The sequence below is a fragment of the Asaia spathodeae NBRC 105894 genome (genome assembly GCF_025994195.1).
Classification (GTDB): domain Bacteria; phylum Pseudomonadota; class Alphaproteobacteria; order Acetobacterales; family Acetobacteraceae; genus Asaia; species Asaia siamensis.
Map to the genome: position 1 here is coordinate 1 of NZ_BAPY01000061.1, position 54,706 is coordinate 54,706.

The following is a 54,706-nucleotide window of genomic DNA, read 5'->3' on the forward strand; positions in this document are numbered from 1 at the left end:
ATTATTAAATTATATTATATATTTCTATTATGTTCCACATTATTTACAATCTATTTATTATAATGATAATTTAAAGTTTACCTTATCATACCAAGGGGTGTGCGGTATCGAAGTCTTTTGAGAGTCCGTCCCGAGACTCATTCAGAACGAGCGATACGCCGGATCAGGATGAGGAAGGCTGCGGCGTAGAGGAAGGCGGATGCGATTGTGGCCTTGGTATCCCTCCAGAAGCGACGGTTGGCCAAGGCGAAGAAGCGCTCGACCACCCGGCGTTTCGGCTGGACCACGAAGCCGACCTGATCGGGCATGCGCCGGACGATCTCTACAGCGATGCGGGTTGCGTTGGCGACGCGTGGTCCCTGAACCGGCGATTGAAACAACAGAGCTGCGTCTCATGCGGATGATCGTAGACAAGATACAATTTCGTCGAGCAGCCAAGCGCAAAATGCATCTTCATGTACGACATCTCCTGCATATGGCTCTGAATAGCCGGGCAGAAAATGGTGATCTTCCCCTGCAAAAACACGAGCGGGTCATGCGGAAATTGCGCTCACTAGGTGAATCTCAACGCTTCGTCTCTGTCTCTGTCTCTGAGACCAATCGTGATCTTGTCGCCCCGCCCGCCCCCATCCCCTCAGTCTTTTGCCAGCACGTCCGCCGGATCAGCTTTTCCTCAAGCTTCCGCCGACTTGCTTCAGGCAACGTAACGTCACTAACTGGCCTGCACCGACTGCAGCGCGTCATAGGCCGCGATCTTCTCCCGGACGACTGGCAGAAGGTCACGCCCATACAGTTCCGCATCGCCGAGGGGGTCAAACCCTCGGATGAGGAAATGATCGACGCCCAGACGATAATATTCGAGCATGGCTTCAGCTACCTGCTCAGGCGTACCGACCAACCCGGTAGAATTGCCAGCCGCCCCCGTCAATTGGGCGACGCCAGTCCAGAGCCTTTCATCCTGACGCAGAGCAGAAGCCGTTTCCAGAAGACGGCGTGAGCCATCATTAGGCGGCGCATGATCGCGGATCGGCAAGCCCTGGCGAATGCGGGCTTCGCGCACGCGCTCAACGATAGACGCGGCCTTGCGCCAGGCCTCTTCCTCGGTGGCGGCAATGACCGGTCTGAGCGACAGCGAAAACCCCGGCGAGCGTCGATAACGGGCAGCCGAGGCCCGGACTCGGGTAATCGTCTCCCGGGTGGCAGACAATGTTTCTCCCCAAGTTGCGTAGACATCGGCATGACGCCCCGCCACTTCGATGGCTTCCGGGGACGTTCCACCGAAAAATACGGGTAAATGCTCTGGCTTTATGGCGCTCTGCGCCTTGCGTATCCGGTAAAAACGTCCGTCATGATCGAAGGGCGCGTCAGCCTGCCATTCCTGACGAAGAACATCGAGATATTCATCACTGCGCGCATAACGTTCGGCTTTGGTCGTGCCGACATCGCCGTCACGGGCCATTTCCTCATCCGCGCCACCGGTGATGATATGAACGGCTACGCGCCCGTTGGAGAGTTGGTCAAGTGTCGCGAGCTGCCGCGCCGCCAGTGTAGGCTGCGTGAAGCCGGGGCGATGAGCCACGAGAAAACCAAGCCTTGTGGTAAGGGCGGCGCCATAAGCCGCCACGATCTGGCTCTCCGGCGTGTTGGAACCGAACGGGATGAGAACCCGATCAAATCCCCCTTCTTCCTGCACACGTAGGGCACTACGCACGTAATCGAGGTCGAGGGCACGGTTACGCGTGCCCTGATCAACCTCCGAACTGTTGTTGAACCCGATATATCCGATGAATTTGACCGACATGGATCCTGACTCCGCAAAAGGATGCGACGTCATCCGAGCGCCAATTCAACATCAGGACAAACGAGTTAGGGTGTTAAGCGACTTCAGTTTTTCCAATGAATGCAGGTTTTGACGCGTGATCCCTCATCAAAGACGAAATTCGACGGAACCGTAAATCGTGCGCGGATCGTTGAAAGCCGCCGCATAATAAACCGGCACGCCTCCCCCCTGCACGAAGCTGAGGGTCTGAGGATAGCGATGGTCCAGCAGATTTCGGCCGTTGACTGTCACCGTCCATCGGTGGTTGGCGCTCGTCCAGGCAGCAATTGCGTTGACATAGGTCTGGGCTGGCAGGCGCGTCTGTCCGTTGGTCAACGCATCGGTGAAGAGGCTCGATTGATAGGAAATATCTGCCCCGACCCGCCAGGCACCAGGCAGACGGGGCACCGAGAAGCGGTAACTCGTGCCTGCATGCATCTGAAAACGGGGCGAATAGGGCAGCGGGCCACCCGCGCGCGGCGTGCCGTTGAGCGTCTGCCCATTAGCCAGTCGTGTCTGGCTGAAAGTACCGGCGAAGCTGTCGAGCTGGGCAAACAGCCAGGATGCCGTGCCGTTGATCTCCCAGCCTTTCGTGACCTGCGCTGTTGTCTCGAACTCAGCGCCGACAGAGTGACCCTTGCCCGCATTGTAGCGTCTTGTCAGGCCTGAGGCAGGGTCCAGAGTGGTCACCTGGATATTCTGGAAATCGTTATAGAAGATATCGGCATTCGCGGTCAGGATACCGGGTATCGGTCTCGTCTTCGCACCGATTTCATAGGTGGTCAGAATTTCGGGTTTATAGGGCAAGAGGGCCTGCAACCTGCCGAGCGCGGTGGGCGTCTGTGCCCGATAGTCGAAACCACCGGATTTGCTCCCCTGGGAAATAGAAACGTAGGGCATGAGCCGCGATGTCGCCTGCCAGGTCAACGCCCCCTTTGGCAGAAGCTGCGTCCAGCTGCGGGTCACACCGGCGCTCCAGGCCTGCTGGCCCGGTGTCGCGGAATAGAGTGTCTGCAGATTATTGGCGACGCCTTGCGTAAAGGGAGACGCTGCAACGAGATAGGAAAGCTGCTCGGAGTTCGAGTGGTTTTCCCAGTTGAAGCGCAGCCCGGCCGTGGCCGTCAGCGTCGGGGTAAGGCGATAATGCGCCTCACCATAAACCGCCCAGTTGCGTGTAAGCTGATCGATCACGGCATAAACAGGCTGATATCGTATCAGCGCCGGATTATTGGTCTGTGTCCCTGCGGCGTTATTGGCCCGACGTTGCGTAAACCAGTCTTCGTAAAAGAAAAATGCGCCTGTGGTGAAGGAAAAGCGGCCATAATCGCCCTTGAGATGCACATCCTGCGAGTAGGCGCGGTCACGATAAGAGAGAAGCTGCGAAGCACGGATATAGGTGTCACCGAAATTGTCGTAATCTCCCTTCATGTCATAACCACGTATGCCGGTGGTGCCATGAAGCGTCAGATGGGAGTCGAGGATGTAATTGATGTTCCCTGTAAATCCGACCTCGTTGTAATTGTTTTTCGGATAGATGCGCGAATACAGACCATAGCGATAGGGGTTCAGCAGATTGCCGTAACCGCGATTGGTGCTGTTATCGATCGTGCCATCGAAAGCCAGGGTGATGTCGAGCCGTTCGTTGGGCGTAAATCGTAACTTTCCGCGTCCCTGGCTGTAATCGATATTATTCTCACCACGATTGAGCGTGTAATTGTGGTCGATGCTGCCACGACCATGATGGTTCAGCGCGATACTGGCATAAATCTTGTCCTTGAGCAGCGCACCGCTGGCAGCCACGCTCAGGCGATATTCATTATAAGAACCATAGCCCGCAAGCGCCGAAACATGGGTGCGGTTGGTCGGCACTTCCGTCGTGATACGCACGGCGCCCCCTTCGGCCTGATGGCCTTCCGTAAAACCAACCGGACCACGGCTGATGGCAATAGCCTCGATATCAAGCAGTTCCTGCATTGTGCCGAGTGTGCGTGGCAGATAGACGCCGTCGATATATGTCCCGACCGATGGCTCACCTTGGGGGTCCAGCTCTCCGATGCCGCGAATGAAGTAATTCGTAGCCGAATAACCGACCGAGGCACGCGGCTGGTAAAGATTGGGGGTCAGATTGCTGATCTGGCGCATATCGGTCACGCCCAGCGTGCGAAGCCTGTCACCTGTCAGCACGGAAATGGATTGCGCCGTCTTCTGCGCCTGATTGACCAGATGATCGGCACGCGACGGCGCGCTTACAACCAGCGTTTCACTTCCCGCAGGTAGGTGACTTCCCTGTTGCCGGGGTTTTACCGCAGCGGGTTTCCTGAGCGCAGCACCGGCCTTCCTGCGGGGCTGGTGCTTGTCATTGAGTGACGGCAGGCCAACCTGACTGCCGGGCTGGGTTCGCGTCGCTCCGTGAGCCGTCGCCGCAAGGCTGCAGACAAGTGCCGCAGAAGTGCTCGTGCAGAGCAGCAGACGAAACAGGGCTGTCTGTCCTTTCCGCGCAGAAGCAGGGGCGACGTGTCGTGCAAGCGGGGTCATCGAGGCTCTCCGAAATGATAGGCCTCGTATTTATTGTGCAACGATTGTATATTTCAACAAACAACAACATTCAATAGTGAAATATGACCCATGACTGTTCCTCATTTTGTTTTCCGAGGAGCGGTCCATAGAAAAGACCCGATACAGAGGTCCGGCCCAGAGGAAGAAAAACAGATGACGGTTTCCGCCCCCCTGCTCGAAACGCTCGCGTCGGCTTTCGCCCGTCGCGCAGCCACTCATGATCAGTCGGGAGAAATCTGCACCGCCAATCTGGCCGATCTGCGCGAGGCAGGGCTTCTGGCCCTGACGGTTCGGCCCGAATTTGGCGGAAAAGGCGCAGGGTTGCGTGATGTGACGCGTGTGATCTCCGCCATCGCGAAAGGAGACCCGTCAACGGCTCTGATTCTTTCGATGCAATATCTGCAGCATGCCGGTGCCGCATCGGCGCAATGGCCTGAAGCAACCGATCGGCTGATTTCTGAAGAAGCTGTCAGAACGGGGGCGCTTATCAACGCCCTGCGTGTCGAGCCAGCGCTTGGAACCCCGGCGCGAGGCGGTATCCCTGCAACCGTCCTGCGCCGTCAGAACGGATCATGGGTGCTCACGGGCAGCAAAATCTACTCGACCGGCTCAACCGCGCTGCGCTGGGGAATTGTCTGGGCAGCCACCGACGAGGCCCATCCCCGTGTCGGCCATGTTCTGGTTCCGCTCGACCAGGATGGCGTCTTGATTGAGCCGAGCTGGAACCATCTCGGCATGCGCGCCACCGGCAGCCATACGATCTCCTTCACGAATGTGTCTGTGCCTGATGAGCATCTGCTTGATCTACGCGCGCCCGACGACTGGAAAGGCCATGGAGACGATCTGGCCGCCTGGCATGGCGTGGTGATTGCCGCCCTTTATGACGGCGTGGCGAGAGCCGCTGTCGAGTGGTTTCACGGTTTCCTGCGCGATCGCACACCTGCCAATCTTGGCCAGAGTCTCGCCACGCTGCCGCGCTTTCATGAAATCGCGGGAGAAATCGAGGCCCTTCTGCTCAGTAACGAGGCCCTGATCGCGCATCAGATCGCCCGTCAGGAGCGGCGCGAAGCGACCGCGACAGAGGCCAATCTCACCAAACATATCGTAACCGAAAATGCGATCAGGGCCGTGGAGCGCTGCGTCGCCGCCATCGGCAACCCCGCCCTCACGAGGGATAACCCGCTCGAGCGCCATTACCGCAATGTTCTGTGTGCCCGTATCCATACACCCCAGGCCGATATCGCTCTCTCTGCCGCCGGTCGTGCGGCCCTGCAACAGGACAGACCCGTATGAAACTCTCCAGAAGAGCCCTGCTGGCCAGCATTCCCGCCGCGACACTCCTGCCACAGCGCAGCTTTGCTGATGATCTGTCGCGGGTAACCCTGCGCGTTGCGACGTTTCGTGGCGCCGATCAGACCCTGTTGCGAACGACGGGGCTTGATGACTTTCCTTACAAGGTCGTTTTCAGCGAATTTAATTCCGGCAATCTGATCGCCCGGGCGATAGATGCCGATGCGATCGATCTTGGTGCCTGGAGTGAGATCCCGATGGTGTTCGCGGCGTCGAGCGGTGCGCGTGTCGCAGTGGCAGCAACGCTTGAAGGGCCAACCACCAATCAGGCGGTTCTGGTTCCGACAAGATCGCCGCTCAAAAACTTCTGCGATCTGCGCGGCAAGCGCGTGGGCTACATCCGCTCGACCACCACGCAGTATTTTCTGCTCAAGATGCTGGCACGGCATAATATGACGCTGGCCGATATCACTCCTGTCGCCCTCGGCATGAGCGAGGGTCTGACGGCGTTGAAATCCGGCAGTCTCGACGCCTGGGCCACCTATGGCTATGCCATCGAAATTCTTGAGGCAGATAACAGCGCCCGTATCCTTGAAAGCGCAGAGGATATCCTGTCTGGCCATTACTTCATCGGCATCAATCCGCAGCATCTTGGCGATACAGGTTTCAAGACCGCCTCGGCCGATTACATCAATCGCCTAGGCAAGGCGTATTCGCAGCTCAATGCCGACAAACCCCGCTGGGCGCGCGCCGTCGCACCAGACGTGCATGTTCCCGAACCGCTCGTCCTCTCCTATCTCAATCACATGAACCGCGCCTATCACACGCGGCCATGGAAGCCATCTGATATCGCCACAGCATCAGAGGTCGCCCATACCCTCGGCGGCGCTGGCGCCCTGCCCCCCAACCCGAACCTCGCCTCGGTATTCACGCCAGCCTTGAGCTCTCTCCTGAACGGCTGACCCGCCCTCAGGCTGACGAAACAAAAACGCCAGCCCGACACAAATCGGACTGGCGTCAGTCTATCGCGACCGGGTCAGATCGGACCCAGCACCCGGAAATTATGCGTCCCATCGCGCTCAAGTTGCGCGATAAGACCGAACTCCCAGTCGAGATAGGCCTGCATCGCCGCAGAGCCGTTATCTGTGCCCTCATAAGGGCGCTTATAGACATCGTCGGTTGATGTCAGCGCGCGTGCTTCATCAAGTCCCGCCTCAAGGGTAAAACCCTCGGCACGCCAGGCCTCCGTACCGCCCTGCAACACACGCACATCAATGCCGAGGGCAGCAAGTTCGGGCGCGGCGAGCGCGGCCAGACGACCATCAGGAGAAGTCAGGACAATTCTCCTGATTTCCCGTGCCTTGAGCTGTGTTGCAAGCTCTGCCCGTGTCGCGAACACCGCGCCTGGGATATGCCCTTTCCGATAGATCGGGGTCGTCGCCAAATCGACGAGAAGAGGCTTTTGAGCCTCATCGGCATAGGATTGCGGCGAAACGGCGCGGATACTGGGAGACGAAAAGCCCGGCCAGACATCCGAGGCGCCAGCCTTGGTCGCCTGCTCGAGGTCTCCCCATTCGACCAGCACATAGACCTCGTTCCATCCGAGTTGACGCAGCCAGTGTCCGGCCATACGCGCCCTTACGCCGTCATCATCGCTCAACACGATCGTGCCGTGACGCACGGCAATCCACTCATCCGTCGCCTGTATAAGCTGACCACCCGGCGCAGAGGCAAAACCCTGAAGATGCCCCGCCGCATATTCCTCTGGCAAACGCACATCCAGACGATAAAGCGTGCGCGTTCTGTCCGCCTGCAACGCCAGAAATTCTGCTGGCGTGAGCGTTCTGACACCGGTCGCTTCAGCCAGTTCTTCAGCCCGCTTACGGGCCAGAGCCACATGATCTGCGCTTGCCGGAGCGCCTGCTGCATGCTGGCCGCGCGCAACATCGAAACCGGCGAGAGTCCAGCCGATCGTTCCATTACGCAAGGCATAGACCGGGTTCGGCAGGGCCGCATTGACGAGCGATTGCGCGCCTATGATCGACCGTGTGCGCCCGGCACAATTGACCACGATGGTGGTATCAGGAGACGGCGCATTATCGCGTGCCCTGTATGCGAGATCTCCACCCGGAACGCTGCGTCCGCCGGGAATGGACATGACTTCATATTCGCTGAAACGCCGCGCATCGAGAATTACGATATTCTCGCCCTCTGCGATGCGCTTCTCCAGCTCTTCTGCAGGAAGTGAGGGCGTCTGACGTTCATGCTCGACAAGCTCGCCAAAAGCCTTGGACGGCACGTTCACGTCAATGAAGATCTCGCCGCCACTCTCACGCCACCCAGCGAGGCCGCCTTCAAGCGACGCAACATTGCCATAGCCCAGCGCCGCAAGAAGCGGCAGAGCTCGAGCGACGTAGCCTTCTCCATCATCATAGACCGCGATCGGCGCATCGCCCCTCGGTACGAGGCGATTGATATCAAGATCGAGCCTGCTGAGTGGAATACTGACCGCAAAAAGCGGATGAGCGCGTGAAAACGGCCCCTCCTCGCGCAGATCGATCAGCGCGATTTCGCGCCCCTCGCGCAAGGATGCCCGCACAAGCTCGGACGATATGGTTCTGGTCATTTCGTTAGATCCCATAGATTGGGCACAACATCGGACGAGTAGCCGGAGATGAAAATTTTCTCCTGCCCGGTCTCGATGTCATAGGTGGCGCGCGCGACAGCGCCGATATTGGCACCGTAAACATGGATGGAGAGCGAGGTCTCATCAGCAAGCGCGTTCGAGACGCGATGATAATCGCGCTCGCCAGGGCGCAGGAGTCCGACATGGCCGGGCTCGAGGATCTCTTCCCCTTCCAGCACGAAACCTGCCCTGGTGCGGGCGTAGCTTTCCTCCCGCTCACGACCACGCAGAATGCCGATCAGACCCCAGACACGATGGTCGTGCAAGGGCGTGGTCTGACCCGGCCCCCAGACGAAACTCACCACCGAAAACCGACCGTAGGGATCAGCGTGGAGCAGATACTGGCTATAGCGTTCGGGGTCAGGACGGGCGAACTGCTCCGGCAACCAGCGATCATGCGCGATCAGACTGCGCAGAAGCACTGCCCCCTGGTCGAGAATACGCTCCTGTCCCTCATTGCGATCAATGAGGGCCGTAAACGCCTCCACAAAGTCCCGCAAAGGGGTGATGCTTGCCATGGAAGTGCTCAATCCAGAAGTTCGGGCTCTGCCGCCGTAATCCAGTCCCAAAGAGGCTGGAAGGAATAATATCCACCCTGATGCGTGCCGACCTGGCTCGCTGTCAGACGGGCGATATCGGGAGCGATAGGTCGCGTTTCCCCCGCCGCCTGGGCGAGCAGCTGTGTCTGGGCGGCATTATCCATGGCGAGAAACCACCATGCGGCTGCTTCGACAGTCGGTCCGACGGTCAAAAGGCCGTGGTTCTGCAAAATGAGCGCCTTTCGCTGGCCAAGAGTACGCGCAAGACGATCGCCCTCATCATCATTCAGAACGACGCCTGAAAAAGGGTCGAAAACCGCGTGATCTTCATAAAAGGCGCAGGCATCCTGCGTCAGTGGGGCAAGTTCGATCCCGAGTGTGGAAAATGCCTTGCCATAGGTCGAGTGTGTATGCGCAGCAGCGATCACATCAGGCCGTTCGCGGTGAATGGCCGAGTGAATGGTAAAGCCCGCCTGATTGATCGGTTTGTCTCCGATCAGGATATTCCCTTCATGATCGACCAGCTGAAGGTCCGAAGCCTTGATCTGCGAGAAATGAACCGAAAGCGGATTGATCCAGAACCGATCCGGAAATTCAGGATCGCGCGCCGTCACATGCCCGGCCAGCCCCTGATCGAAACCATATCGGCCAAACAGCCGGAACGTCGCTGCAAGCCGTTGCTTGCGGTGCAGCCGCTCCTCCTCAAAGCTCTGTGGCTCAGGGCGAGGCCTGAGACGGATAGCGCGGGCAGGTGCTGTCTTTTCGGGAGCAAGAACACTCATAGTCAGGACTTTCAGATTAGACGCGTAACGGATCTGCGATTTTCGACGCGCTCTCGATACGGTTCACAAGAGACTCGCCGACGAGAAAATTTTGGATGTTTCCGGCAATCAGGGCTGCGAGCCGTTCACGCCCCTGCCCTCCAGACCAGGCAATATGCGGTGTGAGACGGATAGCGGGATGGCTGTAGAAAGCATGTCCGGCCGGGAGTGGCTCGGGTTCGGTCACATCCAGTGTTGCCAGACGCACGATTCCGCTCGCGAGCGCCTCGATAAGGGCTTCCTGATCAATCAGCCCCCCTCTGGCGACATTGATCAGATGGAGGCCAGGCTTCGCGTGGGACAAGGCGCGCCGGTCAACGCAATGCCGCGTTTCGTCATCGAGCGGCAGGGCCAGCACCACGATGTCGCTGGCAGCAAGCAGATCGGGCAGACTGTCCACCGAGGCGATACCGGGCAATTCAGCCTGACGTGACTTTCGGCAGACACGCAATTCTAGGCCGAAGGCTTCCGCACGCCTTGCGACAGCACCCCCTATGGCGCCGAACCCGGCCAGCCCCAATACCTTCCCATCCAGCGTGCCGAGCGGTTTGAGTGCATCCGCAGACGCGTAGTCCTCGGGTCCATGGGCATGGCGCGAAGAGAGATTTTTCACGTCATCAAGGATTGCTGCCATAACATAATCGGCAATCGCTTCGGCCGTCACACCGCGACCCGTCGTGACTTCTGGAACATCGAAAAGCCAGGCGGGAAAGCCGTCGATCCCTGATGAGGCGATCTGGACCCATTCGAGATTGAATGGCCATCCTTCGGGTGGCGTGGCGGGCGCCTGACGCCATGCAGCTGAAGGGCCTGTCACGAGAATGGTCGCATCACCCACCTGCCAGGGCGCTTCCTCCCGAGACGCTGAAAGGAACACTGCCCGAGAAAGGAGGCCGACGGCGTCGGTCAGATCGAGGCCGATCTGGTTGAGAACCCGTATCGGCTTCACCTCAAGGGCCTCTCCTGGCGAAACACGTTCCAGAACCTGGCTCATCTTACGCGGCCTTGCTGGCGGAAATCTGTGCCGCCTGGGCCTCTTCACGGGCGATCAACGCCTTGACGCGCGGTATGAGATCGCTGCCGTAGGAAAGCGCATCGGGCAAGGGATCAAAGCCGCGTATCAGAAACGTGGAAATGCCCAGACGGTGGTAATCGAGCAGCGCGTCAGCCACCTGATCTGGAGTGCCTACAAGCGAGGTTGAGTTCCCCTTCGCCCCTGTCAGGGCCGCGATGCCGGTCCAAAGGCGCTTGTCGGCGCGATGGTTGTCACCTGCTGCGGCCAGAAGACGGCGCGAACCCTCTGCATGAATATGAGCCTCTCTGCCGAAGCCTGTTCTGCTCAGAAGAGCCTGCGCTCTCGCCAGAATACCCTCGGCCTTAGCCCAGGCGCCATCTTCGGTTTCGGCAAGTATGGGCCTGAGAGAAAGCGAAAACCGGGGGGAGCGGCCATAGGGTGCCGCCGCCGCCCTGACCCTTGCAACAGTCTCGGCAACTTGGGCATAGCTTTCTCCCCAAAGCGCATAGACGTCAGCGTGCTTCCCCGCCACTTCTATGGCCTCGGGAGAAGAGCCGCCAAAATAGACCGGTATTCCGGCGGCGTTTCGGGGCCTTATCTGTGAGCGGCCGCCAGCGACACGATAAAACCGGCCGTCATAATCGAACGGCTCTTCCGAGCCCCATTCGAGACGTACGATGTCGAGATATTCCCGGGTACGGGCGTAGCGTTCCGATTTTGTTGTAAAATCGCCATCTGCCTGAAACTCGATATCGCTCGCCCCTGTGATGATATGAGGGGCGACACGCCCGTTCGAGAGGTGGTCGAGCGTCGCGAACTGACGCGCCGCAAGAGTGGGAGCAATAAAGCCTGGCCTGTGGGCGATCAGCAGGCCAAGCTTCGGCGCAATAGCCTGGGCATGGGCCGCTACCGTGAAGCTGTCGGGCGAGTCCGAATGCAGCGCGAAAAGCGCACGATCAAAACCGGCGCTTTCGTGAATCTTGGCTGCGGTCTCGACATAAAGCGGGTCGAAACTTGCGCCGGTGGGCGCGATGGTTTCCGACGCGTTGCGATTGCCGACAAAGCCTATGAACTCGACAGCCATCCTGCTTCTCCCATTTACCGAATCTGTGTCGTGGTAATCCTATTTCACATTGAGTTTTCCGATCATTCAACGCAATAATATTAAATAGACAGTTTTATATCGTTAAACGAGGCTCCATGTCAGAAGCTCCCGCCCCCACCCCGCAGCGTCAGCCAAGGCGCATGGCGACCAATATGCCGACAGAACTCGTCCGGTCTTTCGTGGCGATCGTCGATGCCGGCTCCATGGCACAGGCGACGGAAGCGATTTTTCTGACTCAGTCAGCGCTCAGCCTTCAGATGAAACGTCTGGAAGACCTGCTGCAGCAGAAACTCTTTCGTCGCGATGGCCGGGCTCTGACACTGACAGCCGCAGGAGAGGATCTTCTCGTCAGGGCGCGACAGTTTCTCGCCTTGAACGATCAGATCGTTCAATCAATGGGTCAGGGCTTTGACCCGGAGCCGATCCATCTGGGCATGACACAGGACTACGCCGACACCATCCTCCCTGGGGTTCTCGCGCGGTTTCACCATGCTCATCCGCGAGCCCGGCTGCGTCTGCATGTCGGGGGCACCATGGATCTGCTCGATCTGTACGACCGCAGCAAGCTCGATGTCGTGCTCGGTTTCGGCCGCCATGCTGAACGTGGCGATGCTGAACTGGTCGAGGTCGCCCAGACCCGCATGATCTGGCTCGGCAATCAGACACATGCGGATTCCGGTGAAGTGCCTCTGGTCCTGCTCGAACCGCCCTGCCAGTTCCGTAACGCTGTTCTCACCACGTTGCAGAATGCGGGCCGTGAGCACCGCATCCTGCTTGAGACGCCCCATCTTCCCGGCCTGAGGGCAGCCCTGAAGAGTGGGCTCGGTGCCAGTGCGCGGACAACCGGCTACGCCGCGGCTGCGGGGTTGCCTGTCATGACTTCCGGTAGCCTGCCCAACCTGCCGGACCTTCCTACAATATTGTTCAAACGGCGCGGTATTTCGGAAGCAGCCGATGACCTTGCCGAATTGCTGGTGCAGGAAACCCGGGATAATCAGGAATGAAGCGCTCATGAGAAACGTCAAACTGGAGGTTGAGCGAAACTCTGTTGGGATTTCGCGAAGCGTCTGACACCGTAGGGGGAAATAGCAGCCATCTCAGGAGCATGATCTCATGGGCGATTTCCCCGCAGCCCTCGATGCAACAGACCGGAAGACCCCCTCTCTGTCAGAACGGTTCGAGGCCCTCGAACGCGAGCGGGAACAATCCTGGCCCGCAGAGGCTCTGGCGATCAATCGCAATCAGCGCGCGCTCCTTGTTCGCGAGCATGATCTTTCATCAAGACCTGGCGTTGGGGATCGCTTTCCTGACGCCTTGCTGACCGGGTTGGACGGCACGCAACTGACGTATCCTCAGGCGGATGGCAAACCATCAGTCCTTATATTTTTCCGTTTTGCCGGATGCCCGGCCTGCAATATCGCCTTGCCCTATTACCGCGATCATCTGTTTCCGGAACTCAGGCGCCTCGACGTTGAGCTGATCGCAATATCCCCCCAGCCGCCCCAGCTTCTCCGCGCGATTAGCGAGGCGCATCAATTGCCATTTGCCGTCGTGACGGATGAAGGCCTCGAGCTGTCACGCAAGCTCGGCATCACTTACGAATACGACGAACCATCCCGTCAGGCCGCAATCGAAAAAGGCATCGACCCTCGAAGCCTCAACGGAATGGACAGATGGGAACTCCCTAAACCGGCGATATACGTCCTGGATCGTAAAAAGCATATCATCTTCCGCGACGTATCACCCGACTGGATGCAGCGAACGGATTTCGGACCGATTGTGGAAGCTTCAAAAAAGATAACTGACGTCGAAGATCTTTGGAAGGGATGATAATCGTAGAGATGATATTGCTCGAATAGATCCGCTCACTTTGTTTCTCGCAGAGTTAAAAAGGTGTCTTTGGCAAGTTGTGACGGGTGGGGCATTTACGCCCTCTCAGAGCCTGTTTGGAAATTTGGAGCGGATGTGATTCAAGCTCTGGATGTGGACACCGGAGCAGAGGGCGCGAATGGCCGGGATTGCCCGCAAGACGAAGCGCTATCCGTCGGACATGACGGACGAGGAATGGGAGCGGATCGCGCCGCTGATGCCCGAACCGGGGCGCATAGGCCGTCCACGCGAGATCGAATTTCGCGAGGTGATCAATGCGGTGCGCTACCTGGTTCGCTCGGGCTGTGGCTGGCGGATGTTGCCGATCCATTTCGGCCACTGGCGCACGGTCTATGGCTGGTTTCGAGAGCTGGCCCGGCGGTTTCGGTTTCAGACTATTCATGACGTCGAACTGATGCTCGATCGGGAGCGGTCAGCTCGCGAGACGAGCCCGACCGCCGGGATGATCGACAGCCAGAGCATCAAGGCACCGCATGCGCAAACAAGAGGTTATGACACCGGCAAGAAGGTCGTCGGGCGTAAGCGGCATATTGCCGTGGATACAGACGGACGTTTGCTGATGGTCAATCTGACCCCGGCCGACATCTCCGACAGCGCGGGCGCGCAGATGATCCTGGATGCAATCTGCAAGCGCTGGCCCTGGGTGAGGCATTTGTTCGCCGACGGGGCTTACGGGCGGCTCAAGTTGATGGACAAGGCGGCTTATCTGGACTTCATCGTCGAAGTCATCCGACGCCGGGATGGAGCGGACCTTTGGCTGGATGAGCCGCTGGCGACGTCTCGTGCGTAACTATGAGCGTCGTATCGACGTCTCACAGGCCATGATCCTCGTCGCCATGGGCGCCAGTCTCACACGCAGAAATGCCCATCCGTGAGTTTCCAAACAGGCTCTAAGCGCCGCAACAGAAAATGGTCTGTGCGACAATTAGCGATAGCCGTCACCGTCTGGCCTCGCTCTGCCATAAGGGAAAACGTCGTGGTTGATTGGCGCAGTGTCGAACGCCTCAATCCGGTCATAGATCCGGAAAGGAGTCGATCACAGACTGGAGGCTATAACAGCCCCCAGCCTGCAGTCCTGACTTAGCGCTTCACTTCCTCAGCTTTTGCAAGGGCACGCTGTGTTGCGGGACGGCTTTCTATTGCGTCACGCCATGCCTTGATCATGGGGAAAGAGTCGAGATCAATGCCCTGTTCTTTCCAGGTGCGCGTCCAGGGATAGGTCGCCATATCGGCAATGCCATATTCTTCCCCACTGACGAATGGCTGCGCTTTCAGTCGCGTCTCAAGCACCCCGTACAGGCGTTTCGTCTCATCCTGGTAGCGCTTGATCGCGTAGGGGATTTTTTCTGGAGCATAGAGGGCGAAGTGATGGTTCTGGCCTAGCATCGGCCCGAAGCCTCCCATCTGCCAGAACAACCATTCGAGCGTTGCAATCTTCTTGCGAGGGTCAGACGAGAGAAAACGCCCCGTCTTCTCCGCAAGGTAGAGCAGGATTTCCCCTGACTCGAAAACACTCAGCGGCGCACCGCCATCCGCTGGCTCATGATCGACGATAGCCGGCATCTTGTTGTTTGGAGAGATCCTGAGAAAATCGGGCTCGAACTGGTCACCCTTGCCGATATCCACCGGGATAATCCGGTAATCGAGACCGGCCTCCTCAAGAAACAGCGTAATCTTGTGGCCATTGGGGGTCGGCCAATAATAGAGATCAATCACTGGGCACTATCCTGTTCTGTGAGACCGATCAGGCGGTAACGTCTCCGAGCACATAGCGTTCGAGGCCAATCGCAAATCCTTCATCCTCACAGGACGTGGTGACATGGGTTGCAGCAGCCTTGACCGTGTCATTGGCCTGCCCCATGGCGATCGACATACCGCTCTTTGCAAACATCAGCATATCATTGGGCTGGTCGCCGATCGTCACCATTGCTGATGCGGGGATGTCGAGCAGGGTCTCAAGAGTGGTAACAACCCCTCCTTTGTTGGCGTCACGATTGGTGACATCCACATAATAGGGCTGCGAACACGCCGCTGAGGCTGTTTTTCCGAGAGCTTCCTGCAGATCCTTTTCGAGTTTCTGCATTAGCTTGAGATCGTCACTGACCCCGGTGATTTTCACCACATCGTCGAGATGCCTTGAGACATCATCGACGCGCGGGGCGAATTTGACTGTCCACTCCTCACACGACACATGAGGGGCATCCCAGTCGCTCACGAACCAGTCATGACTGGTGTAGATCCAGGGGTCGGCCCCATGATCACGAATGATCTTGAGAACCGTATCCACCTGGGCATGAGTCAGGCGCTTGGTGTCGATGACGCTCCAGTCCGGATGGACCAGAACGCCACCATTGAAACCGGCGATCGGCAATTCGAGCGCCAAAGGTTCAATCAGCATCGCCATGCCACGAGGGGGGCGACCGCTCGTAATGGCAAATCCTATACCCCGATCTCTCAGGGCATGGACGGCGCGGATGGCGCGTGGCGTCAGGATCTTGTCCTGAGTAACCAGCGTGCCGTCCACATCGGCGAGGACGAGTTGAACCGTTTCCGACATCAGCCCCTGTTCCCCTGCCACTTCCAGTTCAGGATTTCGGGCATGTCCTGACCGTACTGGGCGATATAACGCTTATGCTCGACGAGCTTGTCGTTGATCATCTGCGTGACATAGGCAGCATGACCCGAGAGCGACGGCACACGGCGCACGGCGTTCAGGATGATGTGATAACGATCAAGATTGTTACGCACAGTCATGTCAAACGGCGTGGTTGTGGTGCCTTCCTCGCGGAAACCATGCACATGGAAGTTTGCACGATTGCTGCGACGATAGATCAGGCGATGCACAAGCTGCGGATAGCCGTGGAACGCGAACAGTACCGGCTTGTCCTTGGTGAACAGATTGTCGAACATGACATCGTCCAGGCCATGAGGATGCTCGCTGGGCGACTGCAGGGTCATCAGATCAACCACGTTCACAAAGCGCACCTTGAGGTCAGGTGTGTGTTCACGCAGAAGCTGAACGGCTGCCAGCGCCTCAACCGTCGGGACGTCACCAGCAGAAGCGATCACGAGGTCGGGCTCATAACCCTTGTCGTTGCTCGCCCACTGCCAGATACCGATACCCTGGCTGCAATGCGCAATGGCTGAGTCCATATCGAGCCACTGGTGCTCCGGCTGCTTGCCGGCCACGATGACATTGATGCGGTCCCAGCTCTCAAGGCAGTGCTTGGCCACATACAGCAGGGTGTTTGCATCGGGCGGCAGATACACGCGGGCGATATCGGCCTTCTTGTTCACCACATGATCCATGAATCCCGGATCCTGATGGCTGAAGCCGTTATGATCCTGACGCCAGACATGTGAAGTCAGCAGGTAGTTTAGCGAGGCAATCGGGCGTCGCCACTGAACCTCTTTCGCCGATTTGATCCATTTCGCATGCTGGTTGACCATGGAGTCCACCAGATGGACGAAGGCCTCGTAGCACGAGAAGAAGCCATGGCGACCGGTCAGAAGATAGCCTTCCAGCCAGCCCTGAATGGTGTGCTCGCTGAGAATTTCCATGACCAGACCATCGGGAGCAAGATGATCGTCGTAAGAACGCGTCTCTGCGGTCCAGGCGCGGTTGGTCACTTCAAGCACGTCATTCAGACGGTTCGAATTGTTCTCATCAGGCGACAGCACGCGGAAATTGCGGCTCTCGAGATTCATGCGCATCACGTCGCGCAGCCACGAGCCGAGAATACGGGTGCTTTCAGCCTGAACAGCGCCCGGTGACGGCACAGTCAGGGCGTGACCTTCGATATCCGGCATACGCAGCGGACGGCGCAGCTGGCCACCATTGGCATGAGGATTGTCGCTCATGCGCAGCGTGCCCTCAGGCGCAAGCGCTGCGATTTCAGCGTGCAGACGACCATTCTCGTCGAAAAGCGTCTCAGGCTTGTAGCTGCGCATCCAGTCTTCGAGGATTTTCAGATGGCCCGGCTTCTCAATGTCGGTCAGCGGCACCTGATGCGAGCGCCAGTAGCCTTCGCAACGCTGCCCGTCGACTTCCTTCGGACCCGTCCAGCCCTTGGGGGTGCGCATGATGATCATCGGCCAGGTGGGACGCTCGGCCGAGTTTTCGGAACGTGCGCGCTTCTGGATTTCCGCAATCTTGTCGAAGCACTCGTCCATGGCGTTCGCCATCGCCTGATGCACGACGTCAGGGTCGCTGCCCTTCACGATGATCGGCTCGTAGCCGTAGCCACGGAACAGATCGAGCAGCTCGGTTTCCGGGATACGTGCCAGAACCGTCGGATTGGCGATCTTGTAGCCATTCAGATGCAGGATCGGCAGAACGGCGCCATCATTGCGCGGATCAAGGAACTTGTTGCTGTGCCAGGAGGTCGCAAGCGGCCCCGTCTCGGCTTCACCGTCGCCGACGACACAGGCAACGATCAGATCAGGGTTATCAAGCACCGCACCGTAGGCGTGGGAAACCGAATAGCCGAGTTCACCGCCCTCATGGATCGAACCGGGTGTGGTCGCCGCCACATGGCTCGGAATACCACCGGGGAACGAGAACTGCTTGACCAGACGACCAAGGCCCTCGACATCCTGCGAAACTTCCGGGAAGTACTCGCTATAGGTGCCTTCGAGATAGGTTGCCGCAACAACGCCAGGAGCCCCGTGGCCGGGACCTGCGATGAAGAGCACGCTCTTCTGGCGCTCCTTGATGATGCGGTTAAGATGCAGATAAAGCAGCGTCAGACCAGGCGTCGTGCCGAAATGGCCGAGCAGGCGTGGCTTCACATGCTCGATCTTGAGCGGATCACGCAGGAGCGGGTTGTCCAGAAGATAGATCTGGGCCACCGAGAGATAGTTTGCAGCCTGCCACCACTTGTCGAAAAGAGCGAGCTGCGCTGTTGAAAGCGGACCTTTTTCGGTCATGACTTGTGACTTCCTTCCATTATTCTTTTTGTTTGGCGAAAGATTGTTGTTTCCTCATCCGCAGGAACAACCAGCACCATGACCCGTCCCGATCGTTGGCTGATCCTGGGACGGCCTGCAAGGTTCGCGTCTTCGCAGAGCTGAACGTCGAGCCATTTGAGTCTCTGACACACAGCACGCCGGAAAGCGGCGTCGTGCTGTCCGATACCGCCCGTAAAGACGATGGCATCGACCCCGCCCATCTGGGCGATCAGGCCACCTGCCTGCTGCACGAAACGCTCGACAAACATATCGAGCGCAAGCTGCACATTCTCGTCGGCGTCGTTTTCGCGCAGGACACGCATATCGCTTGAAAGCCCGGAAACGCCGCGCAGTCCGGACTTGTAATAGAGCGTGTCCTGAACCTCCTTCGGCGTCATGTTCTTCTGTTGCAGAAGATAGAGAATGGCGCCGGGATCGATGGTTCCGCAACGCGTTCCCATCATCAGGCCATCCAGAACCGTCAGCCCCATGGTCGTCGCAGTGCTGCGCCCATGAACAAGGGCACAAAGGCTGGCACCGTTACCGATATGGGCAACGAGAACGCATTTATGCGCGATGGTGGGGAAACGCGCCTCAAGCTCACTCGCTATGAAATCATAGGAAAGCCCGTGAAATCCATAGACGCGCGCCCCCCCGTCGAGCAGTTCTGCCGGGAGAGGAAGACGCGTGCGCACTGTCGGGATCGTGTGATGGAATGACGTATCGAAACACGCCACCTGCAGCAGGTCGGGCTTCTGCTCCATCAGCAGGCGCATCGGAGCAATGCTGGGAGGCTGATGAAGGGGGGCGAGAGGTACAAGAGCCTCAAGTTGCCCGATCACCTCCTGATCGACACGGGTAGGACCTTCGAAATGGGGTCCGCCATGGACCACACGGTGGCCGACTGCCGCAATACTTGAACCGCTATCATGATTTTCGACGAAGTTCAGAACATGTCGGATCATCTGACCATGGGCATCGGTCTGGTTATCGCCAGATTCGATCACCATGCGTTTGCTGACACCGTCGGGCGTACGCGACGTCAAGATGGCGCCCCCGGGCTGGTATTCGACCAACCCCGAGAGCAATCGCTCGGTCGCACTCGCTTCGTCGAACAGAGCAAACTTGATGCTCGATGAGCCCGAGTTGAGCGTAAGAATGGTTCTGCTGTGAGACACGTACCGTCCTCGAAATACCCGGCGCTATTGCCGACATTCGAGTGTTAAACCGCGTGATCTATCGCCGGTTCAAACATAACATGTCCGTAATAGGGCACCCTATTTACCCTAATTAGCAATTTTCCCATGTATTTCCGAGCGTTAGATCAGAAATCCGGCATTTTTCTACACGGAGTTGTGACAATAGAGCGTCACGGCTAATCAGAAATGGGAACGCCGCAGCCCACTATATGATCAGCGCTGAAATACCTGCTTTACAATTTGCCGAAACATTAAGTCAAAGACTTATGGATACCTCAAAAATCAAAAGCCTCAGACCTGTAAGGCCTGAGGCTTTCGTTGCATCCATTCTGCAGGTGTTGCCGGAACACCCGGTCACACCGGCATATACGCCGAAGACTGCATGCCGTTATTTTACTTCGAACGCGGGCGTGACGGACGACCACCCTGCGGGCGGTTATTGCCACCCGGACGCCCGCCCGAGGGGCGACCGCCTTCATTGCCACCCCGCGGGCCCGAGCCGGGACGGCCACCGCTACCGGAGCGCTGACCACCGCCACGAGGCTGGTTGCGACCGCGGCCACCCAGAACAGGCGGACGCATGGTGGAATTCTGCGCTTCTTCCGAGTGATAGGCATGGTCCGTCACAACCGGAATGGCCTTGCCGATCAGCTTTTCAATATCACGCAGCCATGCGCGCTGTTCGGCATCGCACAGCGACACCGCCCAGCCGTCACGGCCCGCACGTGCTGTACGACCGATACGATGCACATAGCTCTCGGCAACGTTGGGAAGATCGTAATTGAAGACATGGCTCACATCGTCAACATCGATGCCGCGCGCGGCGATATCAGTGGCGACCAGCACCTTGACCGAACCGTCGCGGAAGCCCGCCATGGCACGCTCACGCGCGCCCTGCGACTTGTTGCCATGAATGGCCTCGGAGCGGATACCCTCGGCATTGAGGAAATCGGCCACCTTGTTCGCTTCATGCTTCATCAGCGTGAACACGACAGCGCGCTGTACCTTGGGATTCTTGACCAGAAGCAAGGTCGCTGCGCGCTTGTCTTCCGACTTCACGAACATCACACCCTGGCGGATACGATCGACCGTGGAAGAAGGCGGCGTGACCTCGACCTTTGCGGGATCATGAAGGAGCGAATGCGCCAGATCCTCGATTGCCTTGGGCATGGTGGCCGAAAACAGAACGGTCTGGCGGCTCTTGGGCAGAAGCGCCACGATACGCTTGATGTCGCGCACAAAGCCCATGTCGAGCATGCGGTCAGCCTCATCGAGCACCAGAACCTCGAGGTCGTGCAGATCTATATGACCCTGGCCGATCAGATCGAGCAGTCGGCCCGGTGCTGCTGTCAGCACGTCCACGCCGCGACGCATGGCTTCCACCTGACGCCCCTGCCCTACGCCGCCGAAAATCACGGCATGGCGAAGCTTCATGTGGCGGGCGTAGTTCTTGAAGCTGTCGTCGATCTGCGCTGCGAGTTCGCGCGTCGGCGCAAGCACCAGAACGCGTGCGCTCTTGGGTGTCAGCGGGCGCGGATGGGTCAGCAGGCGATGCAGGGCGGGAAGCGCAAACGCTGCCGTCTTGCCGGTTCCGGTCTGGGCAAGTCCCAGAAGATCGCGGCCCTGCAGAAGATAGGGGATCGCTCCCGCCTGAATCGGGGTCGGGGTCGTATACCCTTCCTCGGTCAGCGCGCGCTGGATGGGCATGGCAAGCTGAAGATCGGCAAAACTGGTCATAAGAGAGGCGCCTCCTCGGGCACGAGCCATGCGAATTGCACGCGGCTCACGGGATGACGCCTCTTGGCCCGGACGTCACAAGGGAAAGAAGAGATCCGGGAATGACGGGTCAGGCTACGCAAAAGGCGCCCGTTGCCAGACGCCCGTGCCGACAGAGTCAAATCTGGACCGGGAAGGCCCCCATATAGGCAGAGCCCATCCCGGACGCAAGCAGTTCCCCTAACAAAACAGTCAGGATCTTCACAAAAGTCCCGCCGCCGCGCAGATCGGCGCGGCGGCGCGCTTTCGTCAGGAGAAGCGGTTATGAATGATCGTTTCGTTCAGCGGCAGATGCCCGCCATGGGGCGGATATTCCGCCGCCTTCTTCCCGATCGCAACGAACATGACGACTTCGTGGTCGTCAGGCAGGTTGATGAGAGAACCCACCGCCTTGAAGTCGAACCCGTCCATCGGGCAACTCTGATAGCCATGAGCAGCCGCTGCGAGCATCAATGCATAAGCGGCCATGCCGCAGGAGCGGATACCCTCGTCACGCTGCAGCTGTTCATTGCCGCTATAGAACTGGTTGATCATGCCCTCATAGGTCGCCTGCATCTTGTCAGGAGCCGCTGCCCAGTAGCGCGCCGGGTTCTTTTCCCATGCCTTGAAATCGGCACAGAGAATGATCAGCGCACTCGCCTCTTCGACCTGAGGCTGGTTCCAGGAAACTTCGCGTATCTGCTTTCTCAATGCAGGGTCGGAGACCACAACAAAGCGCCAATGCTGGATATTGAACGCCGTGGGTGCCTTGCGCCCGGCATCAAGGATAGAGCGAAGCTCCTCCTCGGAAATGGTCACATTGGGATCGAAGCGCTTGGCTGAGCGACGCTCGGCGATCGCAGTCAGAATATCGGTCATGGAAACTCCGCTCTCCTGTCATCACAGGGCGTTGGGAAACCTGAAGGAAGAAATCATGCAACCATGGCCTGTGGCGCGAGTAAAGCCTTATTTCGACAATAATCGAAATAAGGCTTGGGCGCAGGGTGCTATTTGCGGCGCAGCAGAAACAGGGCCTGCTCACCAAAGAGATTGGCCAGTCTGATCGAGCGTCGCCACGGTGCGCGTTCGCCTGCCTCGTCAATGGCCAGCCACCGATCGATCACATAACCCTCAGCTTCGCACAGGGCGAGGAAGTCCTGAATGGTACAGGGATGGATATTCGGTGTTTCATACCAGGGCGTGTGCCACACGGCATTCATGGGCATCCGACCGCTGAGCAGGATCTGCAACCTCAGACGCCAGTGACCAAAATTCGGAAAGGAAACGATGGCGTGTCGGCCGATGCGCAGCATCTGGCGCAGCACTTCGCGCGGTTTCTCTACCGCCTGCAACGTGCGCTGCAACACCACATAATCGAAAGCGTCGTCGGAATAATGCGCCAGATCATGATCGGCATCGCCATGCATCACCGGCAGTCCATGCGCGACAGAGCGCGTCACCTCGCCCATATCGATCTCGATACCACGGGCGTCGCACTGGCGCGTGCGAAACAGATGGTCGATCAACGCGCCATCGCCACTACCGACATCCAGAACGCGCGTCCCCGGCTCGATCATCTCGGCAATCAGATGCTGATCAAGACGCATGACGTCCTCCGAGACCGGCCTGCTCTGCCGCACCGTTGATGAAACCGCGCATGGTGCGCTCGAGATCGGGCTCGTCCAGCAGAAAGGCGTCATGCCCCCTGTCACTCTCGATCTCGACAAAGGACACGTTCACCCCGGCCTTGTTGAGCGCGCGCGCCAGAAGGCGCGATTGCGATGTCGGGAAAAGCCAGTCAGACGTGAACGAGATGATGCAGAACCGCGTCGCGCAGTTATGGAAAGGCGCCGAGAGGTCGCCATCGTAATCAGCGCTCAGATCGAAATAATCGAGCGCCCGTGTGATGGTGAGATAGGAGTTGGCGTCAAAGCGACGCACGAAGCTCGACCCCTGATGACGAAGATAGCTCTCGACCTCGAAAATCTCACCAAAAAGAGACGTGCCCTTCGAGGCCGCGTCATGAGACGGCACGGCGTCACGCCTCGTGCGACGCCCGAATTTCTGTGTCAGCGCCTCTTCGGAAAGATAGGTAATATGCGCCATCATGCGGGCCACAGCGAGGCCCTTGGCCGGAATGGTGCCATGCGCCCAATACCGCCCGCCACACCAGTCAGGATCGCCGCAGATCGCCTGACGACTGACCTCATTGAACGCGATATTCTGGGCCGAGTGAAACGGCGCGGTCGCGATGGGCATGGCAGCGCCGACACGTTCGGGAAAGCTCGCTACCCATTGCAGAACCTGCATTCCGCCCATGGAGCCGCCGATTGCCGCAAACAGGCGCCCGATACCCAGATGATCGAGCAGTCTGGCCTGGGCAAACACCATGTCCCTTATCGTGATGGGCGGAAAATCCGTGCCCCAGGGTTCGCCATTGCCACGCAGTGTCTTGGGACCTGAAGACCCCATGCAGCCGCCGAGCACATTGACGCATATGACGTAGAAACGATCCGTGTCGATCGCATTGCCGGGACCAACCGCACGGCTCCACCAGCCCGGCTTTCCTGTCACCGGATGGGTCTCGGCCACATACTGATCACCCGTCAGGGCATGGCAGACCAGGATGACGTTATCGCGTTTCGGCGAGAGCGTGCCATAGGCGCAGTAGGCAATATCGAGCGGCGCTATATGGGCCCCGCATTCGAGCGTAAGTCCGTCTTCAAGCGTAACGCTGAACGACGTGGCATCGCCACCACCGTCCTGCCCACAAGGGGCCTCGGTCACGCCGGCACCCTCTGCCCCAACCGCAGATGCGTCAGAATGATTATGCATGGCCTCTCAACTCGCATGAGCGCCGACGCCCTTCAAAGGGTGCGACCGGATCACTCGAACGCCTCATCATGACTCCCTCGATGCCTGCAAACAGACGCCTGATGGCGACACGAGACAAAGTGGGGAAGCAGATATGGCATCTGCCGCGCGTGGCTGCAATTGGCCCACAAAGTGCACGGGCAGATGAAGGCATAAGAGCGCAAGGCCGGATGGCATGGCCACGAGCACAAAATGTAGTCGTTTTTCGGAAAAGTCTTTAATGTTTTATTAACGAATCGCCGGAGAAACCGATTATGCCTACGATCCTCAGAACGATTGGCCATTCCGGTCTTTTCGACACGGCGTTCTACCTTTCGCGCAACCCCGATCTGCAGGAGATCGGCAGCGGCGCGCTCATGCATTACCATACCTCAGGGTGGCGCGAGGGGCGCAAGCCGAACCCGTTTTTCGATCCGCTCTGGTATCTTTCTACCTATAGGGACGTCACCGAAGACCCCCTGCACCATTACATCCTGCGCGGCGAATATGAAGGGCGGCGACCTGTACCCTGGTTCGATCCGGTCTGGTACCGGCAAGCCAATCGGGTGTCTGCCAACACGAATGCCCTCGCCCATTATCTTGCAAATAGGCAGACACCCGGCATCCGGCCAATGCCTGAATTCGACCCCGAGTTCTATCTGCGCAGCTATCCCGACGTCGCCTCCTCAGGGATGGACCCGGTCGAGCATTATATGGTGCAGGGCTATCGCGAGGTTCGTCGCCCTTTCGAGAAATTCGATCCCGGGTTCTATCGACTGCGCTATCTGCGCCATCAACCCGACGCCAATCCTTTTCTTCACTGGCTTGCCCACCGCCATGAAGCAGGGGTTTTCCCCTGCCTTCCCGATCACGAGACGACCATTGCCAGAGAAATCAGGCGGCGCACACAGCCGGGCCCTCTCTATGAGGACCGCCAGCCCTTGCCGGAAGCCGCCATTCGCCGCGTGCGCCTGCTTGCTTATTATCTGCCGCAATTTCACCCCAACGAGGCCAATGATCGCTGGTGGGGAACCGGGTTTACGGAATGGACCAATCTTGCCCGGGGCGTGCCGCGCTTTGCAGATCACTATCAGCCGCGCACGCCGCGTGATCTCGGGCATTACAGGCTCGACAGCCTGGCCGCGCTTGAAGCCCAGGCGCGTATGGCGCGGGAGGGTGGTATAGAAGGATTCATCTTCTACCATTACTGGTTCAAGCGGCATAGAGTGTTTTATTTCAGATGGTTACCTCTCAATTTCCTCCGGTTTCCAAAAGGCCGTTTCCAGCTTCAATATGGCATCTTCCGCAAGACGTCTCTGGTCAAAAGACCGCGTATAGAGTTCGACCATCTTGAGGGTCTTGTGCCCGGTGATCGAGGCGATCTCATGCGTTGAGCATCCCGATTCGGCAAGTAATGTTGCAGCGAGCTTTCTCAGGCCGTGGATGCTGTAGCCCTTGGGGATGATTCCCTTGTCGTGAGCCTCATTTAGGGATCGCCCCAGGTTGTAAGCCGTCATCGGCCCTCCCCGCAGGCCGGTCAGGATTGTCTCGGCAGTCCTGGGCCAGCTTTCCATTGCCTGCGCCAAAACGGGGTGGATGGGGATTTGCAGCTCGGCGCCGGTCTTGATCTGGCGGACGTATATCGCGCCTCGCACGATATCGCTCCACTTCATGGCGCACAGGTCAGAGCGCCTCTGCCCTGTAAACAAGGCAAGCATCACAGCGCGCGACATATGCGAGGGCAGATTGGTAATGGCGTCTCTCGCCATCTCGCGGGTCCAGGCCTTGAACGGCTTGTATGGCAACATGCCGATTCTCGCCGCAGTGTTCGCTTCCACCCACTCGCGATTGAGCGCCCACGACAGGAATGCACTCGTGCTCTGGATGAACTGGTTCGCAGCTCCGCTACCTCTGGTTCGAGCTATCGTGTCGCGAATCGTCAGGATTTCCCGGCGCCGTAGATCCCGGATCGGAACATTGCCGATCCGTTCAAGCTCGATAAGGTAGAGCCGCCTTCCTTTTTTGGTGCTCGGCCTGGTGCCCATCCACTCAGGGCTCCCGAGATACTGCCTCAGAATGTCTGCGATGGTCCCGACTGCGGGACCGCGAGGGGCTGCATCCTTTCTTTTCCGTGGATACCGATATTCTTTAACTGTGCCGTCTGCGAGCGTCTTTCGAACGATCTTTACGTCTGCGGGCATCTCGTTCGATTTCTTCACAGGCTCTCTGCACCATCTGGCTCGTTGATTCTGACGTTGAGATGCCGGATGCCTCAAGCATCACGGCATCGATCGCATGGATATCCCAGCGCGGTGATCTCGGCCCTAAGTGCAGAGACGGGCGCGGTAGCTTCCCTTGCTGCACGTATCGGCTGAGCATGTTCGTCTTGGTGCATAGCCTCCTGGCCAATGCCTCGGGATCTAGCCAACGTTCAAGCGTTTCACCCATCCGCCCTCTCCTTCCAATGCTCAACAAAGTCGGCATAGATCGCTGCCATGACCTCGGGCGGGGCTTTGAGCGCGGCCAAGACGCTCAGGACCGTGTTGATGGTGCTGTTCTGCCCCTTGATCAGACAGCCCAGCGTGCTCGTGGAAATCCCGGCCTCGACGGCCACGCTCTCCTGAGACCGGCCTTGCGCGACGATCATACGCCGCACCCGCTCGCCCAGGAGGCGGGCAAAGGGAGAGACTGCGCTCGTAGGGAGATTACCCACCAAAGCTGTCTGCCTCCTCATCGCAGGGGTTTCTCGGGACCGATCCGACCGAATAATCGCCGTCATACTCGACGACGAAGTAAACGCGCTCCTTAGTCCATGCCAAAAACTTCTTGAGGCTCTCGGCCCCGATGAGTTCCCCGGTGTGATCCTCGAAGTAATCATTCGCCATATCGGCGTCTGACAGGGAGCAAACAAACTGCTCCATTGGGTCTTTTCGGAGTTCCGCTTCCGTGCGGATCTTATCAAGCCAATTTGACATTATTCGCCTCCCGGCAGGCGGTTGAAGGGGGTGGGGTCAGTCATGGCCGATCTCTTTTGCAGCCACGCCGGGAATCATGGGCCGCACGTAACGCAAGGCGACGTCGCCATGATCATCTTCCCATGCGCAGGCAAGTTTCCATCCTTGTGTCTTGCTCCGCATATCCTGAGCCATCCATTCAACATCCCTACGCGTTAGCGCCCTCAAACTTCGCCTTGGGTCGCAATCGGCTTCGATGAACATTGTGTCGATGCCGACCCTTGCGAGCGTTTCTCGCACGCGATCTTCCATCCACTCTCCGTCTCCAACGAACAGTTCTTCGAACCGAGCTTTGGGCGGCTTCTGCGTTCCCGCGTTCATATCCTCTGTAAGGAATGCGAACATGTCGTATTCATCGTGCACGGGCCGAGAGTGACAAGCAGATGATGAGGCCTCGCGATACCTAAGGCGATCCTGCACCCTCCCCCGAATCTTGCGGACGCTCTCAATCCATGTCGGTTTGCTCGCCTCACCCATGCTCGCCTCCCTCGCGGATGGCTGCGGCCTCTTGCTCGACACGGGCCGCACACGCCTCTTTGACGGCGATACCTTCCTCTGTGAGATACGATCCCCAAGGACGTGCGAGATGTTTCGCCACGTCAGCCAGCCTGCTCGCGCACCGCTCCCGCTCCGCTGCTACGGCCTCGGCTATGAGAGCTTTTTGTGCAGATTTATTGTATTCGAGCCAAAACTGTAGGTTTGCAGGCGGCTTCCCTCCCGCCTCTCGATCAGAAATTAAGGCTTGTTCGATTACTCTTCTGGATACTGCAAGGTTCCCAGCTTGGTAATGTGCTACGTCCATTGCTGCACGCAAATTTGCAATTCTATTTTCGTATGCGCGTTCCAGTGCAGCCCATGTAATAGAGAAAGTTTTATCTACCATCACTCGCCTCCATCGCGGAGGGCCGCGGCGATAATCTTCGCACCCTTCACCGCGACACCGATGGGATCTTTTCCGGCGGCTACCTGCTCGTCATCATAGACTACGACGCGCAATGGCGGGTCTTCGAAACCCAAGTTCTCAAAGCATGCTTGTCCGTCGAATAGGGCCGTAATCGCCCCCTCCAACTCCCGCACCCGAGCCTCAAGCGCGGCGACGTTGGCGGGGCGGGTGTAGAGGGGCTCAATGCGGACTCCGGGCATCGGCGGTGGAGGCGCGGCCTGTATGAGCCATGTCGTAGAGAGCCAAGGGCCATTATCGGGAGAGGACTTTAGCGGACCCATGCGATAACCAACCGGCTCCGCCCCCTCCGCATCCTTCCGGCGCTGCTCTGACTTATTTAGCGGGAACCTCTTATCCCGTTCCTGCCACCAGTTCAGTTCATCAGACGCCTCTTCACGGTCAATCCCGTGCCTTCGCATAAGGGCTTTAAGCGTGTTTTCTTCGTCAGCATCAGCGAACCGGATGCTTTCGGCTTCATCCTCGATTGCTGCCCTTTTCCGCTGCTCTGCCGCGCCTCGGGCCTCGGCTTCGGCGAGATGCTCGGCGAGATATGCTGCGGTAAAATCGTGACCGCGCTGTTCGCATACCCCGTCGAGTACCATCCGTGTCATGGCCTTGGCCTGTTCTTCCCATGAGCGAGATGGGCAGAGTGTTATGCCGTATCTTTCTTTTGCCGACGAGTAGCGGCTACGGACGGCATCAGGAAACGCCACGCTCTCCGGCTTCTGTTCGTGGGTCATGGCGCTTCTCCGAAACTGAGCATGACATAACCAGAAGGCAGCCACGGTCCCTCATCTGACGTAAGAATATGCGTAATCTCGCGTATGATGCTCGGCTCGAAGGGCCCAAGGTCGCCCATGAACCGCACCAGTTCCACGATATCCCCTACTCGAAAGTCGCGATCATTCAGCCGTACCTCGGCAGTTTTCCGCCGTTCCTTGACTGCATCGAAGTAAATCGACTGGCATCTGAGCTGGTGAATTTTACGCATTGATTTCTTTTCGTTGGTCATGCTGTCACCTGCTCAAAGCGGCCATCAATGAACTCGGAAACGGGGCGCACCCAGTATTTGTCGAGTGTCAGGCACGTATAAATGACGCACTCGGTCATATCGTGGGCGCCTGCGATCTGCAGGAACCCGAGCGCATGGACCTTGTAGAGCGTGCCGTGCTTCGTATGGCGGTAGATCTTATTCGGATCGTTCTCCAACTGCTCGCGAGTGATCTGCGGTGTGGCTTCTGTCTGTGCTGTGTCGGTCATTTCGGCGTTCTTCTTTGCTTCGTGGGTCATCCCCGTCTCTCCCTCAAGCAGCGGGGCTTTGCAGCCTCCTGCGCTCGTCTTTCCTGTGTCTCGATCTCGGCGCGGATTGCGTCCTGCATGTCCTGCTCGTGGCGCAGTTTGTCGGCCAGTTCGTAATCGCCTGCGTCCCAGGCTTCGGCGCTGGTCATAGGTTCGTGCCCTGTACGCGGTGATGCGTCTGGGCGCTGAGTGCCTCCAGATGCTCTAGCAGCTTGATCTGGGCGCGCAGGTCGCGGCAACGCAGGTAGCTTCGGATCTCGCTTACCGCGATCCAGATGGCCAGAAGCGCTGCGATGCCCAGAATGATGAGGCCATGCCAATCGCTGTCACTCATGTTGCTTCTCCAGCCTGCCGCGCGCGTGGCGGCAGGTGACAGGCCCGGCGCAAGGCGGGCTCGGCGTTGATTGTGCCGCGTGTCTCGCTCGGGCGGCGAAAGCGCAGGGTCAGTGTTTTTTCATGCAGCGAGATATCGACCAACGGATGAGCCTGATGCACCGCAAAGGCCTCATGTGGCTGCATGATGACGACGCGCTTGCGTCTGTCGTCGGGCGCAAAGGTCTCGATCGCGCCGCAGGGCCAGAGACAGGCCCAGTGTTCGGACGCGCTGACAAATTCGAGGATGCGGCGCGTCCAAGTGAGCGGCACCCATATCTGCACGTCTTCCGGCGCGACGCGGCGCGCAAGTTTCATCCACTCATTCGAGCGCATGGGGAGCAACGCCATAATGGCGGGCTCGATCCTGGGGGAAAATGAGGCCGTGCGGTTGCCGGATACAAGCCCCAGCGAGGGCTGCGCAGCCTGATAGCGCCGCTCGCGTGCTTCGCTGCGCGGGTCGACCCAATCGGCAGAAGTATAGGCGCGGGCACTCATGCGTAGGCGCTCCCCGCCCATGTCATCTCAACCAGCGGCGCGCGTCCGGTCTGGGGCAGTGCGGTTGACAGATGCGTGCGGCGTCGACGCACATCGACGGGCGCCTGTTTTTCGCGGCACCATACCTTGGCGGCTCTCTCAGCCTCGCCATATGAGGCGAAGCGCTGCACGCGCGCGCCCTGGCCATCATGGATCGAAAAAGGCTTGTCCGGCTTTGCGGCGCCTGCGTTTTTGGGATGGGCTGACATGGCTCACATTCCCAGCGCGTGACGATAGATATCGAGCATTGTTTCCTGCTCTTCGATCTCGTTCGGCTCTTTCTTGCGCATTTTGATGATGCTCTTGATGGTGGCGACATCGAACCCGGCTGATTTTGCCTCGCTGAAAATATCCTTGATATCGCCCGCAAGAGCCGATCGCTCTTCTTCAAGCCGTTCGACGCGCTCGATCACGCTGCGCAGACGGTCAACGGCAATGCCGCCAACGTTCGATTCAGGATCTGCGGCCTGACGGGCGCGACTGGCTGCGGCGGCATCAGGATTTACATCCACGCGAGGAAATACGGCGGAAGGCACATTTGTGGTGTTGTGAGCGTGCGCATGAATCATGATTCTCGATCCTTCTGCCCGAGGGCAGGTCAATTCAGATAATGGTAATTTTGCCCATCGGGAGGCGCGCTAAGCGGCCATCTTCGAACCACTCTGCTGGCACCGACGGCGTGCTCTCGTCTAATCGTGACTTGGGCGTCGACCTGGGTGTCAGCTGGGTTTGTGAGCGGCCCTCAATGTGGATCGCCTTCGCCGTGGCTATGCCGCGGAACCCGGTTATGAGGTCGACATACGAGCAGCCAAGCTCCGTGAGTGCGCCTTTGCCAGCGATCGTGTCGTCGCCGGGAGTAGGTGGCGCGTGCTGGCTGCACCTCACGCCCGTGCGCTCCCAAGACGCCCGTGTCGGGCGAGGATGGTCAGAACAGGATTGGTTTGCGGTATCACGGGAATGACGCTACGGGTCCGGGCCTGCTGCGCCATGTGCTCGGCTTCGCTGCGCTTATTGGCGGCAGCGTTCTGCCACAGCCGGGCGGCATCGGTGCGGTTGGCAAAGCGTGCCTGCTCCGCAAATGCATCCATGCAGGAGGCTACTGTGTAAGCGGCCTTGATGGCATCGCGATCAGCGATAGGCGGTGGGGGCAAGAATTCCTTGAACATCACCGGCATGCTCCCGCTGAAGCATGAGGCGCGTATTTTGCATTGAAAGCTTCATCGCGAGCCGAAGTAAATTCCTCGGTATCGATATAGGGCGCCAATATTTCGTTGGTGATTATGCTTTCCGGAGCGCCTTGCACATATGTGCTTAGATGATCGCCAACCCGATCAGTTGCGGAATGCACAATGCGAGTGCGACCCTGTTCCTCGCGGATACTCAGCACATGATCTAGATTTATATAGACCGTTCGGGGAGTGGACTCGCTCGTAGTGAATTTAACAAATCGGGAGAAAGGATGGTCTGTTGCGCTGCGAAGAAATGGGGGTCCAGACATTGAGGCAAGCTCCATCGTGGGTGAACGATGAGGGAAGTTTGCATATACGCAAATGCCCCGTCAAGCTTAAGTTGCATATACGCAAATATACCCATGTCGTCTCGGTGGGAAACGTTAGCGCTCTCGCCTGCGCAATAGCCTGCCAATACCCCAGCGCGTAAATGAGGTATGGTGTGGTGGAATCGCTCGTCCCATCAGAATAAGAATTCGTCCCGAAACGACGTGAGGAGAATACAAATGCGCCAGCTGAAGCGGTTAATTTTCGTATCTCTCGTCTTGTCTATCGCCCTACCGACAAGCATCCATGCGCAGGATGCTGCCGTAGCAGCGCCGACGGTAGGCACGAACGGTGTTATCCAGTTCCACGATCTTGATGTAGATGGCGTGTCGATTTCTTTACAGCCGGACGATGGGAGCGGCGAATGCGTAGTGCAGACCGTGGCAAGGCGACGGGAGTTTATTCAGCATTACAAACGATTGGTCGAAACCGGAGCTATGGCCGACTTGGCGAACGGTCTAGACCCCGATACTGCGCGGCATAATTTGTATTTGCAGTATTTCTTATTAATGGAAAAGCCCGTAACGAAGTTGATAATGTCACGGCAAGATGTAAAAAAAAACTGCCACTTTAAGTTTGGTTTTTCTGGTGAAGAATTCAACGGACCAAAGCAGTTCAGCGTTGCTGTTGCATTTCTTTATTCAAAAGACGTCGCAAGCCGCATAGATTGGGAGACGCTCACAAACGAAGGTTTCATTCACACCGTATATGGTTACTATATATGGCCTATATTCGAACAGTGGGCGACGCGAGAGGCGCTCGGTATCAACTTTCATCAAGCAAAATAGATATCTACACAAACAAATAAAATAGTTATTACTTTTTCTCTCTGTTTCGGCGATCGACAAAAAGTACTGGCCGCGCCCACTCTATATGTGAGTCAACAATGGGAGGCGAATTGTAACTAATAAGATTATAGAGCCCAGCGCAGCTTCCTCGCTGCAATTGCTTTATATAAAGCTCGCCGCTGGGAAGCTTCACCACTGACTCTGCGCTATAGTCTATAGCCTCTTGTTGGCCCGGTTCCATATTGAAAAATACAATATCACCCGCCCAATACGCAGGATACATGCTGTCGCCTTTGACCTTTAGCGCACAAAGATGCTCTCCAGCCCACAGTGGTGCCTCGACTAGATCATCAGCGTCTTGAGCATAATCCGGGAAAACCAAATCTCCCGCTCCGGCGTAGCCGTAAAGCTTCACCAACTTTTTGTGCGCCGCTTGAGACATGGTTCCCGGCATCGGGACCTCAGCAATCGCTGCAATTTTCGATAAAGTCTTAAAGCCCGGCGCGTTCTTCGAATCCCCGTTCAGAAGGCGGGTTAATGTCGATGGTGCCAGCTTGGCACGACGCGCTAAATTCGTCGCATCTAGCCCCGTTTGGGCCATAGCGTTCCGAACGAACTTCCGAGCTTCTTCTAGCGTATCTTCCATGTTTGCGTTTTCGCACATGCTTAGACCGCTGTCCGTTTGCAAATTCGCACTTGACTGATTTGCGTGTACGCAATCATATGTCTGCCATGCATGCAATCTACACACCCTCCGAGTTGGAAGAAATGGCAAGGCTCGCTGGCAAAAGCATGCCAACGATTTGCCGTGAGGCGAAAGTTGCCTGCTCGACATTCACGCGATGGAAGGCCGGGAAATCCCAGCCGACGCTCGACGTGTACCGGCGAATAGTCTGCGCGTGTGCAGCAGATGCAAACATACCGGACGGCATTAATCGGCCTTCAAACTTTACCTCTAAGCATGTTGACGGTCCCGAAAACGCCTCAATTGGCCGCCTTACCTCCTCAAGGATAATCGCATCATGAAAAACGCTCCCCCAGAAAGCGTGACGGTTGGCGGCTGGACTGCCTACGCGGCCATGCAAGCGCTGCGGCGGCGTATTCGTCTGCTTGAGGCGAAACGTGACGAAATGTCGATTGCCGCCGACGAAGAGCACGAACTGTGCGCAGGGACCAAGGCGCTGAATGAGATTGTCGATTGCCTGTTTCCGTGTGCGGAGGCGGCGCAGGGACACGATAAGAACGAACCAGAACGCCGTTTCTCGATAGATGAGCTGCTGAGCATCATTCAAATTGTGCTGCCAGAGCCCATCATATTGAGAGCCGGTTACGAAGACGTTCCTAAAGCAAGCGCTTTGTATGTCCTCCGTGCGGAAATGAAGGCTGCTCGACGCCAACTGGATACTGCACTTTCTCTTAGAGAGAGCCGCAGGGCTGCCCAGCAGCGCAAAATCTTCGTTCGGCTCCGCCAGTGGTGGAGATTTAAATGTCTCGTGAGCGATGATGACGGCGCGGCTGGTGACTGGGAAGAGACGGCTACCCAGCGTCTGGTCGAGATTTGCCGACACGCCCAAGCACTTCGTCCGCAGCCTCGAACCAGTACGCAGCAACATCCGTGGCGTTGACCTGCGCCCACTCGGCATCGACCTCGCGTGAGCAGATATCGAGCGGGTATCCGTCATTTGCTGAGACGGCCACGCAGACGTTCTCCATAGCCTGTCGAGAGGACTGCTGCAGTAGGGTCCTCAAAACAGTGCGGAGATACAGGATCTCTGTCTGCTGGGTTTGGAGCATCTCTGCGATGCGCTCTGCCGTCAGGGGTTTGTCGCGTCCGCGCTGTTTTGACATCGAATCCTCCATGGGTGGTTGCTGCGGCGGGAACCGCAACGCCCATGGTGGCTCGCTGCGGGGGGCGTCGCAATGCGCCTCCCGTAGCTGTGATCTTTTTGCTCCTTCTCTCCATGCTGACCAAGCTAACCGTGCGCTGATCGCCCGTCATCCGAAGCGCGTCCGGTCAGTGATCCTCGCTGCCATGCGCCACATCAGCGACGTGCTGACCGATGTGCTGCGCGACCTCGCGCCTGCTTTTGCCCCCGAAACAACGCCGGAAGCGCCGCCGCATAATGCGCGCCCTGCCCCGGCCTCTTCGCCGCGCTCTGGCGCGTGCGCCTCTCCCTCTCTTTGCAGGACCCTGCCATGACCACGCACGCCATCAAAACGGCCACGCAGGCCGTCATCCGTGCTGTGGGCGGTGTCGATGCGGCGGCGAGTTTCGTCCGCGTCGGTCGCTCACAGCTTTCGGATTATCAGAACCGCCATTCACCCTCGGTTGTTCCGGTCGATGTCGCGATCGAGATGGATCGCTGCGCGCAAGAGCCGGTCATTCTGGCGGCCATGGCGCTTGCCGAAGGCTACATTCTGACGCCGCTCAAGGTTGGCCAGGGCGATCTCGCGACCGATATCGAGAAGGTGTCGCACAGCTTCAACGAGACGATTTCGACCACGCTGCGCGTGCTGGCTGACGGCGTTGTCGAGCCGCATGAAGTTGTGGCGATGCGCGCCACGCTATCGAGCCTGCACCATGCGGTCGGGCAGGCCCTGCATAATCTGAGGGCGACGGATGAGAAGCCTGCCCCTGCTGCGCTGCGAGGTGTGGCATGAGCGCCATTCATTCCGACGCTGCGCCCAAAATGGTGCGCTCGCAGTTGGCAACGCCTGCTGAGCAGGTGCATGCAAACGTGCTGTTCAAAGAGCTTCGCGGACGAAAGGGCGCAAGGCTTGCGCTGGCTGTTATTCTCGATCGCGCGCCGAAGACAATCACCGGCTGGCATTATGTCCCCTCTGCCTATGTGCGGCCTTTCCTGCGCGCGCATGAAAGCGGCGCGCTTGAACGGGCTATTCAGAACATCGCGCCGGTTATCGCCCCCGCTGAACGCGAGCGTGCCCGCGATATCACGCGCAAGGTTCGCGCCCAGGCTGGCGGCGGCAAGGCTCTGGCCAGTGCGCTTAATGTTGCGGAAAGCAGCGTCAAGACATGGGATGACGTGCCTGAGCGGCATATCCCCGCATTGCTGAAGCAGTTCGGCAGTGTTCAGGCGCAGGCAGAGCGCAGCATCGAAAGGCCACCCGTGAAGGTCTCTGCCAGCACGGCGCGTGTCTCGGGCGTCTGGCACCGGAGCTGCCTCTTTTGTGGCGCAGCTTTCTCGATTGATCCCCCGTTCATCCGGCGATGCGAAGCGCATAGGGGGCAAGGCTGATGGCTCGACCTGCACTCGATCGCGTCCGTCTTGCTCCTGCTGTGCAGGGCTATCATCGCAGAGGCTTCCCGGCGCGGCTTATCGCCAGCCGGCTTGGCATTTCCGAACGCAGCACGCGCGGGATGCTCAAGGATCTGGGGCTGACCTCGCCCCGGCCTGCTGTCACTCACACTCTGGAGATGCGTCATGGGTGATGTTCAGACGCTCGGGCGTCTCACCACACTTAATGAGCCCGAAAATCTAGATGCTGAATCGGCATTGCTCGGCGCGATCCTGACCAACGGGCGCCGAGCAATGCCCATGGTCGAGGAATATCTGCGCCCCGAGCATTTCTACGAGCCGCTCAATGGCGTGATCTATACCGCAGCCCTGCGCATGCATGCGGCGGGTGTCGAGCCGAATGTCATCCTGATCCGCAATCAGATCGGCGCTTCCGAAGTGCTGATGGGCCGTGACGTGGCGGAGTATCTCGGCCAGATCATGATGGCCACGGTCGGCATCCTCAATGCTGGTGATTACGGGCGGGCGATTTTCGACGCTTGGACGCGCCGCCAGCTGCGCAATGTCTGCATCGATGTCTCGCGGCTCTGCCTCACGCCCGGTGGCCAGTCGGGCGAGCAGATAGTCGAGCAGATGGAAGCCGGATTGCTCGATATCGCCCAGAACATGCGTGAGAGCCTGCCGAACGTCACGATCTCCGAAGCCATCCGCGAGGCGATTGCCTGCGGGCGCGAGAATGTGGCGCGTGGCTCGGCACTGGCTGGTCTGTCATGGGGTTATCCTGCCATGGACCGCATGACGGGCGGGCTGCTTGATGAGGCGCTTTATGTGATCGGCGCGCGCCCGGCCATGGGAAAGACGGCCTGGGCGCTCGGCGTGGCCATGCGTGTTGCCGCCAACGGACAGCGCGTTCTGTTCTGGTCAGGCGAGATGGCTGCGCGACAGATCGGCGCGCGTGCCGGGGCTGCCTATGCAGGGCTCTCGACACTCTCGGTCTTTGCCGGGCGTCGGTATGACATCCCCGAGGATGTTGCAACCGGCCTGCGCGCCGAATTGGAAGAATGGCAATGGCAGGCCCTGCATGAGGGTGAGAGGGCTGCCGAAGAGGTCGCGCTCGAACTGGATGTGCGTTCCGGCCTGACCGTCGCCGGGCTGCGTTCGCGCGCGCGCCGCATGAAGCGCAGCAAGCGCGGGCTGGGCCTGATCGTGCTCGATTATGTCGGGCTCATGCATGGCAGCGATGCCGCGCGTCGTCGCGGGCGCTATGAGGAAATGTCGGAAATCAGCGCGGGCCTCAAATCCCTCGCCAAGGAACTCGGCATTCCCATCATCGCGCTCGCCCAGCTCAACCGCGAAGTAGAAAAGCGCGAGGACAAGCGCCCGACTGAGGCCGATCTACGCGATAGCGGCGGGTTGGAGCAGGATGCCGATCTCGTCGCGTTCCTCTACCGCGACCACTATTACCTCAAAAAAGAAGCCAGTGGCGACGGACTCCAGAAGCGCGACAAGGAAACGAACGAGCAGTTCGCCAATCGCTGCTCGGAATTCCAGTTCCGCCTGCGTGAGTCGGTCGGCAAGGCGCAGGTGTTGATCCGCAAGAACCGCCATGGTGGCACTGGATCGGTGCGTATGCGCTTTGATGATGACAGCACCTGGTTTCGCGATGAATGCGAAGATCCGCGCAGCCCGGCGTGGGTTTGTCAGGGTGGGGCATCATGAAGCGTCCTGCTGCACAGCGCAGCGCGCTGCGCCGCCGCTATGGCGTGCATGCGCGCTCTGTCATGGCCGATCCGCGCTGGTCTGTGCTGCCGCTTGCCGCTCGCGGCATGTGGCTGCATCTGACCGACATTGCCGATGTGATGCCCGAGCTGCGCGCCCCGGTGCGTGGCCAGGCCGTGACGGTGCCGGATCTCGCGCGCCTGCTTGCTGCTGAGCCGAATGAGGTCATCCGCGCCATTTCGCATCTCGTCAATCGAGACATTATCGAGCCCGTATCAGACGGGTATCGCCTGAAAGCCTATTGAGATGTCCAAATCATCAATCGAGAGCCGGGCGCTCGCCATGGTCGCCAGTGATGTGCGCCTGTTCACGCTCGCAGCTGAGGCTGCGGTGGTGTGGGTGCGTCTGATCTCTGCCATCCTCGAATATGGCGCAGACGGCATTCTACATGCTGGCAAGGACGGCGCCCCCGATCTCGCAACGCTTGCGCGCTTTAGGTTTCATGTGTCGGAAACCCAACTCGAAACCTACATGGAAACCTACGCCAGAACCCGGCTGATAACCTATGACGCGGCAAGCGGGCTGGTCGGATTGCCCGAAACGCTGCAGCCGACGCGGCGCGCCATTGCCTCACGATTGAACGGCAAAAAGGGCGGAAGACCGCCGAAAAACGCCAATCCGACGCCGCAGCACGATCCGCGCCAACGCACGGCCATAATGCCGATCTCAGGAGGAAAAACCGTGTCTCGCGAAACCCAAAGCAAAACCCAGCCTTCTCACGCGCGCGCTAAGCTAAGCTTAGCTGATAATATAAGCTTAGAAGGTAAAGCTAAGCTTGGGGCGCGGGTGGATGATGCGCAAATCGACACCGCCTATCAGCGCATCGGCCCCATGGCATTCGAGGCTGCCGGGTTCGACCCGGCGCGGGATATGGGCAATTACCGCATCGTGCGCCAATGGGCCGCCGATGCGCTGCAATCCGGGTTGAGCGCAGACGAGACCGAGCGGCTGATCCTTGGCGTGGTTGGCAGCGTTGCCGAACGCCAGCGCAGCAAGGGGGCAGCAATCAGCCATCTGGGCTATTTCGGCAAGGCAATCGGCACGGCTATTGCAAACCGCGATGTTCCTGACGCGCCAATGAGCGAAGGCGAAATCGAGGCCGACCGTGCCTGGAAGCGTGACATGGACACATGGCGCGAGCGCGTGGCCTCTGGCGTGGCGGGTGCCGTCAATGACACCATCCCGAACCGTGCGGATTACCTCGACCGCGCAAGGAAGGCCGCATGAGCAAGATGCCTCTGCGTTTCGATCCTGACCGTAGCCTGCCCGAGCAGGTGGGCGAATGGCTGGATGAGGCTGCCCTGACGCTTGCGGCTCTTCCAGCCACCGGGTTGCGTCCCGCTGGGGCTGGTAGCACATGGCCCGACTATGTGCGTGATCTGGAAGATCTCGGCTGGGATCGCGAGAGCGATGATTTCATGCCCCGTCCTACTGCGGCTCAGGTCGAGCGGCTCGATATCGTTCTCACCTGGGTGCCGATGATCGAGGATCGCAAGCTGCGCGTCGTGGTCAATATGCGCCTGATCGTGCATCGGATTTCGGGTCGGCATAAGTGGGAATGGCGCAAGATCGGGACAAAGCTCGGGGCTGATCACAAGACAGCACAGGCCTGGCATCAACGCGCCTGTGCGCTCATCGCAAAAAAAATTCAGCCGAATGCATTTTCCACTTCCCAAATTCCCCAATTTGCAGATATGTGAGAACCATACTCGCGAGACGCTTACCCATTCGGGCAAGCGTCTTTTTTTATGCCTGCGCCTCGGGATGCGGAGGGTGCCATGTGACCGGACCATGCGCCCCTTCACCCCTCCGATGACGGGGGTGGCCCAGAATTTTTGGGTCCCTCCTGGCAAGGTCCCCTGCCGGGGATTGTTCGCACCCCGGTCAGAGACACTTTTTCAGTAAAATCAAATCAGGGTTGGTGTTGTTGTTGTTGTCGTCCAAGGGGGAAAGCATGGAAGCATCGCCCGGCGTGACGCTCAACAAGGCCGAAATGGCGAAGCGTCTCAAGGTCTCGCTGCCAACGCTGACCAACTGGCTCGACCGCTGGCCTGACTTCCCTTTCGTGGATCGCGGCACCAACGGCAAAAGCTGGCGCTTCGATCCTCACGCCGTCTTCGACTTCCTCGCAGCACGGCAAGAGGAAGAGCAGCGCAAGAGCGCCGGGCGCGATGAGCAGCTTGAACGGCTCCAGTTGCAGTTCGATGAGCTTTTCGAACCCGAGGAACAGCCGCGTTCGTTGGGCACGGTGTCGGCCAAAGAGCAGATCGATATCTGGCGACTGCGCGAACTCAAGCGCAAGGAAGCCGAGCGCTGCGGAAAGCTCGTGGTCGCTGAGCAGCTGCAGGACATGTTCTCATCGGCCTTCGCCACGCTCTCGCGTGACACTGGCGTGTTTTTGCGCCGACTGGCGCGTGAGCAGGATTGGCCCGAGGCCGTCTTGCGCAAAGCCGAGGCCGATCTGGCCGACACGCAACGTAAATCAGTCACCACTGTTCTCGACGCCCTGAAACAGGAAGCCGACACCGATCATGAGCGACAGCTACACCTCGCCTGACGATGTGCTGTTTGCCGACCCGCGCCTGATCCTTGCCGAGGCCATCAAGGCCTATCTGCCTCCCGAGCGGATCAATACCGCCGATTATGCGGCCAAACACCGCATTCTTGATAATCGTGGTGGTGGCTATGTCGGGCGCTGGAACCACGATGAGGCCCCGTTTCTGGTCGGCCCCATGGAAGCGCTCGATGAGCTGCGCTTTCTCAATGTCGCTGTCGTCGGTCCTGCCCGATCGGGCAAGACCACGATCGGGCAGAACTGGCTGCTCAAATCGGTCGATGTCGATCCGGCTGACTTCCTGGTCTATGCCCAGACCGACGATGTGATCGAGAGCTACGTCAAGCGCGAGATCGCGCCCATGATCGACCTGCACCCGCAGGCGAAAGAAAAGCTCGGCCTGCGCCCGGTCGATAACTCGCTCAAATTCAAGCGCTTCCGCGCAATGTGGATCGAATTCCTCGCGGCGGCCTATAACAACCTGATCAACAAATCTGCCCCGCGCATTATCATGACCGAGATCGACGCCTATCCGGCCAGTCTCGGCGACCCCTGCGCCCTGGCCTCGATCCGCCGCGAGACATTCGGGCAGGAAAGCATGCTGCTGGCAGAAAGCCATCCAGACCGTGCCAACGGGCTCGACCCGTCGCTCTGGACGGATGGCATCATGAAGCAATATGCGGATAGCGACCGCCGCCTCTGGTGGTGGCCCTGCCCGCATTGCAACGGTTATTCGAGCCCGAACCCGACCGCTTCCGTCCCGATGACATTGCACTGGGAAGCAGAAGCGCCGCTCAATGAGATCGCAGAAAGTGCGGCCCTTCTCTGTCCACATTGCGGAACGCTGATTGAGGATAAATGGCGACGCGCCATGAACCGCGACGGCATGTGGGTTGGCCACGGGCAGGAGATTTCGACCGAGGGCGAGGTCACTGGTGATCTGGTCAGAAGCCGCACGGCGGGTTTCTGGATCACCGGCCTGATGTCGCCTTTCATCATCGGCGGCGTGGGTTCCCTCGCCTATGGCATGGCCAAGGCTCAACGCGCTTTCGAGGCAACCGGCGACGACAAGGATCTGCGCGCCGTCACCGTCAAGCGCTGGGGCCTCCCCTATCAGGCCAAGCGGGTGGCGGGGTCTCTCGATGCCGGGGCGCTTGCAGCGCGTGCAGAGGCCGGGCTACGCCTTGGCTTTGTGCCCGAGGGTGTGCGCTTCCTGACCGCTGCGGTGGATATTCAGGCCAATCGCTTCGAGCTTCTTGTCAGGGGCTGGGGCGTCAACGGCGAAAGCTGGGTCATCGATGACCGCGTGATCGCTGCTGACCCGGCCACAAGCCCGAATGACTGGGACAACCTCCTGATCTCGCTGGAAGAGGCGCGATACCCTCTTGCTGACGGCTCAGGCCGGTGCATGAAAATCCTCGGCGTCGGCTATGACAGCGGTGGTCAGGATGGCGTCACCCTGCAGGCCTATGGTGCCTGGCGCCGGTCACGCAAGCGGCGTGGTGCGCGGCGTCTGGGCAAATTCGACGGTCGGGACGGGTGGACCATTCTGCCGCTGAAGGGCGCCAGCTCGTTCAACGCCCCTACCCTTGTCGTCACTTATCCCGACTCACAGCGCAAGGACCGCATGGCCCATGCGCGTGGCGAGGTGCCGGTCGGCTTCTTCAACCCCAATCGGTTCAAGGACGATCTCTCGACGCAGCTGCAAAAGGGTGAGCCGGGGCCATGGTATGTGCATTTCCCCGGCGCGCTACTGGCAGCCGAGCCACCTCACCCGTTCTTCGAGCAGCTCGTCGCCGAACAGCGCCGCCCCGATGGGCGGTGGGAGAAGGCAACAAGCTCGGCCCGCAATGAGCGGCTCGATCTCATGGTGATGAACAATGTCGTGGCTCATCTCTTCGGAATAGCGCGCATCAAATGGGAGTCACCGCCCGCCTGGGCAGCGCCATGGGATCAGAACAGCCTCGTCATGGTGCCGGTGGTGCCATCAGACGATGCCGGATCGGGCGCAAGGGTAGCGCCCAGCGTCCTCACTCAGGCAGCGCCCTCCCCGTCCTCCAGCGATGAGGCACGCAAAGAGCGGATGCGCCGCATGGTCTCACGCATGGCAAGGTAAACCGGTATGGCGGGCATAGATTTCAGAGTGAAAATCGATGTTCGCCATACCATGGCAGCTTTCGATCAGCTCTCGTCGAAGGAAGTGCCTGCCGCAATCGCCATGTCGATGAACAAGGTCGCAGGCGCTGCAAAACGCGCGATCGTGTCGGAAATGGAAGAGGTTTTCGACAATCCAAACAACTGGACGCTCGGCGCTTTCGCAGTCCTGCCTGCGACGCGTGACAACCTCGAAGCCAAGGTGATCACGAAAGACGGGACTGGCGAGAAGCATCCCAACGCCTATCGCTACCTCAGCGTTCAGGACACTGGCGGTCGACGCCGCATGAAGCGCTCCGAGTATCTGATGCGCGGCATCTCCGAAGGCCAATACTGGGTGCCGGGAAAGGATGCGCCGCTCGATGCCAATGGCAATATCCAGTCGGGTGAGATCACCCGCATTCTGAGCCGCCTCGGCCAGTTCGAGGAAAACGGCTTCAAGGCCAACATGACGGCCAATAGTGCCAAGCGCCTCGCCAAAAAGGGCATGAACGCACGCGGTCAGCGTTCGGAATACTTCGTCGCCCGCGAGCGCGGTAACGGGCGGCCCAGCGGGATCTACAAATATGTTGGCCCCGGCCAGGTGGCGCAGATCCTGATCTTCACCCCTGCCGCCCCGAACTACAAACCGCGCATTTCCTTCGAGAAGATCGTCGCCGATGTCGTCGCCCGCGAGACCGATCGCATGATCGGCCAGGCGGTACGCTACACCCTGAAAAAGAGGCTGGAATGAGTTTCAACCGATACCCCCCGATCAAGCCTCGACAAACGATCCTTTCCGGCCTGACCAATGAGCAGTTGCAAGCCAACCTCGCGGCCGCGCAACAGGCTTACGCCGATCTCATGACGGGCGGAAAGCCGGTCTCGGTCTCCTACTCACAAGTCAATGGCGCGCGATCCGTCACCTACACCGCCACCAATAAAACCGACCTGCTGAACTACATCCAGCTCCTGCAGACACAGCTCGGGATCACCCGGCGCAGACCTTTGAGGATTGCCTTTCGATGAATGATCGCAGCGCGCTGATCCTCGGCCCGGATGGCAATCCGATGCGCCGTGCGCCCGCGCCTGCGGCCCCGCGTCGTCGCTCTCTGGCGCTCAATGGCGGCTGGGGAAACACGCCCTATGATGCCGCCGATATCACCGGCGCCCATATGTCGGCCTGGAACCCGCTTCTCTGGTCGCCTGATGTCGAGCTCAACATCTATCGTGACCGCATCGTGTCGCGTGTGCGCGATCTGGTGCGCAATGATGGCTGGGCCTCGGGCACCATCACCCGCGTGCTCGATAACGCAATCGGCGGCTCGTTCCGGGCCATCAGCAAGCCCGACTATCGCGCCCTGCGCGTCAAGACCGGCTTTGCCTTCGATGCCGCCTGGGCCGATGAATGGGGCCGTGTGGTCGACAGCCACTGGCGGTCCTTCGCCGAAGACGAAAACCGCTACTGCGATGTCGGGCGTCGCCTCACCTTCACGCAGATCTGCTGGTCTGCCATGCGCCATGATCTGGTGGATGGCGATGCCCTGGCTCAGGTGTGCTGGCTGCCCGAGCGCATCGGGCGCGGGCGGGCCGAATATGCCACGACATTCAATCTGATCGACCCTGACCGCCTCTCCGTGCCCCAGAATAACTGGGACATGGAATTCTGCCGTGGCGGGGTGCAGATCGATGAATGGGGCGCGCCAATTGGCTATCACATCCGCGCTGCCCATCAGGGCGACTGGTTTGCGGCGGCCAAATCGCAGCAATGGAACTTCATCGCCCGCGAGACGGCATGGGGCAGGCCCAATGTCGTGCATCACTTCCAGACCGAGCGCGCCGGTCAGCATCGTGGCGGCGCAGGCATCCTCGCCCCCGTGGTGCAGCGCCTCAAGATGCTGATCAAATATGACGGGACCGAACTCGATGCTGCGATCGTCAATGCAATCTTCGGCGCCTATGTCGAAAGCCCGTTCGATCAGGAAATGGTGGCGGATGCGCTCGGCGGCGGTGAGGCTGGTTCGGCCTATCAGGATCTCCGTAGCGAATTCCATGGCGGCAATCGCGTCATGCTGGGCGATGTTCGCATGCCCATGCTGGCGCCGGGTGAGAAGATCAACACAGTCAGCGCCGCCCGGCCTGCTTCGAATTTCCGCGATTTCGAAGGGGCAATCCTGCGCAACGTCGCCTCGGGTGCCGGTGTCTCGGCCATGCAGGTCAGCAATGACTGGTCTGACGTAAACTACAGCTCGGCACGCGCTGCGCTGATCGAGGCATGGAAAACCATGTCGCGCCGGCGTCAAAACTTCGCCCAGGGCTTCGCCTCCCCTCTCCGGTCCTCTTGGCTGGAAGAATGCGTGACCCTGCATGATTTACCCATGCCTGCAGGCGTGCCGAAAGACTTCCTCGCCCGCCACTTCCCCGATCTGAAGACGCCGCTCTCGCGCTGCAAATGGCTCGGGCCGGGGCGCGGCTATATCGACCCCGTGGCAGAGCGCAAAGGCTCGATCATGGGGCTTGATGCCGGTCTCACGACGCTGGAAGAAGAGATCGCCGAAAACAGCGGCGCAGATTGGGAAGAAACCGCCGATCAACGCGCGGTCGAGGTCCGGCGCTATCGAGAGCTGGGCTTGCCGCTACCGGAATGGGCCATAAATGAGCTGAACGCTGATCAGGCGTCACAGCCGAAGGAGCGGGATGCAATCTAAAAAAGGCTCAACGCTGCTCATAGGCCACGAGATCGCGACGGTTTATTCGCGGACAGGCCGATAAGGTAACTGAGCATGCCCGCATCGTTCCCAAGAGCGTAAGTAAACTACGCAAGATCAGGCGGTTAGCTTGACGCGGGGCTTGGAGATGCCTCTTTTTTATCGTCGGAGACCAGATCGAGAATGTGTTTCCCTAATGAGGTTTTATAGAAGCCTGTATCCTCAGTGATCCCGCCAGACGAATTATGCAGTCTTCTCATTTCAAAAACGAGAAACCCTATTTCCTCGAGATGTTTGAGAGTAAGATCAACCTCAGCGAAAGATATTTCTTCGGCCCCTTGAAGTCTCTTCAATGCATAATGAATACTTGAAACTTGTCTTTCTCTGCTTACAAGCGATGGACGGACATCATCGAAATGCAGCAAAACAAGAGCGTCGAGCGGTTCAAGCTTCCCAACAAAATGCAGCCATTCAGGGCGTATAGTACGCGTCTCACCAGTCATCAATTTAGCAAGGATACTCGCCCAGAGAGCTTGTAGCTCTTCGCGGTCTTCATCGGCGCTAGCCTCAAACAATCGACGGCCATCTTTAAAAGAGAAGGCCGTAAGTTTTCCCCCAGTGCGTTCGAGCTTCGCCTTGGCCTTAAGAGTAGCGAGCCTCGTTACATATAGGAAATTTCTTTTTTCTCTTTCATGGTGCACGCGATCGCCTATGAACCCCACCATGTCATCGAAAACACGCTTCAGCTGTGGGATGGCTGACGCCGCGTTTTTAAGATTTTTAAGAACCTGTAAAAAATCATTCGGGTCGATGTTCATCAAATCATTCATTTCCCGGCTCCAAACGCCATTCATACTGAACCTAAACGATAATTCCGTTATCATTCTCTTCGTAATTAAACACTAATTACGATTGTCAAGGAAGGCGAAACGCTTGATGAAGATGGCTTCCCTTTTCCTGAACCGCCCGATCGCCCTCACTGAAACCAGCCTCGCCCTCCTGCGCGTCGAGTTTCAGGGCGGCGGTAATGCCGAAGCCTTTCTTGGCGAACGCATGGCGGCGCCAGATGTGCCCTATGAGGTGATCGAAGGCATCGCCGTCATCCCGGTTTCGGGCGGGCTCCTGCCCGGCTTCGGCTTGTCCTGGTCCGGGGCGACCTATTATCAGGATATTCGGTGTTCTCTGGCTGCGGCTCTGCAAGACCCCGCCGTCAATAGCATCGCGCTCATCGTCAATTCGCCCGGTGGTACGGTCAGTGAGTGTTTCGACACGGCTGATCTCATCTATCAGGCGCGAGGCGACAAGCCGATCTGGGCCATTCTGGATGACGTGGCCTATTCCGCTGCCTACGCCATTGCGTCTGCCGCCGATTTCATCACCGTGCCCCGCACGGGCGGCACAGGGTCGATCGGCGTTGTCGGCATGCATGTCGATATAACGGCCTCGCTCGCCGATGCGGGCATCAAGGTCACGACATTTCAGTATGGTGCCCGCAAGACCGATTCATACCCCACCACGCCCCTCACCGACCCGGCGCGCGAGCGCATGCAGGCCGATATTGATGAGATGGGGGAAATGTTCGTGGCGCTCGTCGCCCGCAACCGGAATATCTCGCCCGAGAGCGTGCGGAATACTCAGGCCGCAACCTTCATGGGCGAGCACGGCATAGCGCTCGGTCTCGCCGACCAGATCGCCACGCCGCAGGAAGCCATCAGCGCCTTGCTGAGGGTCTGACCCTACCAAACCTCGCTTGCAAGCAAGGCCCCTTTCCGGGGCCTTTTTTTATGCCCTGGAGACTTTTGATGTCGAAAAAGATCGGCTTCTCACATCTGTTCGGCGGCGCGGCACGCAATGCCTCTGCCCCGACACGCATCGACCCTGCCCTCACCCGCCCCGGCGCCAAATCCCGCGCCGAAGAGGAGGAGGAAAACGACGGCGAAGACGGCAACGACGACGAGAAGGAAGCCCCAAAGCCTGAAACCGGCAAGCGCGGCAAAAAGGCAAAAAAGGCCCGTCGTGCGGAAGACGATAACGGCGATGAGGGCGATACCGACGCCGAAGAGGGTGACGACGACACCGACGCCGAAGATCAGGACGATGATGAAACGGCCAAGGCTCGTGCGCGTGAGCGCGGACGCATCGCCGCCATCATGAGCAGCAACGCTGCTGAGGGTAATCCGATCCTCGCTCTGGATCTCGCCCTGAATACGCGCATGACGCGTAATCAGGTGATCGGCACCCTCAAGCGCACTGGTGGGTCGGCGGGTGTTGCCCCCTCTCAGGCAGCGGCGCCCATCAGCCAGCTTGACGCCCGCATGGGCCGCGAGCGCACGGCGCCTGTCCTCTCCGAGGACGGTCACAACCGCCCTGACGGAAACTCTGCTGCGGGTGTCGCAGCCCGCCTGACCGCGCGCCACAGCGCCATGACCGGACGATAAGCCCATGAGCGATAGCATCACCAACGGCATCTATTCCCAGACGCCCGGCATGTTCGACGCCACCTTCCTGCCCGATCAGCTGATTGCAGGCCCTTTCCAGCGCGTGACCGGCAATGTCACGCTGGCTGGCAGTAACGGCGTGCTCCTGCGCGGCACGGTGCTCGGCGCTGTGACGGCCTCGGGCAAATACATTCCCGCTGCTTCGGCGGCCACGGATGGCAGTCAGAACCCGGTCGCAATCCTCGCTGACACCTGTGACACCACCTCCGGCGATGTCGTGGGCGCAGGCGTCTATTTCAGTGGCGAATTCAATGTGAACGCTGTCACGCTTGGTACCGGCCTCACGGCAGCCGCTGCGACGGCAGCGCTCCGCCCCCTCTCCATCTTTCTGAAATCTGCGGTCAGCGCCGCCGACCCTTCCTGAGGAGCCTGACCCGTGAATGCAATTTCGATTTACGACACGAACGTTCTGGTTCAGGTCGTCGCCAACCTGAAGACTGCGCAGACCTTCTTTCTCGATAATTTCTTCGGCAATATCATCGAGAGCGACACGCAATTTGTCTCGATCGATGTCGATGTCGGCAAGCGCCGTATGTCGCCATTCGTAAGCCCGCTCGTCGAAGGCAAGCTCGTCGAGCAGCGCCGTATCCAGACGAACGTGTTCGAGCCGCCCTACGTCAAGGACAAGCGCGCGCCCGATCTGATGCGCCCTGTCCGTCGCATGCTGGGCGAGCGCATTGGTGGCGGTCCCATGAGCGCTGCGGAGCGCATGGAAGCCAATCTCGTGTTCGAGTTGAACGATCAGGTCGACATGCTCAAGCGCCGTCAGGAATGGATGGCTGCCCAGGCGCTGCTTACCGGCAAGCTGACCGTTTCCGGTGATGGCTTCCCGACCTCGACAATCGACTTCATGCGCGATGAGTCGCTCACGATCGTGCGCTCGGGTTCGAGCATGTGGGATGCCACCAATTCAACGGCCAGCCCCACCGCCGATATCAACGCATGGTCGACAGCCATGCTCAAGGCCAGCGGTGCGCAGCTGACCGATCTCGTCTTCACGAACAGCCCTTACAATGCGCTGCTCAAGGATGAGACGATCAAGACGGCTATTCTCAACTCTGCCTTCCGGCAGAATGACGACGCCAATTTCCAGTTTGGCCCCAAGGTCGCACCGGGTGCGATCCTCAAGGGTTACTGGGGTACGATCCGCGTCTGGCTTTATAACGACTGGTACGTCGACGATAACAACAAGGAACAGCCGATGATTCCTGACGGAACGGTTCTCGGCCTTTCCGATCAGCTGAATGGCACGCGTGCCTATGGTGCGATCAAGGACCCGGCTTTTGCCTATGGGGCCATGGCCTACGCCCCCAAGAGCTGGATGCAGGAAGACCCGGCGCAGCGCTTCCTGATGCTGCAATCGGCCCCGATCGTCATCCCGACACGCGTGAATGCCTGCCTTGCCGCAACCGTCACCAGCGCAGCGAGCTGAACCATGGCCAAGACAGACACGATCAGCGTCCGGGTGCTCCCCGGTCGCGTCCTCACCCATGATGGCGAGCGTCTCGAAGATGGCGAGGTTTTTGACCTCACAAAGGCGCAGGCGACCGGTCTGCTCGCCGCTGGCCATGTCGAGCGCGTAGGGATCGAGGCAGACGACAGCGAGACCGAAGAAGGCGACGGCGGCACCGACGCCGAAGGCGAAGAGCCGAAGAAAGACCCTGCAAAATGATCGACTTTGATGGCCTCGCCCTTGGCCCGTGCATGCAGACCTTCGGTGAGGCCGTCTTCTATGAGCCGATCGACGGGCCCGGCTATGCGACGACAGGGATCTTCGATGATGCCTTTGTCCCGACTTTTCCTGATGACGGCACCGATCTGGGCCCGACGCATATCGTCAATTATGCCGCCGTTCTTGGCGTACAGCTCGCCCAGATGCGCGCCCTGCCGGTGCAGGGCGACAATCTGACGGTGCGCGGCGCGGCCTTCACCGTGCGTGAGGCCCGTGCCGATAGCCGGGGCGGCATGCTGCTCATGCTCAACTTCCGAGATGATGATGACGATACCGTACCGCCTTTTACTGCGTGAAACGGCCTGCCGTGTCCTGCTGGCCTCTGGCACGGATGCGGGTGAGAAAGTCTTCACGGCGCGCAGCATGCCCTCCGAAGCAAAGCAGCTTCCGCAGATCGTGCTGCAGGTGCCGATCGACCGGGGCGAGAGCTTCGGGCGCGCGGCACCCGGCTTTCGGCGGGTGGCTTATCTCGTGGCGGTCGGCAAGGTCTCGCATAGCTCGGCAGAGAAAACCGAGCTGGCGCTCGACCGGCTGGGCAGCCAGATCGAATATGCCCTGATGCAGAGCCCCGCCCTGCAAGGCATGATCCAGCAAGTGACCGAGATCGATCTGCGCGTGCAGATTGACGCTTCCGGCGAGACCTTTCTCGGCATGGTCACGGTGCGACTGGGGCTGGAATACATCGAATATTTCGAGCTGACGGGTCTGCCACTGGCAGAGATCGACGGCAAAATGAGCGCAAACGGCAATGACGATTTTGCCGATCTGCGCGTCACCTTCCCAAATCAATGAGGTCACACCCCATGCGCGTGAAACCCGCAGATGGCCGCGCAATGCGCTGGCCGGGCACGCTGCGCCTGCTGAAATACTCAGGCGAAGACGTGCCGGAAACCGCCTTCTGGCTGCGCGCCAAAGCCAAGGGCGATGTTGTCGAGGCCAAGGACGCTGTTTCTGAGGCAGGCGCCTCGTCTGCGGGTGATGAGCCTGTGCCGGGCCGTGCCCTTGTCGCGGGAGCGAAAGAATGAGCGATACGATCACCATTCCCGGCTACTCTGCCGATAACCGCAATCCCGGCGTCTATTTCGCTCTCGATAACTCGAAAGCCAACACGGCAACGGCTGCGCGACGTGTCCTGATCATTGCGGGCATGCTGGCCTCCGGCACGGCCACCTCGGGCATTGCCGAATTGTCACTAGGGGCAACCGATGCCGCCAGCAAGTATGGCGTCGGCTCTCAGGCAGCGCGTGCCGTCTCCTGGTATCGGGCAATCGATACACAGGGCGAGGTCTGGGTCATGGGCCTGTCCGATGACCCCTCGGCAGTCGCAGCCACCGGGTCTTTCACGATCGCTGGCACGGCATCGGCATCCGGCACGCTTTCGCTCTATATCGGTGATCAGCTCGTCAGCACGCTGGTGACGGCGGGCGATACAGCGGCCACGGTTGCAGGCAATGTTGTCGCCTCTGCGCAGGCAATTTCGGGCCTTGCAGTCACAATGGCGGTCGATGGGACAAATGCGGGTAAGGTCAACGTCACCGCGCTGAACAAGGGGCTTGCCGGTAACGATACGCTGCTTTCTGTCTCGCTTCTGGGCACGGCGGGCGGTCAGAGCGTGCCTGCCGGTCTCTCGGTGACGATCTCGCAAATGGCGGGCGGCACGGCAAACCCGACTGCGCTCGCAGGGGCCCTCGCCTCTATGGGTGAGCGCGTCTATGATCTGGTGATTCACCCCTACACCGATAGTGGCAGCCTCACGGCCCTGAAAACGGCCCTCGCCTCGCGCTGGTCGCCCATGTCGCAGCTTTATGGCCATGCCATCACAGCCTATCGCGGCACATACGGCCAGGCGACAGCGTTCGGTATGGCGCAGAATGATCCTCATGCGACGATCATGCCGATCTCTGACAGTGCCTCTGATCCCCTGCGCTGGGCTGCGGAACTCGGTGCGCAGGTTGCTCTTTCGATGCGCGCCAATCCGGCGATCCCGATCACGGCGCTTGCACTCAATGTCATGCCGCCCAGCGATGCCGGGCGCTTCACATTCGATGAGCGCAACAGCCTGCTGCATGATGGTCTTTCGACGCACCGTATCGGCGATGACGGCACCGTCACCATCGAACGTCTGATTACCACCTACCAGAAGAATGCTACGGGTCAGCCCGATAACAGCTATCTCGGCATCGAGACCATGATGCAGGCAACGGTCTGCCTGCAGGATATGGCGGCCTATCTTGCCCAGACCTGCCTTGGCGCGATTCTGGTCGCAGACGGGGCAAAAATCAGCGCGGGCACAAAAGTCATGACAGCCCAGCTGGTCGGCAAGCAATGCGTGGCCCGTTACCGCTGGCAGGCGGCTCAATACTGGGTCCAGAACCCCGATAATTTCGCCGCCAATCTCGTGGCGCAGAATGTCGGCAATGGCGTGGTCAAGCTCTCGATGCCCTATGACTTTGCCGGTCAGCTCTGGATCATCGCGGGCACTGCCCAATTCGTAAAATCGTAAGGAGGTCCGATGTCTGAAACCGCCTATCGCGGCCCCCTTGCGGGGCTCGCAACCATCAACATCAATGGCGAGCCTTGGAACATCGTCGGTGATGCCCAATGGCAGGCCTCGGGCCTCGTCAACGAAACCCTCAAAGGCCAGACGGCTGTCGAGGGCTTCGGCGCGATGCCCCAGCAGGGCTTTTTCCAGGCCACCATTCGTGATCGTCGCGACCGATCAATCTCTGATTTCCAGGGGGCATCGGGCCTCAACATCGTGCTGGTCCAGGCAAACGGGAAGGTCATCACCGTGGTCAATGGCTGGCAGACCGGTGAGATCAATCTCAACACGCAGGAAGGCACGTTCGAGCTGCATGTCGAGAGTGACACCGTGACTGAGGATACTGTCGGATGAACCAGATCACTGACGCTGAAGCCATGAGCGCGCTCGCTGATGGGGTGCCTGATGACGTAGCGCCCGATAAAGGGCGTCTGACAATCACGCTCGATGAGCCGATCAAGGTCAGGGCCGGTGACTACACCCGTCTCGCGCTGTCCGAGCCTTGCGTCTTCCATGTGCTCGAAGCCTCCAAAAAGATCGGATCACGTCCTGATCAGGAGACGGTCTATGACTCGCAGATCGATCTGGTCGCGCGCGTGTCGGGCTGGCCCCTGACGGCGCTCTACGCGCTTCCCTCGCGCAAGCTCGATGAGGCAATCGTGTTTGTGACTGATTTCGAGGAAAGCGCGCGTCGTCAACCCGATGAGCCGCCCAGCCATGAAGATCAACTCGTGCTCGTCGCTGACCGCGAAATCGAAGCCGTCAAAAGCCTGTGGCGCGAAATGACGCTGCGCGAGCCCAATGTCGCAGAACGCCGCGCATTCAAATCGGCGCAGGCCAAAGGCAGCGCCTATGCCTATATGCGCGGCGAATTGCAGCTCGTCTCAAGCATCAGCGGCTGGCCCGATGCGGCCATCCTCAAGATGCCGATCAGCATGTTTGCCCGCGCGGCGGATTACTGCGCGGTTTTTTTTATACCTGGCCCGCAAACTGGGAGCAGCTCGGCACCGACCTGACCGAGATCTTTCCGGGCTGGACACGCACCGAATGCGAAAGCCTGACCGGAACGGATCTGTGGCGCGCTGCTGAAGACGCGCGCCGGATCTGCGAACGCAGGGCCAAGGAGGCCAAACGTGGCAGGTAACGGCGTAAGCGTAGCCATCACCGCTCAGGATCGCGCCAGCTCGACCCTTGAGCGGATCAACAGCCGCCTTGCGCGCATGCAGCTTCCGGCGCGTCGCACCTTCGGGGCGCTGCAGCGCTTTTCGCAGGTGACGGGCCTCACCCGCCTGCGCGGTGGGCTATCGAGCGTTGCCCGCGAGGGTGTCTCTGCCTTTCGCTCGATCGGTCAGATCGCGCCGGTTCTCGGCACCGTTACCGGCGCGACTTCGGTTGCAGGTATCTATCGCCTGGCCAGTGCCTGGGCGAAGATGGGCACCGAGATCCGCACGACGTCGCACGCGATCGGCATAGCGCCCGAACGCCTCGCCAAGCTGCAGAATGCAGCCCGATTGTCAGGCGGCTCGGGAGAGGCGGTCACGGGCGCGCTACAGTCGCTCTCGCAAACGCAGTGGGAAATGGCCCATGGCTTTGCGCCCGAAGCGCAGGCCACCTTTCAGGCGCTATTCAACGGCACGGGCACAAGCATAAAGCAAATCGAGCAGATGAAGCCCGATGAGCTGTTTGACCGGCTCATCAAGCGCCTGCGCGGTATCAAGAACCCTGCAGCCCAAGCCATTGCTGCCCAAAAGCTCTTTGGTGGCGCTGCGGCTGGCCTGCTGCCGATCCTACAGCAAACCGAAAAAGAATATCAGGCCAATATCCGGCTGGCTGAACGCTATGGCGTTAATAACCAGAAAGGCGCGGATGCCGCAGCCAGACTGCAGCACTCGCTTAATGGACTCACCCTCGCCGGTGAAGGGCTGGCTTATAGTATCGCCCAGGCGATCGAGCCCAATGTGCGCGCCGTTATCGATCGTATGTCGGATTGGATCGCAGAAAACCGGGAATGGATTGCCCTTCGCATCGGCAAGATCTTCGGCGAGGTGGCCGACGCGGTAAGTCGTGTCGTCAAGTGGCTGCAGGATGGTGGCTGGGACGAAATCACCGGGAAGATACGCAGTGTCGTGAATGCCTTGGGAGGGTGGAAAAGTGTAGCCGCCGAAGCAGTCATCGCGGTTGGAGCGCTTTACGCCGCACCGGTGCTTTTGGGCATGGCCAGCTTTGCGCTTCAGGTCATGGCCATCTCGAAAGCTTTCGATGCCATGAAGGTATCGGCGGAAGCTGCGAATGGTGCCGCTGGCGTACCCAAAAAGATCGGAAAGGGCGCAGTAGTCCGGACCTTCGCCCGCGGTGTTGGCATCTTAGCGGTGATGGAAGCGGCACAGCAGGGCGCCGATGCGCTGGGGTGGCAGAATAAATCTGCACAGATCAGTGCTAGCATTGACCGCAGACTCGGCACCAACCTGCCATACGCATATCAAGCGTATAAATATTACACGTCACACGGACGCAGT

Annotated in this window: 63 protein-coding genes and 3 pseudogenes (1 of these 66 cut by a window edge); 32 read left to right on the top strand and 34 right to left on the bottom strand. The window is 59.1% G+C overall.

Annotated elements, in window-relative coordinates:
• Positions 1–137: 137 nt before the first annotated feature.
• From AA105894_RS13425 to AA105894_RS13435, 3 genes and pseudogenes are all read right to left on the bottom strand, one after another.
• A pseudogene (locus AA105894_RS13425) lies at positions 138–359 on the bottom strand (IS5/IS1182 family transposase); the annotation flags it as partial.
• Between the two features lie 353 nt (positions 360–712).
• Complete coding sequence (locus AA105894_RS13430) at positions 713–1,801, bottom strand: LLM class flavin-dependent oxidoreductase (RefSeq protein ID WP_267312204.1); 1,089 nt, start codon at positions 1,799–1,801, stop codon at positions 713–715.
• A gap of 126 nt (positions 1,802–1,927) precedes the next feature.
• Entirely contained in the window at positions 1,928–4,354 is a 2,427-nt protein-coding gene (locus AA105894_RS13435) for a TonB-dependent receptor (RefSeq protein ID WP_267312205.1), read from the bottom strand.
• A 174-nt stretch (positions 4,355–4,528) separates the two neighbouring features.
• Here AA105894_RS13435 and AA105894_RS13440 point away from each other — a divergent pair, with 174 nt between their 5' ends.
• Entirely contained in the window at positions 4,529–5,668 is a 1,140-nt protein-coding gene (locus AA105894_RS13440) for an acyl-CoA dehydrogenase family protein (RefSeq protein WP_267312206.1), read from the top strand.
• Entirely contained in the window at positions 5,665–6,627 is a 963-nt protein-coding gene (locus AA105894_RS13445; RefSeq protein WP_267312207.1) for an ABC transporter substrate-binding protein, read from the top strand. The genes AA105894_RS13440 and AA105894_RS13445 overlap by 4 nt, the downstream gene beginning before the upstream one ends.
• Positions 6,628–6,701: 74 nt before the next feature.
• On the opposite strand, the gene AA105894_RS13450 is transcribed toward AA105894_RS13445, so the two are convergent.
• Genes AA105894_RS13450 through AA105894_RS13470 form a run of 5 tightly spaced genes read right to left on the bottom strand, consistent with a single transcriptional unit; the run spans position 6,702 to position 11,810 of the window.
• Positions 6,702–8,291, bottom strand: a complete 1,590-nt coding sequence (locus tag AA105894_RS13450; protein WP_267312208.1) for a rhodanese-like domain-containing protein — start codon at positions 8,289–8,291, stop codon at positions 6,702–6,704.
• Complete coding sequence (locus tag AA105894_RS13455) at positions 8,288–8,869, bottom strand: cysteine dioxygenase family protein (protein ID WP_267312209.1); 582 nt, start codon at positions 8,867–8,869, stop codon at positions 8,288–8,290. Before AA105894_RS13455 ends, AA105894_RS13450 begins: the two co-directional genes overlap by 4 nt.
• A gap of 8 nt (positions 8,870–8,877) precedes the next feature.
• Positions 8,878–9,672, bottom strand: a complete 795-nt coding sequence (locus AA105894_RS13460; RefSeq protein ID WP_267312210.1) for a class II aldolase/adducin family protein — start codon at positions 9,670–9,672, stop codon at positions 8,878–8,880.
• A gap of 16 nt (positions 9,673–9,688) precedes the next feature.
• Positions 9,689–10,705 (bottom strand): NAD(P)-dependent oxidoreductase, encoded by a 1,017-nt coding sequence (locus AA105894_RS13465; protein WP_267312211.1) that lies wholly within the window; start codon positions 10,703–10,705, stop codon positions 9,689–9,691.
• A 1-nt stretch (position 10,706) separates the two neighbouring features.
• On the bottom strand, positions 10,707–11,810 hold the full coding sequence (locus tag AA105894_RS13470; protein ID WP_267312212.1) for an LLM class flavin-dependent oxidoreductase: 1,104 nt from the start codon (positions 11,808–11,810) through the stop codon (positions 10,707–10,709).
• A gap of 116 nt (positions 11,811–11,926) precedes the next feature.
• Between AA105894_RS13470 and AA105894_RS13475 the strand changes: the two genes are divergently transcribed.
• From AA105894_RS13475 to AA105894_RS13485, 3 genes and pseudogenes are all read left to right on the top strand, one after another.
• Positions 11,927–12,835, top strand: a complete 909-nt coding sequence (locus AA105894_RS13475) for a LysR substrate-binding domain-containing protein (protein ID WP_267312213.1) — start codon at positions 11,927–11,929, stop codon at positions 12,833–12,835.
• A 109-nt stretch (positions 12,836–12,944) separates the two neighbouring features.
• Positions 12,945–13,661 (top strand): peroxiredoxin-like family protein, encoded by a 717-nt coding sequence (locus AA105894_RS13480; protein WP_267312214.1) that lies wholly within the window; start codon positions 12,945–12,947, stop codon positions 13,659–13,661.
• A gap of 151 nt (positions 13,662–13,812) precedes the next feature.
• A pseudogene (locus AA105894_RS13485) lies at positions 13,813–14,596 on the top strand (IS5 family transposase).
• A gap of 205 nt (positions 14,597–14,801) precedes the next feature.
• On the opposite strand, the gene AA105894_RS13490 reads toward AA105894_RS13485, so the two are convergent.
• The 8 genes from AA105894_RS13490 to metX form a co-directional block, all read right to left on the bottom strand.
• Entirely contained in the window at positions 14,802–15,437 is a 636-nt protein-coding gene (locus AA105894_RS13490; protein WP_267312215.1) for a glutathione binding-like protein, read from the bottom strand.
• A 28-nt stretch (positions 15,438–15,465) separates the two neighbouring features.
• Positions 15,466–16,278: a Cof-type HAD-IIB family hydrolase gene (locus tag AA105894_RS13495; protein WP_267312216.1), complete on the bottom strand. Its 813-nt coding sequence runs from the start codon at positions 16,276–16,278 to the stop codon at positions 15,466–15,468.
• The gene (locus tag AA105894_RS13500) at positions 16,278–18,650 is read right to left on the bottom strand and encodes a phosphoketolase family protein (RefSeq protein ID WP_267312217.1); all 2,373 of its coding nucleotides are present in this window, start codon (positions 18,648–18,650) and stop codon (positions 16,278–16,280) included. The genes AA105894_RS13495 and AA105894_RS13500 overlap by 1 nt, the downstream gene beginning before the upstream one ends.
• Entirely contained in the window at positions 18,647–19,849 is a 1,203-nt protein-coding gene (locus AA105894_RS13505; RefSeq protein WP_267312218.1) for an acetate/propionate family kinase, read from the bottom strand. Before AA105894_RS13505 ends, AA105894_RS13500 begins: the two co-directional genes overlap by 4 nt.
• A gap of 414 nt (positions 19,850–20,263) precedes the next feature.
• Entirely contained in the window at positions 20,264–21,607 is a 1,344-nt protein-coding gene (locus AA105894_RS13510; protein ID WP_267312219.1) for a DEAD/DEAH box helicase, read from the bottom strand.
• A gap of 288 nt (positions 21,608–21,895) precedes the next feature.
• Positions 21,896–22,504 carry a nitroreductase family protein gene (locus tag AA105894_RS13515; RefSeq protein ID WP_267312220.1) on the bottom strand — a complete coding sequence of 203 codons (609 nt, stop codon included), beginning with the start codon at positions 22,502–22,504 and terminating at the stop codon, positions 21,896–21,898.
• Positions 22,505–22,632: 128 nt separating this feature from the next.
• Positions 22,633–23,232 (bottom strand): methionine biosynthesis protein MetW, encoded by a 600-nt coding sequence (metW, locus tag AA105894_RS13520; RefSeq protein WP_188426400.1) that lies wholly within the window; start codon positions 23,230–23,232, stop codon positions 22,633–22,635.
• Complete coding sequence (metX, locus tag AA105894_RS13525; RefSeq protein WP_267312221.1) at positions 23,222–24,460, bottom strand: homoserine O-acetyltransferase MetX; 1,239 nt, start codon at positions 24,458–24,460, stop codon at positions 23,222–23,224. Before metX ends, metW begins: the two co-directional genes overlap by 11 nt.
• Before the next feature lie 731 nt (positions 24,461–25,191).
• Here metX and AA105894_RS13530 point away from each other — a divergent pair.
• Positions 25,192–25,695: pseudogene (locus tag AA105894_RS13530) on the top strand (glycoside hydrolase family 99-like domain-containing protein); the annotation flags it as partial.
• A gap of 27 nt (positions 25,696–25,722) precedes the next feature.
• On the opposite strand, the gene AA105894_RS13535 reads toward AA105894_RS13530, so the two are convergent.
• The 14 genes from AA105894_RS13535 to AA105894_RS13600 form a co-directional block, all read right to left on the bottom strand.
• Positions 25,723–26,697: a tyrosine-type recombinase/integrase gene (locus AA105894_RS13535; RefSeq protein WP_267312222.1), complete on the bottom strand. Its 975-nt coding sequence runs from the start codon at positions 26,695–26,697 to the stop codon at positions 25,723–25,725.
• A 221-nt stretch (positions 26,698–26,918) separates the two neighbouring features.
• The gene (locus AA105894_RS13540) at positions 26,919–27,191 is read right to left on the bottom strand and encodes a helix-turn-helix domain-containing protein (protein ID WP_267312223.1); all 273 of its coding nucleotides are present in this window, start codon (positions 27,189–27,191) and stop codon (positions 26,919–26,921) included.
• A complete protein-coding gene (locus AA105894_RS13545; protein ID WP_267312224.1) occupies positions 27,184–27,453 on the bottom strand; it encodes a hypothetical protein in 270 nt (89 codons plus the stop codon). The genes AA105894_RS13540 and AA105894_RS13545 overlap by 8 nt, the downstream gene beginning before the upstream one ends.
• A 36-nt stretch (positions 27,454–27,489) precedes the next feature.
• Complete coding sequence (locus tag AA105894_RS13550; protein ID WP_267312225.1) at positions 27,490–27,969, bottom strand: hypothetical protein; 480 nt, start codon at positions 27,967–27,969, stop codon at positions 27,490–27,492.
• Positions 27,962–28,375, bottom strand: a complete 414-nt coding sequence (locus AA105894_RS13555; protein ID WP_267312226.1) for a hypothetical protein — start codon at positions 28,373–28,375, stop codon at positions 27,962–27,964. The genes AA105894_RS13550 and AA105894_RS13555 overlap by 8 nt, the downstream gene beginning before the upstream one ends.
• Positions 28,375–29,175: a hypothetical protein gene (locus AA105894_RS13560; protein WP_267312227.1), complete on the bottom strand. Its 801-nt coding sequence runs from the start codon at positions 29,173–29,175 to the stop codon at positions 28,375–28,377. Before AA105894_RS13560 ends, AA105894_RS13555 begins: the two co-directional genes overlap by 1 nt.
• Positions 29,172–29,447: a DUF3850 domain-containing protein gene (locus AA105894_RS13565; RefSeq protein ID WP_267312228.1), complete on the bottom strand. Its 276-nt coding sequence runs from the start codon at positions 29,445–29,447 to the stop codon at positions 29,172–29,174. Before AA105894_RS13565 ends, AA105894_RS13560 begins: the two co-directional genes overlap by 4 nt.
• Positions 29,444–29,725 carry a DUF1653 domain-containing protein gene (locus AA105894_RS13570; RefSeq protein WP_267312229.1) on the bottom strand — a complete coding sequence of 94 codons (282 nt, stop codon included), beginning with the start codon at positions 29,723–29,725 and terminating at the stop codon, positions 29,444–29,446. Before AA105894_RS13570 ends, AA105894_RS13565 begins: the two co-directional genes overlap by 4 nt.
• The gene (locus AA105894_RS13575; RefSeq protein ID WP_229719813.1) at positions 29,722–29,883 is read right to left on the bottom strand and encodes a hypothetical protein; all 162 of its coding nucleotides are present in this window, start codon (positions 29,881–29,883) and stop codon (positions 29,722–29,724) included. Before AA105894_RS13575 ends, AA105894_RS13570 begins: the two co-directional genes overlap by 4 nt.
• Positions 29,880–30,068, bottom strand: coding sequence for a hypothetical protein (locus AA105894_RS13580; protein ID WP_267312230.1), 189 nt, complete (start codon positions 30,066–30,068; stop codon positions 29,880–29,882). The genes AA105894_RS13575 and AA105894_RS13580 overlap by 4 nt, the downstream gene beginning before the upstream one ends.
• On the bottom strand, positions 30,065–30,604 hold the full coding sequence (locus AA105894_RS13585; protein WP_267312231.1) for an RNA polymerase alpha/RpoL/Rpb11 family protein: 540 nt from the start codon (positions 30,602–30,604) through the stop codon (positions 30,065–30,067). The genes AA105894_RS13580 and AA105894_RS13585 overlap by 4 nt, the downstream gene beginning before the upstream one ends.
• Complete coding sequence (locus tag AA105894_RS13590) at positions 30,601–30,852, bottom strand: hypothetical protein (protein ID WP_267312232.1); 252 nt, start codon at positions 30,850–30,852, stop codon at positions 30,601–30,603. The genes AA105894_RS13585 and AA105894_RS13590 overlap by 4 nt, the downstream gene beginning before the upstream one ends.
• Positions 30,853–30,855: 3 nt before the next feature.
• Entirely contained in the window at positions 30,856–31,080 is a 225-nt protein-coding gene (locus AA105894_RS16030; protein WP_373316785.1) for a DUF2312 domain-containing protein, read from the bottom strand.
• A 444-nt stretch (positions 31,081–31,524) separates the two neighbouring features.
• Positions 31,525–31,809: a hypothetical protein gene (locus tag AA105894_RS13600; protein ID WP_267312234.1), complete on the bottom strand. Its 285-nt coding sequence runs from the start codon at positions 31,807–31,809 to the stop codon at positions 31,525–31,527.
• Between the two features lie 569 nt (positions 31,810–32,378).
• On the opposite strand from AA105894_RS13600, the gene AA105894_RS13605 reads away from it, so the two are divergent.
• Positions 32,379–32,987 (top strand): hypothetical protein, encoded by a 609-nt coding sequence (locus AA105894_RS13605; RefSeq protein ID WP_267312235.1) that lies wholly within the window; start codon positions 32,379–32,381, stop codon positions 32,985–32,987.
• Positions 32,988–33,015: 28 nt separating this feature from the next.
• Here AA105894_RS13605 and AA105894_RS13610 read toward each other — a convergent pair whose 3' ends face one another.
• The 3 genes from AA105894_RS13610 to AA105894_RS13620 all read right to left on the bottom strand — a co-directional run bounded on the left by AA105894_RS13610 (position 33,016) and on the right by AA105894_RS13620 (position 34,685).
• Complete coding sequence (locus AA105894_RS13610; RefSeq protein ID WP_267312236.1) at positions 33,016–33,633, bottom strand: S24 family peptidase; 618 nt, start codon at positions 33,631–33,633, stop codon at positions 33,016–33,018.
• Between the two features lie 97 nt (positions 33,634–33,730).
• Positions 33,731–34,555 carry a hypothetical protein gene (locus AA105894_RS13615; protein WP_267312237.1) on the bottom strand — a complete coding sequence of 275 codons (825 nt, stop codon included), beginning with the start codon at positions 34,553–34,555 and terminating at the stop codon, positions 33,731–33,733.
• Entirely contained in the window at positions 34,524–34,685 is a 162-nt protein-coding gene (locus tag AA105894_RS13620; protein WP_267312238.1) for a hypothetical protein, read from the bottom strand. The genes AA105894_RS13615 and AA105894_RS13620 overlap by 32 nt, the downstream gene beginning before the upstream one ends.
• A 160-nt stretch (positions 34,686–34,845) precedes the next feature.
• On the opposite strand from AA105894_RS13620, the gene AA105894_RS13625 reads away from it, so the two are divergent.
• The 13 genes from AA105894_RS13625 (at position 34,846) to AA105894_RS13685 (ending at position 45,418) form a co-directional block, all read left to right on the top strand.
• Positions 34,846–35,187 carry a hypothetical protein gene (locus tag AA105894_RS13625; protein ID WP_267312239.1) on the top strand — a complete coding sequence of 114 codons (342 nt, stop codon included), beginning with the start codon at positions 34,846–34,848 and terminating at the stop codon, positions 35,185–35,187.
• Complete coding sequence (locus AA105894_RS13630) at positions 35,184–35,648, top strand: hypothetical protein (protein ID WP_267312240.1); 465 nt, start codon at positions 35,184–35,186, stop codon at positions 35,646–35,648. Before AA105894_RS13625 ends, AA105894_RS13630 begins: the two co-directional genes overlap by 4 nt.
• Positions 35,645–36,244, top strand: coding sequence for a hypothetical protein (locus AA105894_RS13635; RefSeq protein WP_267312241.1), 600 nt, complete (start codon positions 35,645–35,647; stop codon positions 36,242–36,244). Before AA105894_RS13630 ends, AA105894_RS13635 begins: the two co-directional genes overlap by 4 nt.
• Positions 36,244–36,438: a hypothetical protein gene (locus AA105894_RS13640; RefSeq protein WP_188426629.1), complete on the top strand. Its 195-nt coding sequence runs from the start codon at positions 36,244–36,246 to the stop codon at positions 36,436–36,438. Before AA105894_RS13635 ends, AA105894_RS13640 begins: the two co-directional genes overlap by 1 nt.
• Entirely contained in the window at positions 36,431–37,963 is a 1,533-nt protein-coding gene (locus AA105894_RS13645; protein ID WP_267312242.1) for a replicative DNA helicase, read from the top strand. The genes AA105894_RS13640 and AA105894_RS13645 overlap by 8 nt, the downstream gene beginning before the upstream one ends.
• Complete coding sequence (locus AA105894_RS13650) at positions 37,960–38,268, top strand: hypothetical protein (protein ID WP_267312243.1); 309 nt, start codon at positions 37,960–37,962, stop codon at positions 38,266–38,268. Before AA105894_RS13645 ends, AA105894_RS13650 begins: the two co-directional genes overlap by 4 nt.
• A gap of 1 nt (position 38,269) precedes the next feature.
• Positions 38,270–39,250 carry a hypothetical protein gene (locus AA105894_RS13655; protein WP_267312244.1) on the top strand — a complete coding sequence of 327 codons (981 nt, stop codon included), beginning with the start codon at positions 38,270–38,272 and terminating at the stop codon, positions 39,248–39,250.
• Positions 39,247–39,723 carry a DUF6362 family protein gene (locus AA105894_RS13660; RefSeq protein ID WP_267312245.1) on the top strand — a complete coding sequence of 159 codons (477 nt, stop codon included), beginning with the start codon at positions 39,247–39,249 and terminating at the stop codon, positions 39,721–39,723. Before AA105894_RS13655 ends, AA105894_RS13660 begins: the two co-directional genes overlap by 4 nt.
• 254 nt (positions 39,724–39,977) lie before the next feature.
• A complete protein-coding gene (locus AA105894_RS13665) occupies positions 39,978–40,580 on the top strand; it encodes a terminase small subunit (RefSeq protein WP_267312246.1) in 603 nt (200 codons plus the stop codon).
• Positions 40,555–42,693 carry a phage terminase large subunit family protein gene (locus tag AA105894_RS13670; protein ID WP_267312247.1) on the top strand — a complete coding sequence of 713 codons (2,139 nt, stop codon included), beginning with the start codon at positions 40,555–40,557 and terminating at the stop codon, positions 42,691–42,693. The genes AA105894_RS13665 and AA105894_RS13670 overlap by 26 nt, the downstream gene beginning before the upstream one ends.
• Before the next feature lie 27 nt (positions 42,694–42,720).
• The gene (locus tag AA105894_RS13675) at positions 42,721–43,464 is read left to right on the top strand and encodes a hypothetical protein (RefSeq protein WP_267312248.1); all 744 of its coding nucleotides are present in this window, start codon (positions 42,721–42,723) and stop codon (positions 43,462–43,464) included.
• Positions 43,461–43,739: a gpW family protein gene (gpW, locus tag AA105894_RS13680; protein ID WP_267312249.1), complete on the top strand. Its 279-nt coding sequence runs from the start codon at positions 43,461–43,463 to the stop codon at positions 43,737–43,739. Before AA105894_RS13675 ends, gpW begins: the two co-directional genes overlap by 4 nt.
• On the top strand, positions 43,736–45,418 hold the full coding sequence (locus tag AA105894_RS13685) for a phage portal protein (protein WP_267312250.1): 1,683 nt from the start codon (positions 43,736–43,738) through the stop codon (positions 45,416–45,418). The genes gpW and AA105894_RS13685 overlap by 4 nt, the downstream gene beginning before the upstream one ends.
• Before the next feature lie 125 nt (positions 45,419–45,543).
• On the opposite strand, the gene AA105894_RS13690 is transcribed toward AA105894_RS13685, so the two are convergent.
• Positions 45,544–46,248 (bottom strand): Abi-alpha family protein, encoded by a 705-nt coding sequence (locus AA105894_RS13690; RefSeq protein ID WP_267312251.1) that lies wholly within the window; start codon positions 46,246–46,248, stop codon positions 45,544–45,546.
• Positions 46,249–46,354: 106 nt separating this feature from the next.
• On the opposite strand from AA105894_RS13690, the gene AA105894_RS13695 reads away from it, so the two are divergent.
• From AA105894_RS13695 to AA105894_RS13750, 12 genes are all read left to right on the top strand, one after another.
• Positions 46,355–47,152 carry a S49 family peptidase gene (locus tag AA105894_RS13695; RefSeq protein WP_267312252.1) on the top strand — a complete coding sequence of 266 codons (798 nt, stop codon included), beginning with the start codon at positions 46,355–46,357 and terminating at the stop codon, positions 47,150–47,152.
• Positions 47,153–47,220: 68 nt separating this feature from the next.
• Complete coding sequence (locus AA105894_RS13700) at positions 47,221–47,856, top strand: hypothetical protein (protein WP_267312253.1); 636 nt, start codon at positions 47,221–47,223, stop codon at positions 47,854–47,856.
• A 4-nt stretch (positions 47,857–47,860) separates the two neighbouring features.
• Positions 47,861–48,280, top strand: coding sequence for a head decoration protein (locus AA105894_RS13705; protein WP_267312254.1), 420 nt, complete (start codon positions 47,861–47,863; stop codon positions 48,278–48,280).
• Positions 48,281–48,292: 12 nt separating this feature from the next.
• On the top strand, positions 48,293–49,348 hold the full coding sequence (locus AA105894_RS13710) for a major capsid protein (RefSeq protein ID WP_267312255.1): 1,056 nt from the start codon (positions 48,293–48,295) through the stop codon (positions 49,346–49,348).
• A gap of 3 nt (positions 49,349–49,351) precedes the next feature.
• Positions 49,352–49,588 carry a hypothetical protein gene (locus AA105894_RS13715; RefSeq protein ID WP_267312256.1) on the top strand — a complete coding sequence of 79 codons (237 nt, stop codon included), beginning with the start codon at positions 49,352–49,354 and terminating at the stop codon, positions 49,586–49,588.
• Positions 49,585–49,944 (top strand): head-tail joining protein, encoded by a 360-nt coding sequence (locus tag AA105894_RS13720; RefSeq protein WP_267312257.1) that lies wholly within the window; start codon positions 49,585–49,587, stop codon positions 49,942–49,944. Before AA105894_RS13715 ends, AA105894_RS13720 begins: the two co-directional genes overlap by 4 nt.
• A complete protein-coding gene (locus AA105894_RS13725; RefSeq protein WP_267312258.1) occupies positions 49,907–50,440 on the top strand; it encodes a hypothetical protein in 534 nt (177 codons plus the stop codon). The genes AA105894_RS13720 and AA105894_RS13725 overlap by 38 nt, the downstream gene beginning before the upstream one ends.
• An 11-nt stretch (positions 50,441–50,451) precedes the next feature.
• The gene (locus AA105894_RS13730; protein ID WP_267312259.1) at positions 50,452–50,673 is read left to right on the top strand and encodes a DUF2635 domain-containing protein; all 222 of its coding nucleotides are present in this window, start codon (positions 50,452–50,454) and stop codon (positions 50,671–50,673) included.
• Complete coding sequence (locus tag AA105894_RS13735) at positions 50,670–52,151, top strand: phage tail sheath subtilisin-like domain-containing protein (RefSeq protein WP_267312260.1); 1,482 nt, start codon at positions 50,670–50,672, stop codon at positions 52,149–52,151. The genes AA105894_RS13730 and AA105894_RS13735 overlap by 4 nt, the downstream gene beginning before the upstream one ends.
• A 9-nt stretch (positions 52,152–52,160) precedes the next feature.
• A complete protein-coding gene (locus AA105894_RS13740) occupies positions 52,161–52,544 on the top strand; it encodes a phage tail tube protein (RefSeq protein ID WP_267312261.1) in 384 nt (127 codons plus the stop codon).
• Complete coding sequence (locus AA105894_RS13745) at positions 52,541–53,206, top strand: phage tail assembly protein (protein WP_267312262.1); 666 nt, start codon at positions 52,541–52,543, stop codon at positions 53,204–53,206. The genes AA105894_RS13740 and AA105894_RS13745 overlap by 4 nt, the downstream gene beginning before the upstream one ends.
• Positions 53,207–53,323: 117 nt before the next feature.
• A protein-coding gene (locus AA105894_RS13750; RefSeq protein WP_267312263.1) for a phage tail tip lysozyme crosses the window boundary here: on the top strand, positions 53,324–54,706 show its 5' portion. It continues 747 nt past the right edge of the window; only the first 1,383 of its 2,130 coding nucleotides appear in the window; its start codon is at positions 53,324–53,326; its stop codon lies off the right edge, out of view.

Excerpts from the sequence above, each read along its gene's own strand:
- AA105894_RS13430 (WP_267312204.1), bottom strand. The coding sequence starts at position 1,801 with ATGTCGGTCAAATTCATCGGATATATCGGGTTCAACAACAGTTCGGAG.
- AA105894_RS13435 (WP_267312205.1), bottom strand. The coding sequence starts at position 4,354 with ATGACCCCGCTTGCACGACACGTCGCCCCTGCTTCTGCGCGGAAAGGA.
- AA105894_RS13440 (WP_267312206.1), top strand. The coding sequence starts at position 4,529 with ATGACGGTTTCCGCCCCCCTGCTCGAAACGCTCGCGTCGGCTTTCGCC.
- AA105894_RS13445 (WP_267312207.1), top strand. The coding sequence starts at position 5,665 with ATGAAACTCTCCAGAAGAGCCCTGCTGGCCAGCATTCCCGCCGCGACA.
- AA105894_RS13450 (WP_267312208.1), bottom strand. The coding sequence starts at position 8,291 with ATGACCAGAACCATATCGTCCGAGCTTGTGCGGGCATCCTTGCGCGAG.
- AA105894_RS13455 (WP_267312209.1), bottom strand. The coding sequence starts at position 8,869 with ATGGCAAGCATCACCCCTTTGCGGGACTTTGTGGAGGCGTTTACGGCC.
- AA105894_RS13460 (WP_267312210.1), bottom strand. The coding sequence starts at position 9,672 with ATGAGTGTTCTTGCTCCCGAAAAGACAGCACCTGCCCGCGCTATCCGT.
- AA105894_RS13465 (WP_267312211.1), bottom strand. The coding sequence starts at position 10,705 with ATGAGCCAGGTTCTGGAACGTGTTTCGCCAGGAGAGGCCCTTGAGGTG.
- AA105894_RS13470 (WP_267312212.1), bottom strand. The coding sequence starts at position 11,810 with ATGGCTGTCGAGTTCATAGGCTTTGTCGGCAATCGCAACGCGTCGGAA.
- AA105894_RS13475 (WP_267312213.1), top strand. The coding sequence starts at position 11,927 with ATGTCAGAAGCTCCCGCCCCCACCCCGCAGCGTCAGCCAAGGCGCATG.
- AA105894_RS13480 (WP_267312214.1), top strand. The coding sequence starts at position 12,945 with ATGGGCGATTTCCCCGCAGCCCTCGATGCAACAGACCGGAAGACCCCC.
- AA105894_RS13495 (WP_267312216.1), bottom strand. The coding sequence starts at position 16,278 with ATGTCGGAAACGGTTCAACTCGTCCTCGCCGATGTGGACGGCACGCTG.
- AA105894_RS13500 (WP_267312217.1), bottom strand. The coding sequence starts at position 18,650 with ATGACCGAAAAAGGTCCGCTTTCAACAGCGCAGCTCGCTCTTTTCGAC.
- AA105894_RS13510 (WP_267312219.1), bottom strand. The coding sequence starts at position 21,607 with ATGACCAGTTTTGCCGATCTTCAGCTTGCCATGCCCATCCAGCGCGCG.
- AA105894_RS13515 (WP_267312220.1), bottom strand. The coding sequence starts at position 22,504 with ATGACCGATATTCTGACTGCGATCGCCGAGCGTCGCTCAGCCAAGCGC.
- metW (WP_188426400.1), bottom strand. The coding sequence starts at position 23,232 with ATGCGTCTTGATCAGCATCTGATTGCCGAGATGATCGAGCCGGGGACG.
- metX (WP_267312221.1), bottom strand. The coding sequence starts at position 24,460 with ATGCATAATCATTCTGACGCATCTGCGGTTGGGGCAGAGGGTGCCGGC.
- AA105894_RS13545 (WP_267312224.1), bottom strand. The coding sequence starts at position 27,453 with ATGTCAAATTGGCTTGATAAGATCCGCACGGAAGCGGAACTCCGAAAA.
- AA105894_RS13550 (WP_267312225.1), bottom strand. The coding sequence starts at position 27,969 with ATGGGTGAGGCGAGCAAACCGACATGGATTGAGAGCGTCCGCAAGATT.
- AA105894_RS13555 (WP_267312226.1), bottom strand. The coding sequence starts at position 28,375 with ATGGTAGATAAAACTTTCTCTATTACATGGGCTGCACTGGAACGCGCA.
- AA105894_RS13560 (WP_267312227.1), bottom strand. The coding sequence starts at position 29,175 with ATGACCCACGAACAGAAGCCGGAGAGCGTGGCGTTTCCTGATGCCGTC.
- AA105894_RS13565 (WP_267312228.1), bottom strand. The coding sequence starts at position 29,447 with ATGACCAACGAAAAGAAATCAATGCGTAAAATTCACCAGCTCAGATGC.
- AA105894_RS13570 (WP_267312229.1), bottom strand. The coding sequence starts at position 29,725 with ATGACCCACGAAGCAAAGAAGAACGCCGAAATGACCGACACAGCACAG.
- AA105894_RS13575 (WP_229719813.1), bottom strand. The coding sequence starts at position 29,883 with ATGACCAGCGCCGAAGCCTGGGACGCAGGCGATTACGAACTGGCCGAC.
- AA105894_RS13580 (WP_267312230.1), bottom strand. The coding sequence starts at position 30,068 with ATGAGTGACAGCGATTGGCATGGCCTCATCATTCTGGGCATCGCAGCG.
- AA105894_RS13585 (WP_267312231.1), bottom strand. The coding sequence starts at position 30,604 with ATGAGTGCCCGCGCCTATACTTCTGCCGATTGGGTCGACCCGCGCAGC.
- AA105894_RS13590 (WP_267312232.1), bottom strand. The coding sequence starts at position 30,852 with ATGTCAGCCCATCCCAAAAACGCAGGCGCCGCAAAGCCGGACAAGCCT.
- AA105894_RS13600 (WP_267312234.1), bottom strand. The coding sequence starts at position 31,809 with ATGTTCAAGGAATTCTTGCCCCCACCGCCTATCGCTGATCGCGATGCC.
- AA105894_RS13605 (WP_267312235.1), top strand. The coding sequence starts at position 32,379 with ATGCGCCAGCTGAAGCGGTTAATTTTCGTATCTCTCGTCTTGTCTATC.
- AA105894_RS13610 (WP_267312236.1), bottom strand. The coding sequence starts at position 33,633 with ATGGAAGATACGCTAGAAGAAGCTCGGAAGTTCGTTCGGAACGCTATG.
- AA105894_RS13625 (WP_267312239.1), top strand. The coding sequence starts at position 34,846 with ATGGGTGGTTGCTGCGGCGGGAACCGCAACGCCCATGGTGGCTCGCTG.
- AA105894_RS13630 (WP_267312240.1), top strand. The coding sequence starts at position 35,184 with ATGACCACGCACGCCATCAAAACGGCCACGCAGGCCGTCATCCGTGCT.
- AA105894_RS13635 (WP_267312241.1), top strand. The coding sequence starts at position 35,645 with ATGAGCGCCATTCATTCCGACGCTGCGCCCAAAATGGTGCGCTCGCAG.
- AA105894_RS13640 (WP_188426629.1), top strand. The coding sequence starts at position 36,244 with ATGGCTCGACCTGCACTCGATCGCGTCCGTCTTGCTCCTGCTGTGCAG.
- AA105894_RS13645 (WP_267312242.1), top strand. The coding sequence starts at position 36,431 with ATGGGTGATGTTCAGACGCTCGGGCGTCTCACCACACTTAATGAGCCC.
- AA105894_RS13650 (WP_267312243.1), top strand. The coding sequence starts at position 37,960 with ATGAAGCGTCCTGCTGCACAGCGCAGCGCGCTGCGCCGCCGCTATGGC.
- AA105894_RS13655 (WP_267312244.1), top strand. The coding sequence starts at position 38,270 with ATGTCCAAATCATCAATCGAGAGCCGGGCGCTCGCCATGGTCGCCAGT.
- AA105894_RS13660 (WP_267312245.1), top strand. The coding sequence starts at position 39,247 with ATGAGCAAGATGCCTCTGCGTTTCGATCCTGACCGTAGCCTGCCCGAG.
- AA105894_RS13665 (WP_267312246.1), top strand. The coding sequence starts at position 39,978 with ATGGAAGCATCGCCCGGCGTGACGCTCAACAAGGCCGAAATGGCGAAG.
- AA105894_RS13670 (WP_267312247.1), top strand. The coding sequence starts at position 40,555 with ATGAGCGACAGCTACACCTCGCCTGACGATGTGCTGTTTGCCGACCCG.
- gpW (WP_267312249.1), top strand. The coding sequence starts at position 43,461 with ATGAGTTTCAACCGATACCCCCCGATCAAGCCTCGACAAACGATCCTT.
- AA105894_RS13685 (WP_267312250.1), top strand. The coding sequence starts at position 43,736 with ATGAATGATCGCAGCGCGCTGATCCTCGGCCCGGATGGCAATCCGATG.
- AA105894_RS13690 (WP_267312251.1), bottom strand. The coding sequence starts at position 46,248 with ATGAATGATTTGATGAACATCGACCCGAATGATTTTTTACAGGTTCTT.
- AA105894_RS13695 (WP_267312252.1), top strand. The coding sequence starts at position 46,355 with ATGAAGATGGCTTCCCTTTTCCTGAACCGCCCGATCGCCCTCACTGAA.
- AA105894_RS13700 (WP_267312253.1), top strand. The coding sequence starts at position 47,221 with ATGTCGAAAAAGATCGGCTTCTCACATCTGTTCGGCGGCGCGGCACGC.
- AA105894_RS13705 (WP_267312254.1), top strand. The coding sequence starts at position 47,861 with ATGAGCGATAGCATCACCAACGGCATCTATTCCCAGACGCCCGGCATG.
- AA105894_RS13715 (WP_267312256.1), top strand. The coding sequence starts at position 49,352 with ATGGCCAAGACAGACACGATCAGCGTCCGGGTGCTCCCCGGTCGCGTC.
- AA105894_RS13720 (WP_267312257.1), top strand. The coding sequence starts at position 49,585 with ATGATCGACTTTGATGGCCTCGCCCTTGGCCCGTGCATGCAGACCTTC.
- AA105894_RS13725 (WP_267312258.1), top strand. The coding sequence starts at position 49,907 with ATGATGATGACGATACCGTACCGCCTTTTACTGCGTGAAACGGCCTGC.
- AA105894_RS13730 (WP_267312259.1), top strand. The coding sequence starts at position 50,452 with ATGCGCGTGAAACCCGCAGATGGCCGCGCAATGCGCTGGCCGGGCACG.
- AA105894_RS13735 (WP_267312260.1), top strand. The coding sequence starts at position 50,670 with ATGAGCGATACGATCACCATTCCCGGCTACTCTGCCGATAACCGCAAT.
- AA105894_RS13740 (WP_267312261.1), top strand. The coding sequence starts at position 52,161 with ATGTCTGAAACCGCCTATCGCGGCCCCCTTGCGGGGCTCGCAACCATC.
- AA105894_RS13745 (WP_267312262.1), top strand. The coding sequence starts at position 52,541 with ATGAACCAGATCACTGACGCTGAAGCCATGAGCGCGCTCGCTGATGGG.